Genomic DNA, 55284 nt, shown 5'->3' on the forward strand with positions numbered 1-55284 from the left:
AGCTTCTGCCTTGATCTTTGTTAGCTGTGTCGCCGCCTGCTCCTGCGGTGTCAAACCAGCTACTTCCTCGTAATCATGGTTCGAGAACTCCGCGGTCCCCATCGACATCTGCACACCGACCATCAGGTCCATCCCTTCGCCGAGTTTAGGGGTAATAGCCGCGCGTACCATGTTCGCGAAACCGCCGAATCCGGGATCGGTTACGTCAAGCGAACCGCCTGCCTTTGAGCTTGCACCCGGTGCATGAAGGGCGAACGATGCAAAGAAGAGATCGTTACCGGCAAAGAATGTTGCCGCTGTAGCTTCACCGTATCCCATACCGACTGCCCCGCCAGACTGACTAAGGCCTACGGCCGGAGCGGAGTAATGCGTAAGGTTTACTGAGGCAAGGGTAGCGGCGCTGTTTTCGAACATCCTGTGGTTCTTAACCGCACCTGTATTGTAAAGCTCCAGGCCTGTAGCGGAGCCATGCGCGTCGGTAGCCGCAAGTGAAAATCCTGCCTGAATTCCGCCGAGGTTCCTTGAATGTACCACTTTTATGACGCTAGAGAGGTTCTCGGTTGCAAAACCCCAGTTCTCCCCTATTCGTCCGCCGAGCCAAAGCACGGCTTCATCCGGCATCTCGACTACACCGCGTTCTTCGAAGTATGCGGCATCGTCTAACGCGAGTTTATGTTCTTCATGCGGTTTCCCCTGTATGAAGCGCGCCTTCACGATTGCTGAAAGATTCGCAACCGCAGGGAGCGAAATCCCGTCATCCTCTATGAGAGCGGAAGAAGCCTGTGTCATACCCCCCAATTTGAAAGACCTTCCGAAAGCGTTCAGCCTGGGTACAGTCTGGAAATGGCATGAATGACAGCCAACGCCTACCTGGCGCGCGAAAGAGGGAACAGCTTCGGCGCTTTTTGGTGCAAACAGTGTGCCCACAAAGGCAACCGCCGCTACCAGCGCGATGGTAAATATTTTTTTCATGATAATCGAATCTCCTCGAATTTTTTTATATTGATTTTTGGCTAATATGTTTGAAAAGCCAGAATATGCTGTTTACTCCACCACCTCCCCATATGTTCTGCAGTTAATGACGATTTATAACCACCCCTAATTAACTATACGAACCGCCTAAATAGTAGCAACATGAATGACTTATGTCAATGTTATGATATTTTCTGTAAATATCCTTTACACCTTGAAAAATAGGAAGAAAATCAGCTCTCCGAATATCGAGCCTTGAAGCGTTTTGTCTCTCTTGCGTCGGGCCACATGACGAGAATGGTCCCAAAACACATTATCCAGCCCCCTATCCAGAGCCAAACGACAAGCGGATTGACATGTACCTTGAAAGATGCGGATTCATCAGAATTGATCGCGCCCAAGATCAGGTAAAGATCCTCCTTTAGCGATGAAAGTATTGCCACTTCCGAATTCGGCTGGTTTTGGTTCTTGTAAAAATTCTTCTCGGGGCGCATAAAGCCGAGTTTTTTGCCGTTCTTTTCGATCAACATTGTGGCGGCAACTTCGTCCTTTGTAGGCTTCGGCTTAGTATGGGTATACCCGTAATAGGTAAGCGTGTAATCGCTAATGGTGTACGATTCCCCCTCCTTAACGGTAAACTCCTTTACCTCGTTATACTCCGACCCGGCAAAACCGAAAAAGAGGCAAACCATACCTGCGTGAATGATATAGCCGCCGTAGCGCCTCTTGTTCCTGGCAATGAGGTTATAGACAAGTTTCAAAATATTTTTTTCGCCCGTCATAGCCCCTCTCGCGCTTATACCCCGTGCAAACTCCAGGACAATGGTCGATAGCACAAAGAACGAAGCTGTGAAAAAGAGCCATGCGGTGATGTTCCTCTGCCCTAGCGCGATCAGCAGACCGCCGGCGACTATGGAGACTATCGTAGGAATTAGAAAATTCTTCTGCAGTCTGGCGAGTGTAGCCTGTCTCCACGGTATCAGCGGGCACAATCCTGTCAGCACCAAGAGCGCAAAACCTATTGGAACCATGACCTTGTTGAAGAACGGAGGGCCGACTGTGATCTTCGTACCGGTAACGGCTTCCGAGATCATCGGGAAGATGGTCCCCCAAAAAACGGCAAAGCCGGAGCCGAGGAGCATCAGATTGTTGAAGAGGAAGCTCGATTCGCGTGAAACCATCGAGTCAAGCTGGTTCTCCGACCTGAGAAGCTCCAGCTTCGAGGATATCAGATACACCGAGAATGCTATGATGATGAAGAGAAACGCAAGGAAGTAGTAGCCGACCGTCGTCTCTCCGAAAGAGTGCACTGAAGAAATCAATCCGGACCTCGTGATGAACGTCCCGAAGATCGTCAACGCGAATGTTACCGCGATGAGGCTCACGTTCCAGACCTTCAGCATATCCCTCTTCTCCTGGATCATCACCGAATGGAGAAACGCGGTGCCGACAAGCCACGGCATGAAGGAGGCGTTCTCTACCGGATCCCATGCCCAGTAGCCACCCCATCCAAGCTCCACATATGCCCAGTTTGCGCCGAAAAGATTTCCAAGGCCAAGGAAGAACCATGCGAATACCGTCCATCGGCGCGTCGATCTTATCCAGACGTCCCCCAGCTGGTTGGAAATAAGCGCGGCCATGGCGAACGCGTACGGGACGGTGAACGCGACAAACCCTATATAAAGGGTGGGCGGATGGAAGACCATTCCGGGATTCTGCAACATCGGGTTGAGTCCGTAACCGTCGGCCGGAATCCCCTGGAGCTTCTCAAAAACCGGCGATGCATACACCATCAACATGTTAAAAAGTACAAGCGTTGCGGAGATAATGGAGACAACGTACGGCAGCAGTTTTCTGTTATGAATCCTGTTCTGGAAAATTACTATTGCACCGAATCCGGCAAGCATCCACGCCCAAAGGAGGAGCGACCCTTTCTGCCCCGCCCAAAACGCAGAGAACAGATAGAAGGGGTGGAGATCCGTACTTGTGTAGTTGTAAACGTATTTCAGCGAATAATCATGCGTCAGGATAGCCCGCATAAGCGCCCAGGCGGCTACCGAGAGGAGAACGAACATCGCCATGATGCCGTTCTGCGCGCTCTTTATCATCACCTGGTTGTCGGTCTTCCCGCCGTACCATGAAACAGCGGTAACATATACCGAAGTAACAAGGGACAGGACCAAGGCTATCTCACCCAGTTCAACCATTATTCACCGCCATGTTTATGTTGCTCAGGATTCCTTCTCCATTTCCGAGGCCTCGTACTTGGAGGGACAGCTCGTCAAAAGCGTATGCGCCTTGAAAACACCCTCCTTTACATCAAAATAACCCTGTACAACCACGTCAATATCGTCCGAAAACATGTCCGGTATCGTGCCACGGTATGAAACCGGAATCGAATTTTTATCGTCTTTTATCTGGAATTTCGCTCCGAGGTTGTCGGCGGCGATGTTGATGGTTCCCGCCTCAACATGCCCCTCCATTCGGAACTCGTTACCGCTCTTCATCTCTGAGGATGCCAAAGCCTCCGAAACGGTAAGGTAGTATACCGATGTCTCTTTTATCCCGGCGTACACCAGATAGCCTATCGCTCCAACGACGACTAACGATGCGATCAGGAATTTTTTCCCGCTGTTTTTCATGATGCCGAACACAACTCCCGAGCTATAAAATGCCTCTCAAATTTAAAACAAAATAACGACTAAATATACCATGCCCCGGTTTGTGCGCCAACCCTACTATTGAGACAACCGAAATATCTTGTATTTCGAGGGGGAGCGACAAATTTACAGAAAACCCGCTTTTTATGCAGCAATTGGAATATCTGAAGATTTATCTCCAAATCCGTTTATTTAATTAAAAAAGGTACATAATGAACAGAAATAGGTAATTTGTGGGGAACTTGCTGTTTCTACATGATGTATCCTTTTGTGTGAAATATTTTTCTTTTCCCGCTCAACACTCCGTCAATAGGCAAAATTATTGAAATTGTGTTGATAACTTTTATCTTTTGAAATATTTACAAATAAAAGCACATTAAAAAACAATTATTTGGCGCAAGTCATTGATATCATACAGGCATTTTGTTGGTTATTTTATAGTCAAAATGGAAATAAAGGCATTTTCTTTGGGTTATTTAACGGTTTTTCTACCTTTCCCACAGGTTATCCACAGATTTTGTGGAAAAGCCAAATGTGTTACATTGCCTCTATTGTGACAAAATATTTTTAAATTTTTCTTGACCACATCGGATTCATTGAAGTATATTTACTTTAGAAATTAAAGTACTTTACATACATAGGAAAACAGATGGACTCAAAAAAAGCGCTAGACGATATCAAATACATAAAAGAGATCATGAGTGACGCCAAAACAGCTACACACCATTTTGGAAAATTCTACATGGTTTGGGCGGGCGCAGTTATCCTCGGCATGACGGTTCAGCTCTCTCTCATCCATCACAACATCAATTCCCCTGTCGCTTCCATTACATGCTGGCTATTTTTTATGGGATCCGCGCTACTCTGGGATATTAGGGAATCAAAAAAGCTGAAGGCAAACGCGCCGTCCAAGACCTTCGTAAACAGGATGCTTGAATCCATCTGGGTATCATGTCTCGCCGCCATACTAACCTCCCTCTTTATCATGCCTCTCGTAACAAATGGAGAGTTCATATATGGAACCGCGGTCATATGCCTGATACTCGGGATTGGGCACTACATCACAGGTGTTCTCGCAGGTTACCGGGTATTGAAGTTTATCGGAATCGCGTGGTGGGTATCGTTCATACCTATACTGTTGCTTATCAAAGACGGTGAGCTGTTCCAAATGGCAGTCCTCTTTGCTTTTCTCATGTTCCTTCTTCAATTCATCCCCGGTCTTTTACAGTCATGGTCGGCAAAAACTGAAAACAACAGATCGAATAAAGAACAGGATGTGGATAGCAATTCCACAAGCGCCCTGGAGAACGTTTTCTATATTAAAAAATTGCTGGACGATACCAGGAAAGCAACTCTAAATTTCGGAGCCTATTACATCTTTTGGAGCATTCTCATCGTTGTAGCCATTGCAGTGGAATTTACTATTTCAGCCAACATCTTCGCTTCACTGGATCTCGACCCCGTAACTGAAGGATCGATGCAAAAGGCATACCCCCATTTGATAACCCCTCTGGCCGTCTCATGGCTGACATTTATCGGGATGGGAACCCTTTGGAGCATACGACGCGCAAGATCCCTGCGGGGAACTAGACATGATGGAACTTTTGCAAACAAACTGGTCGGATACACATGGTTTTCAGTATTTTTTTCGGTTTCCATAGCGTTATTCCTTTTTCCGATACTGCTGAAAGGGGATTTTCCGTTTAGTGCGGGGATAATCGCCCTTTTATATGGCATCGGGCACTACATAAACGGCGAACTTTGCGAATCAACACTTCTTAAACGAACCGGCATCGGCTGGTGGGCCTATTCAATCGTTCTGACCGCATTAGGGAATACCGGGCTGGCGATTTATTTAGGCCTGCTGTTTGCCTTGGGACTGATAGTTTTCCAACTCATACCGGGATTCATACTATACAAGCAACTTGATAAATCGGAACAGGCGTTATGACGGACTTCGATTACCAGAAAATAAACGAGCTTATCCACTCACGGATACGGCTTGCCATCATGTCTGTGCTTATAAACCTGGAAGAAGCCGATTTCACCTTCCTGAAACAAAAAGTAAATACCACAGACGGAAACCTGAGCATTCATCTTTCAAAGCTCGAAAACGCGGGATACATCAGCGTAAACAAAATCTTTGAGGATAAAAAGCCCCGCTCGCTTTACAGGATAACCAAAAAAGGGAGAGACGATTTCGAGGCCTATATCGAACATCTTGAGGAGATTATTAAAGCCGGTTCTATAGAGGAGTCTTAATGAAAATGATCCATATCGGTACCTTTAAACGAATTTTTATTTGCATAACAGGCATTAGAGGAGGAAATGTGTAATGGAGATACTTACTGCTATTGTGGATTCAGTTGCTTCGGCTTTTCAGCGAGGCGGCCCGGTCATGTACGTTATTCTCATGGTATCAATATACACGACCGCTCTTTGCATCGAAAGATGGCTGCATTACCGCAGGCATCATCGCTTGCTGAAATTCGAAAATAACAACATGGCGGCACAGCTAAAGGAGGCGCTCGCTTCAGAAAAGATCATGGAAGGGGAAGCTGATACACCCGCCAGGAGAATTGCCTTTCAGGCATTCCGGCACCAAACCATTTCCAAAGAAGAGCTTTCAGACAAGATCAAGGCATGCTTCCTGTTTGAAACAGAAAAGATGGAAAAGAACCTTAATACAATTTCCGTTTCGGCTTCACTTCTCCCTATGCTCGGCCTGCTCGGCACCGTTGTCGGCATGGTAACCGCCTTCGACGCGATCGCGCAGTACGGTACTGGCGACCCGCGCATGGTGGCCGACGGAATTTCACAGGCGCTCCTTACCACGGAGGCGGGTCTCATCTCGTCAATACCGCTCCACTTTCTCCACCATAATCTGAGCGGAAAAGCGGATAACCTCATCAGGCGTCTGGACGAATACAGCTCCGCCATTCTCCACATCGTTACTGAAAGGGGATAGCCACATGTATTACGTTAAAAAAATACGCCCTACTCCGGAAGTTCAGCTCGCACCGCTGATAGATATGGTTTTCCTTCTCCTCATATTTTTTATGGTCGCGACGATATTTCCGGATGACACCGGGATAGAGGTGCAAAAACCGCAATCCGCAACGGCTACAAAACTGCCGAAGGAAAACCTCCTGTTCCTCATCAGCCAGAACGGCGACATATGGTTCTCCGGTAAAAAGGTGGAACTGATAGAGATAAGCAAGATCGTCCAGTCCGAGCTTGAAGTTCAACCCGGTGTGATGGTGCTTGTCGACGTGGATAAAAAGGCTGAAACGGACAGCCTTATAAAATTCCTGGACGAAGCAAGAAAAGGGGGGGCAAAAAATCTGGCGATTGGGACAAAGGAAAAACAGAAAGAAAAAACCGCCAAAAATCGAAAATTTAAAAAGGGAGAGGCGACCAAAGGTTGAGCCTCAAATAAAAATATGATTTACGAAAGAGAAGACCAATTTTTATCATACGGGCTTTCGTTTATTGCCAACTTCATGCTTTTCACCCTGATGGCGGCGATGTCCTTTCAGCCGAAACCGGTTGAACTCCAGATGGACCCCGTGCCGATCTCCATTATGAGCCTGCCGCAGGAAGAGGAAAAAGCGGTCGAAGAGGAAAAAGAGGAGGAGCCTCCTCCACCTCCGCCTGAAGAGATTCCTGCCGATAAGCCTGAGGATATCCCGAAGGAAGAGCCAAAGGAGGAACCCAAAGAGCCGACCCCTCCACCTCCGCCGAAGGCAGTTCCACTGCATAAGCTTACGACAATGCCGGGATTCGCAAGAAGAGTGGAGCCTGTATATCCTGAATCACTACGGGTTGCCGGTATCCAGGGGCAGGTACTTGTGGAAGTATACATATCCGCACAGGGGGCCATTATGCAGATAAACGTTCTGAAATCCGATAACGAAGAGTTTTCCGAGGCTGTAAAACGGGCGATTATGTCCAGCTCCTTTATTACTGGGAGGCAGGACGGCAAACCTGTTCCCGTAAAGGTGCAGATCCCTTTCACATTCAAACTGAACTAAAGGAGCGAGGAGGAATTATGAACCGGTCTAAATTTTTTACAAAAACCCAGTTTCCATTTTACGGGAGGTTTATATGAACAGATTATTGACTGGAATTTTGGTCGTCATTTTTTCCATCGGCATGACTGCCACATTCTCGCTAGCTGGTGAGGCTCGTACAATATCCGGCACAGTTTTCCAAAAGGGGGAAAAGCGGCCGTTGTCCGGTATAACTGTTTATGTTGAAGAGAATGATGAAATTTCCGCCACTACCGGGAGCGACGGAAAGTTTTCCCTGACCCTTCCTGAGGATGGCGAATACAACGTCTCCGCCGTGGGCGTCGGCTTTGAAAAGCCTGCACCCGTTAAGATCAAAATTGACGAGACAAATTCATACACGCTCAATGTCTTTCTCGTCCCAGCGACAGCCACCATGAACGAAATAATTGTCACTGCCGAGCGGAACCGCGACCGCGTAAGCAAGATCATCATTACAGGTAAAACACTAGAGATAGTTCCCGGCGCAGGCGGCGATCCGCTCAAGGCTATCACCAAACTACCCGGCATCACCTCTACAGCTTCAATGGCAGAATCCGGCGCGGGTGGATTCGGCCCGGCCATCAGAGGAACATCGCCGGAGGATAACCAGTACTATGTCGACAATTTCGGCATTGATTACCTTTTCCACATGGGGGGGATGATAAGCATCTTCAACGCCGACCTGGTGGAGGATTTTAACCTCTTCGCCGCCGCATACAGTTCGGAATTCGGTGACGGGATAGGGGGCGTAATAGATGTGAAACTACGCGAACCGCGAACCGACAGGATGGGGTACAAGCTCCAGATGGGGATGTTCGAATCGGATTTCCTCGTGGAAGGTCCGCTGAATGAAAACCAATCATTCTATGTTGCAGCACGCAGAAGCTACATTGACCTTGTCCTTCCAAAGACAGGAACGATTGATGAAAGTGTCGACTACACCATCTTTCCCCAATTCTGGGACTATCAGACAAAATACGTCTGGCGGATGAGCGAAAGAAACAAATTAACCTTTTCTTTAATCGGCGTGCAGGATGAAATAGGGATCTACATAAAAGAGGGGAGCGACGCCGCGAAGACCGAGCCTGCCTTTACAGGAACTCTTTCAAGCAAAAATACCGCGCATGTACAGTTCGGCACCCTGGAAACAAGATTGTCGCCTACTTTATTTAACAAACTTACATTCGGGGTCAGCCAGTCCATATTTCAGACATTATCGGACAACATCGGCAGTGTTAAAGGAACTGGCAACTATTATTGGTTTAAGGAACAAGTGACCTGGAAGCCAAACCAAGCACACGACATCCTTACAGGTATCGAATACGGAAAAGGAGAAACCGACCTTAATCTCGACATGCAATTCTCATTTCCAACCGATTGGGATCCCAACTTTGATCTGACTGGCGCGACCCGCAAGACATATATAGACAAATTCAGTTCCTGGGGCGAAACCTTTTACATCAAGGATCGCTGGAAAGTCACCGATAACGCCACGCTGATTTTGGGCGGCAGGCAAACATACAGCGAATATTTCGAAAGTACCACTGCCGAGCCGAGACTCGCCTTCGAATATGACCTTAACGAATCAACACTCCTTACAGCCGGATGGGGCAAGTATCACCAAGAGCCGGAGGGACCGCAGATAATTGACGTATGGGGAAATCCCGAGCTTGATTACATGCATGCCGAGCACACAGTCGCGGGTATCGAAAAAGAGATTGGAAACGACTGGTCTCTAAAAGCGGAGGTCTACTATAAATCATTAAGCGACCTGGTTATCCCCGATCCGGAACCAGATCCAGCAAAAAATAAGAACTATATTCATGGAGGGTCGGGAACAGCGACCGGAGTGGAAATGCTCGCGCGAAAAAGAGATGACGGGAAATGGTTCGGCTGGGTATCGCTTTCCTATTCGGAATCTAAAAGGAAGAACGACTACAGCGGTGAAGAACTCGATTTCAAGGCGGACCAGCCTGTTATCGCGAACCTTGTCTACTCCCGCAAACTTTCAAACGCCTGGACGGTCGGCACAAGCTGGCGGTATCAGACAGGTTCGCCATACACGCCGGTCACTGGAGCTACTCTCGTAGATGCCGGTACGCCGAACGAAAGGTACCGCCCTATCTACGGTGAACTGAACTCAGAGCGTACGCCCGACTTTCATCAGCTCGACGTGAGAATAGACAGGGACTGGCTCTATGACACATGGAAATATGGGATATATTTTGACCTTACGAACGTCTACTTCAGGGAGAACGTCGCCGGATATACATATAACCCCGACTACTCCGAAAGGACGGCCGTTCCGCCGGTTGTGATGCCGATGTCCTTCGGCATAAAAGCGGAGTTTTAAGTGTAACTTTTCCACGCTGGCAAAATCGTTCCGGCTGTAGTTTAATTAATTCGATTAAACGACAGTCCGGAACGGTTCAAACGCTCACAATGGGGTTCAAGGAGATTTGAAATGCGTAAATTTGATGGGGCATATTTACTTCTTATTATCTTTTCCTTCTTGGTTCCGCACCAAGCTGGCGGTGAAGAATCGCATTCAATCTCCGGTACTGTCTGGCAAAAAGGGGAGAAGCGCGCTATCCCTGGAATCTCCGTTTATATTGAAAGCGATGACGACATCTCTACCACCACGGATGAAAAGGGGAATTTCACACTCCCTCTACCGGGTAAAGGTGAATATTCCGTCTTCGCTGTCGGGATAGGTTATAAAAAACCTGACGCGGTAAAAGTTAAAATCGAAGCTGGAACCGTAATGCCGGGAGCACTGAACATATATCTCCTTCCTGAAAAATTCACCATGCAGGAGTACATTGTACGTGGCGAGAGGAACAAGGAGCGTATTTCAAAAACCGTTATCACGGGGAGGACGCTTGAAAGAGTTCCTGGAACATCGGGTGACCCTTTGAAAGCGATCCAGGCGCTCCCCGGGATCAGCTCAGGCAACGATGCCAGCGGTAGCCCCGCAATCAGGGGTTCATCACCGCAGGACAATCTTTATTATGTCGATTTTCTTCCGGTCAGCTACCTCTTCCATATGGGCGGTCTCGTTAGCGTATTCAATGCCGATCTTGTTGATGACTTCAATCTTTTCGCATCGGCATTTGGCCCGGAGTATGGCGACGGCCTTGGCGCTGTAATAGACGTCAAACTCCGCGAACCGCGCAAGGATAGGTTCGGCACAAAACTTCAGATGAGCCTTTTTGAATCGGACGTCGTCGTCGAAGGACCGGTAAAGGAAAACCAGTCGTTCCTGCTTAGCGCACGGAGAAGCTACATGGACTTGGTAATTCCGAAATCAATGCTTGGCAACGAAGATGCCGAGATCACCACCTTTCCGCAGTATTGGGACTACCAGGGGAAATATCTCTGGAAAATCTCCAACGATACCGATCTATCTTTTCAAGTGAACGGGTCGAACGATAAACTCGCCATACAACTGAAGCCCGGGTCGGATATGGCCCAAATGCAGCCCGAGATGGTAGGCGAATTTTCCATGACCAACGGCTACCATAGCCAAGGGGTTGTCATCACTTCTAGGCTCTCGCCAACTTTTGTCAACAAGAGCGCAATCTCGCATATACGCATCGGCTCGACCCAAAATGTCGCAAAGATCGGAAATGCCACCTTCACTGAAGACTACTACCTGGCGAAGGAACGCCTGGTCTGGACGCCGAATGAAAGACATTCGGCAATGGCTGACCTGGAGTTGGCATATGACGTGGTGGATCTCGCTTTTGCCGCCAAATTCAAAAGCCAGAACCAGTTTGACCCCAACTTTGATCCGCATACGATCGACAAAAGGGAATTCAGTGGAGTTATATACTCTAAATATTATGCTCTGGCTTTGAAGGACAGATGGAAGATCACCGACAAGATGATCCTTATTCCTGGAATCAGAAACACGCATAATACATATCTTGAAGATTCATTTGCAGAGCCGAAACTCGGCATTGAATACGACCTTACAGATTCAACGCTCCTGACAGCCGGGTGGGGGAAGTACCACCAGATGCCGGGCGGCAACAATATGATCGATGGGCTAGGCAATCCGGACATCAATTCGCTGAAAGGGGAACACACGGTACTCGGCATCGAACAAAAGATGGAGAACGGGTGGTCCGTGAAATCCGAAATCTATTACAAAACATTCTCCGAAGTCATAGTACCCGACACCGACCCAAATCCGCTGACAAATAAAAATGTTATCAACGGCGGCTCGGGAACATCAAAAGGGATAGAGATGCTTATCAAGAAAAACGAAACGGAGAACTGGGAGGGGTGGATAGCTTTGTCATACCTTCGCTCCGACCGGACGAACGACTACACCGGAACGAAAATTAACTTCGATTACGACCAGCCGGTCATGCTCAATTTTGTCTACTCGTATAACTTCCGTAACGGGTGGGAGTTCGGCGCGCGATGGGCGTACCAGTCGGGCCAGCCTTTCACGCCAGTTATCGGAACATGCACCGCGGCTGACGGCCTAACCTGCACCACCCCTGACGACACACGCATGCGCCCCATTTACGGCGAGGTTAATTCCGAGAGGCTTCCCGATTATCACCGTCTCGATCTAAGGTTCGACCGCGACTGGATTTACGACACCTGGAAGCTCGGCCTCTTCTTCGAATTCATCAACGCGTATAATAAGGAAAATATCGCCGGCTATCAGTACAACCCGGACTACACCGAAAAAACGCCAATACCTCAGCTGCCATTCATGCCGGGGTTCGGACTGAAAGCGGAGTTCTGAACGTGAAAGAGAAGGAGCGCAAGGATCTTTTCGGCTCGGACATCGCGAACAAATACGAATCGCAGATGCAGCGTTCCCTTCCCGGGCGCAACGATCTTTACGAAATTATCGCGGCATACTTCCACGAAACGCTCTCCGAAGTAGGGCGGATACTCGTCGTCGGAGCCGGAGGGGGAAAGGAGATACTCCATTTCAAAAGGTTCAACCCGAAGTGGGAAATAACCGGCATCGATCCTTCATTGGACATGATCGAGACCGCTAGAGAAAGCCTACGCTCAAACAACATCTCCGCCGAACTTCATCACTGCTACCTGGAGGATCTTCCTGCCGGGGACCCCTTCGACGCGGCAACATCCATACTCGTCTCCCACTTCATCAGAACATATGAAGAAAAACTTGAGAGCCTCTGGGAGATATCAGCAAGACTGAAATCGGGGGGGCCGTTCGTAATGGTGAGCCTCTACGGCAACAACAACGACGCGGAGTACAAGTTCATCCAGAAGGTGTGGCACAGGTACATGCTTGCAAAAGGCATTGAGCACGACGATCTGGAAGAACACAAGAATAAAAGGGAAGAGCATATCTTCCCGGTATCGGACGGCACACACAGGGAACTTCTCGCAGAGGCCGGGTTTACGGACATAATCGAATTTTTCAGCGCCTTCCACTTCAAGGGGTGGTTCGCCAAAAAAAAATAACGAAGGTCTGATTGGATATTGTGGTCGTCTGGCTTTGGTGGCGTAGACTTTAGTCTGCGCGCGTCCGTTAGGACGCGATTCCCACTCTTCATCGATTTGCCAGAAGGGAATGCTTGCCCCTTTGGGGCAACCGCAGACTGAAGTCTACGCTACCATAACCGGAGAGGCCCAAGTCTGTGCTACTGGATTAGAGATTGCCGTGCTACAAGAAGAAGAGGAAACATCAACCCCCGGTGATGCCCCGCTTCGAGTTGCCTATGAAATCTATGATCCTCTTTATCACACCGTTGCTGTCATCTAGCTTTTTCAGCTCTTCGACCGCGGAAGATGTAGAGAGTCCCGACTGGAAAAGTACTTTGAAAGCGCGCCGGATATTGTCGCGCGCCTCCTTTGAAAAACCTTTTCTCTTAAGGCCTATCGCGTTTGTCGTGCGTATCTTCGCCGGAGAGCCTTCCACCATCATGAACGGGACCACGTCCTGAACTATCCTCGACATCCCGCCGACCATCGCGTACGCCCCTATCCTTACATGCTGATGTATGCCGACCTCCGCACTGATGATGGCGAACTCCTCAATCGTAACGTGACCAGCTACCCCCGAAAGCGTAGTGTAAATTACGTCGTTATGGAAATCGCAGTCGTGCGCTATATGGCTGTTGCTCATTATCATGCAGCGGTCGCCTATCGAAGTAACGCCGTTCTCGTACATCCCGCGGTGGATGGTCACCAGCTCATGTATCCAGACGTCCTTCCCTATCACCACAAGCGAGGGGACCTCTTTCCAGTTGAGCATCTGCGGATCCCCCCCTAGAACAGTATGCGTCCCTACGCGCGTCCTTTCGCCAAGACGGCAATGGTCGATCGAAGCGTGCGGAGCGATCTTGCATCCCGCCGCTATCTCCACGTTTCCGCCGATGATGGCGTATGCCCCTATCTCTGCGGACGAATCTATTTTTGCCTTCGGATCTATTATCGCTGTCGGATGTATCGCCATCTATTCTATGGTCTGAAGCGCCGCCTGGATGTCGGCCTTGCAGACCACCTTTCCGTCGACCGTTCCGACACACTCAAGCCACCAGAGGTAGCCGCGCCTTCTGCTCACCGTGACCTCCAGCACAAGAACGTCCCCCGGCCTTACCGGAGCCTTGAATCGCGCCTTCTCCACGCCGGCAAAGAGCGGAAGTATCTTTCCCCCAGCACCTTCCTCGCTCTTCACCGCGAGGCATGTCGCCGCCTGCGCCATAGCTTCAAGTATCATTACCCCCGGCATTATCGGATTGCCAGGGAAGTGCCCGGGGAAATGCGGCTCGTTCATGCTCACCATCTTGATGGCCTTGATGTACTCCCCCTTTTTTATCTCCAGAACCCTGTCGACCAGCAGGAACGGATAACGGTGCGGAAGCGCCGCCATTATCTCTTCGATATTCATAACCATCGATCAATCTCCTTCATTGTCATCTGCTTTTTCAAGTTTCCTCACTTTTCTGATAAGCTCCGGCAGTTTCAGCATACTCGCCGCGCTCCTTCTCCACTGCATGATCGGGATCGCCGGCAGTCCCGCATATATCCCCGGCTTGTCCATATCGCCTATCACGCCCGACTGCGCCGCGAATATGAAGCCGTCCCCTATCGTAATATGATCGGCGAATCCTACCTGCCCGCCGGTCATCGTCCCGCGCCCTATTCTTGTCGAACCGGCTATACCGTTCTGCCCCGCTATAAGCGACCGCTCGCCGATTGATACGTTGTGCGCGACATGAACAAGATTGTCGAGCTTTACGCCGCTCTCTATCACCGTCTCATCGAGGAACGCGCGGTCGATGGCGCAGTTCGCGCCGAACTCAACGTCGTCACCTATCCGCACTATCCCTATATGCGGAACCTTTACAGGCTCGCTACTCTCCCCCGCCGTATATTTGAATCCGTCCGACCCGATAACCGTCCCCGCGCCGACGATGCACCTATCCCCCATCACCGTCGCGTGGATAACCTGCGCGCCGGAATGGATCACGCAGTCGTCACCTATCCGGCAACCAGCACCGACGGTCGCGTTCGGATGTATCACGGAATTTTTCCCGATCACCGCGCCTGCTCCGACGAACGCCAGCGGGCCAACGGCGACTCCGTCACCAAGCGTTGCCGTCTTGTCCACGAAGGCTGTTGGGTGAACGCCGCTGTATCCGAATTTTTCTGAATGAAGGATCTTCATAACAGCAACGAAAGCGAGCATCGGCTGTTTAGTTTCGATTGAAGCGATATCTGCGACGGACTCACCCATCCCCTCGCCGACGATAACGGCAGAGGGCTTTTCCCCGCTCTTCCGCTCCAGCGATGATAGAAATTTCCGGTTTTCCACGAAGGTGATATCACCGGTTCCCGCTTTTTCGGCGGATGCGCAACGGGAGATATCGATATTTCCGTCGCCAGTTATCGAGCCCCCGACGGCCTTTGCTATTTCAGAAAGCTTCATCACGATACTTTACTCCGATTTAACCTTTGGACAAAACCGAAATTAAAGTCTCATATTTCGCTCTCCCTCTTCCCGGTAGCATAGACTTTAGTCTGCGTTCGCCCGGTAGCGTAGACTTTAGTCTGCGTTCGCCCGGTAGCGTAGACTTTAGTCTGCGTTCGCCCGGTAGCGCAGACTTTAGTCTGCGTTCGCCCGGTAGCGTAGACTTTTGTCTGCGTTTGCCCCGCAGGGGCAACCATCCTGAAAATACAAACAACAACTGCAAGACTCAAGTCTCGCTCCCCCTTTCCCGGTAGCGCAGACTTTAGTCTGCGTTCGCCCGGTAGCGTAGACTTTAGTCTGCGTTTGCCCCGCAGGGGCAACCATCCTGAAAATACAAACAAGAGCTAGAATACTCAGGTTTACTTTTCCACAACTTCCTGTATCTCCAATAACCAGGGATAATCATCGGGCTTTTCCGCCAAGCCTCCCTTAACAGGGTTGTTCCTGATATATAAACATTTTTCCGCCAACTCTTTTTCGTCCCTGATGATCCTGTCAAACGATTCCGCTTGCCATATTGAGCGTTTCAAGCGTAGCGATGAATTGATTTTCCTTGCGGATTTTCCTTTTATCATTTTCAATATTTCTGAAAGTGAATAATAAACATCATTATATTTTTTAAGCGGCTTAATAATAATATGAGCATGATCATGCATCACAACCGCGCTCGACAAGTCGTAATACTTTTTATGATATTCCAAGATCACCCCGATAACTGCGTCTCTTGCCGATCCATCAAGTTGAATACCCTCCTTTGCGCGAAAGGTAATAAAATATAGCGATTCACCAATCTGCCAGTGAGGGAGATTTCGTCTGGCAATATGTAATTCGTCATTTTTTATCTCTTTTAACGGCTTCACAAGGTTATAAATAACATACATTATTGAAACGATAAAGTTTTATCTAAAGCGGATCCCGAGATGGAAGAATGTTGCCCCTTCGGGGCAATCGCAGACTGAAGTCTGCGCTACCGAACAAACGCAGACTGAAGTCTACGCTACCGAACAAACGCAGACTAAAGTCTACGCTACCGGACAAACGCAGACTGAAGTCTGCGCTACCGGACAAACGCAGACTGAAGTCTGCGCTACCGAACAAACGCAGACTGAAGTCTACGCTATCGAACAAACGCAGACTGAAGTCTGCTCTACCAAAAAAAAGAATAAAAAAAGGCCGCCCCCTTGGAAGGGGGCGGCCCTGAACAATCTTTAAGGCAGAAGCCTTAACTCATGTTACGGAGTTGTTCCAAGTTCGCTGGCCAATACGCCACCGATAACTTCCGGCACAAGACCGGTGATATCCGGCATCGGTCCAACGGTCGGATCGACAAAGGCGTCGAGGGTCGGAACACCGAGAGTAGTAGCTATAGTAATGCCGCTACAATCGGTAGTTGACGCCGCCGCGGAAAGCCTCTTCTCTTTTTCAAGAGCAAGAGCGTAATACTGAGCGGCTGTTGCCGCGTTTTTAACTACAGCTCCGTCAGGTATCGTGAACGCCGGTACCCACCTGATGTCGCCGCCGTCACCGTTCGCCGACCAGCAATCTACCTCGCCACCCTTATCCATATCTACACAGATGCCAGGTATGCCGTGAAGCTCGCCGAAACCGGAGTACTCAAGCACATACTTCTGCTCGCCTGTAGACGCCACATGGGTGTATTCCACCTTGATAGGAGGCTCAAATTTAGCGAATGTTCCATCCGCTTTTTTGAGGCCGGAGAATTTCGACCAGTTGTCGGCACCGGTTTCCCAAGTGTAGTACTCGGAAAGCTCCCATACCTTGTGGGTGCAGACCTGTGTTGCTTCCCAATCACACGCGAGCTGATTCAGGTTTGCGTCGATAGGATCAAACATCGGGCCGGACCAGAAGGAGTTCCAGTCGCCACCGGTTGGAATGGTAATGTCTTTAAGCGTTGCGGCTCCCGTACCAGCATCATTGGTCTGCAACATGTAGTTTGTTCCATCCCACTTGTATGCTATGTAAAGACCTGTAGCGTTACCAATATTGCCCGCGGTAGCAGCCCCTTTTAGATCAGCCAATGTAGCGCCTGGGGTAAAGACTGTCCAATCAGCGTTCCAGGTACCATTAAGCCTCTTTTCAAAGTTGTCGGCATCGTTCCAGGTAGAAGCGGTGAACGATTTCGCCTGATTGTCACCCGCAGCCGCTATCTTTGCAGGGTCTGGACAATCGGTGAAACATGCAAGCGTTGCCGGAACGGTCTGCCCCGGCTCTACCATGACAGCAACGTCGAAAGTTACCACCGTGGTACCTGCGAGGGTAATGTTTGTCATACCACCCGCACCATCGTCCTTTTTAAGCGGTATGCGGCCGTTGCCGTTCAACGATTCAGCCCAGAAATTGAACTCCCAGTCGTTTAGGCCGAATACGACTTCTACCGGAGGATCTATAGGAGTAGGCTGACCGTTATTGTTATAGTCGATGGTTGCAACCTTTACCAACTTAGTGCCGGTCCATTTGACAACATAGTTATTGCAACCCATGTCATTGCACTGGCTCCAGTTGAGCTTTACATCTTTCAATCCATCAAGTGTGTAGGATTTCTTGGTGTGTTTCATCAGCTTACCGCCGCCCTGGAATACGGTGAAATCGGTGGTAGCGGCTGTGGAATCGCCGAATACTTCCTTATTGACCTTATCGCCATGCTGGAGGGCTTCATCGGTACCCTGATTCGGATCCCACATGCCCCAGTAGCCAACATGTCCGTGGACATCGTTACCGGCTGAATCCTGCCAAACGATCGGGAACCCGCTCCTGACCTGGACTGCCGCGCCTGCGGTCTTGCCTGTCGGCGGAGCCTCGGTGTGGAAGAGGGCATAGCGCCATGCCGACTCTGTCATGTTGGCCGTGCCTCTTTCAAGACAGACTTCGCCTGCTGAAGCGCCAGTAAGGCTGGACATCTTCCTCTTGAAATGGGTGGTATTGAAGGCAAGGTCAAGGGCACCCCCTTCAGACATCGAAGAGCCCGCGGTCGCAGGAGTTCCGTCACGTCCCATCCGCTGCAGACACTCGGTTGAAGCAGTTGAAGGGATCGTAAATGTCATTTCCATTCTCGCCTTGCCCTGTCCGTTGCCTGTGAGATTCTTGGAGGTGTCTACATTTCGAAGCAATGTACCTGCCTGATCCATATATCCGCTTCCGCAGACGTTACCCTGACTGTCGGTCTGATCACCGCCGCCTTCACCCTGCATCACATACTGGAGTTCAAGCGTGCCGTTTGCGTTCCTTATAGCCCTGAGGTAACCGGACATTCCTACATTGCCGGAATCATCTTTTTGAATGAAGTTCAGGTTGAAAATACCGAAAGGATTTTTTCCCTTTTCGTAACTTTCATCGATAACGAGCCTTGCTTCAATGTTTCCACCGCCGCCGCCTTTACCGTCATCCTCAATCCAGAACCTTACGTTCTGCGGAGAGGTATTATCCTTTCTGTAGGAAACGACAACCCAGCGCTCATACTCTGTACCACCCTGGCTACCCTGCTGTTGCTGATCGCCGCCACCGCCCTGGCCCTGATCCTTGTTATCCTTGCTTTCGCAAGCGGCATTATCAACGCTTGCGATGTAAGCGCCCTTGTTTGTCATCTCCTGATATCTAAGCTGAGCCATGAAGCAAAGAAGCATGTTTGCTACTTCGAAAGCCTTATCCGAGCTGTCCGAAACGTAGACCTGCTGGTTAGCCTTGGCTACTGCGTATTCAGTATCCGCTCCAAGTGCCGTTGCGGCCTCAAGAACGCCGCCAAAGCCGCCAAGGCCCGGTTTGCCCAGTTCATCTGGAGGATCGATAACCGATACATGCTCCGTGATCCGGAGGTATTCGGTAGCGGTAGCCGCCGCGGCCTCCTCGTCGGTCGCGCCTTCATTGGCTGAACCTTCTATGCCTTCAACAGCGTTTAAGCGCTCGATCAAGGCTGCCTGTTCCTCGGGCGTCAGGTTACACGCCGACAGCATCGGTAACGATGCCAGAAATGCGCCTGCGACGAGGAGATTCATAAGTTTTTTGAACATTATTCGTACCCCAATATAAAGTTAATAAATTAAGTTAACTGCCTCGATAACAATTAAAACTGACTGTGACCATCCATGGTACTGCGATATGAATTATGTAAATGGCTACAGAACCATATTAAAGAAAACCTATATCACCCCTTCCATTTTAAATTTCCAACTTTCACAACTGCCAAAAGGTGGCCACTGCTTCACGATCAGGTAGTGTGGCAAGGAACGTACCAAAATAGTACTGTGCTCCAGAAAATTAATAATCAAATATCCTTCTACAATTAAACACACTTAAAAGGGCTGAAAATAGAAGCCTCCTGCCCTGTTATTTAATATGCTATCACAAAAAATTCTTATCCGGAAAGGTTCGCACCCTAAAAAATGCAGATACTGGATGTATTAAATTCTGCACATCCACCGCAAATTATCATCCATCTTCTGCCTGACGATAACCTGTTAATAAATATGGCTTTTAATGTTATTACTGTACCTTTACCGAACACTATTAAACACCATTTTGAAAATACCATTCCTGTAAAATTGTATAGGAACCGATCCCAAACAGGAATTGCGAGAACAGATTGAGTTAAATAATTAATAAGACTTTACTTGGTATAGCGGCTGTAAATCCCTCCCTGTTTCCATGAACCGGCGGTTATAAGTAACATGCTTTACAACAACTTACCGAAAAAAGAGATGGGACATGGATCATTCGCGGAGCGAAAAGACCCCCTTATACCTCTGCCAAAACAGGCTACGGAAGGTTGGAGGCCTCGACGGCCTTCAGCAGGGCGCGCCCTTTGTTCATCGTCTCTTCCCACTCCTTCTCCGGGTCGGAATCGGCGACAATTCCCGCTCCAATGCCGAGATAAGCGGTCTTCCCCTTTACCGCTAGCGTCCTTATCGCGATCGCGGTATCCATATTCCCGGAATAGCCGAAATAACCCACCGCGCCTCCGTAAAGTCCGCGCCGGGTCGGCTCCAGCTCATCGATGATCTCCATCGCCCTGATCTTCGGGGCGCCGGAGAGTGTCCCCGCCGGGAATGTGGCCCGGAGCACGTCGTAGCAGTCCTTCCCATCAGCGATATCCCCTTCAACCGTCGATGTAATGTGCATCACGTGGGAATACCGCTCTATCGTTTTCAACTCGGTCACCTTGACCGCCCCACCTTTCGAAACACGTCCAACGTCGTTTCTCCCGAGGTCGACAAGCATTATATGTTCGGCCAGCTCCTTCTCGTCGGCGAGGAGTTCCTTTTCCAGCGCGATATCCTCCCTCTCCGTATCCCCTCTCGGCCTGGTACCAGCTATCGGCCTTACGGTCACCTTTCCGTTCTCAAGGCGGACAAGCGTTTCCGGCGACGCCCCTACAACCTCCCATCCGCCAAGACGGAGGTAGTACATGTATGGCGAGGGATTGATAGTCCTCAGCGCTCGGTAGACGTCGAACGCGGAAACATTGAGTGAAATGGAGAGCCTCTGCGCGAGGACAACCTGGAAGATATCCCCCTCCCTTATGTAGTGCTTGCACTTTTCGACCGATTTTTTAAAGCGCTCCTTCTCCGTATTCGAAACGTATTCAGTCTTGCCTTTCGCCGCGCCGCCGATGCCGGCCTTGAACGACTGTTCCGATTCGAGTTTCGATACGAGCCTCTCTATTTTCTCGACAGATTCGTCGTAAACCTTCCCCGGGTCGCCGTCCACATGCGCGTTCACGACAACTTTCACCTTCTGTTTCACGTTGTCGAAGATGATGAGCGAATCGGCGATCATCATCGTCACGTCGGGGATATCGGTATCTTTCTTTGAAAGTTCCGGGATCTTCTCGAAAAAGCGCACGGTATCGTAGCCGATATATCCGACTGCTCCCCCGAAGAATATCGGAAGCTCCTCCGCGCCTACCGGCCTGTAGGAAGACATCACCTTTTTTATTTCATCGAGGGGATCCCCTTCAAGCGTGAACTCCTCCACCCCCGCCGGAGTGGTCTTCCTCCCTTTGCGGCCTGAGGTCTCTATCACTATCGAAGGATCTGCGCCGAGAAAGGTGTAGCGTCCGAGCTTTTCCACCCCCTCCACCGATTCTAGTAGATAGGCGTAGCGGGAATCCTTTGCAATTTTTAAAAACGCGCCGACAGGGGTGATGAGGTCGGCGAACATCTCCCTGTATACCGGGATGAGGTTCCCCTTTTTGGAGAGTTTTATAAACTCGTTCCTCTCCGGCTTTATCACGATTGCGTTTCTCCGAACGGCCTGTATCCGACCTCGACAAGGAAGAGCCCGCGAGGCGGCGCGGTCGGCCCCGCCTTTCTTCTGTCCCTTGCTTCGATTATCTTTTCCATATCCTCAACCCTGAACCTTCCCCTTCCGACTTCTACCAGCGTTCCGGCGATTATTCTCACCATGTACTTCAGAAATCCTTCCCCTACTATTTCAAGGGTTATCATCCCGTTTTCGCTCCTGCTAAGATTACAGGAAATAACCGATCTTACAAAACTCTTTGCCGTGCTCCCTCTCGCCATGAACGACCTGAAGTTGTGTTCACCGACTATTTTCTTCGCCGCTTCGTTCATCAGAGCGACGTCCATCGACACCGGCATCCACCATGAAGTGCGCGCTAGATGCGGAGAGGGGACAGGATTAGTATATATTTGATACCGGTATCTTTTCCATAGCGCATCCCGCCTCGGATGGAACCCGTTTTCCATCTCCTCGATAGATTTTATCGCTATATCCCTCGGCAACATGGAGTTCAGCGAATGGAGGAGACGGTTATTGTCATAACGGAACGCCGCTATCACGTTGAACACCTGGCCAAGGGCGTGCACCCCCGCGTCGGTTCGCCCGGCGCAGTTGATGCGGACGTTTTTCACCGCGAGCCTTGAGAGACATCTTTCAAGAACCTGCTGAAGAGTAGGCCCTCCGGTCTTATCCTCCTGCGTCTGCCAGCCGGAATACTCCGTTCCGTCGTACTCGACGATCATTTTCAGGTTACGCGGTTTTTCCAGCGGGTCGATCTGCGCATTGTTCTCTGTATCTTCCGTCACTATGTTCGCCTGCCGGATGAGAGTTCCGCCGACAGATATTTGCCGGTATACGATCCCTTTACTTTCGCCACCTCTTCCGGCGTTCCTTTCGCAACAATGTGCCCCCCTGCGTCCCCACCTTCGGGTCCGAGGTCTATTATGTGGTCCGCCGTCTTTATCACATCGAGGTTATGTTCGATAACCACAAGTGTATTCCCCCCGTCTACAAGGCGGTTCAGCACCTCCAGCAGTTTTCTTATGTCGTGAAAGTGAAGACCGGTAGTCGGCTCGTCGAGTATGTAAATGGTGCTCCCGGTTCCGCGCTTGCTCAGTTCGCGCGAGAGCTTCACCCTCTGCGCCTCCCCGCCGGAAAGGGTGGTCGCCGCCTGGCCAAGCTTGATGTAGCCGAGGCCGACATCCATGAGGGTTTGAAGCTTTGTGTTTACGGTCGGCACCGGACCGAATACCGGCATCGCCTCCTCGATGGTCATGTCCAAGACTTCGGAAATGTTCTTCCCCTTGTAATGTATGTCGAGCGTCTCCCTGTTGAAACGCTTCCCTTTGCAGACTTCGCAGGTGACGTAGACATCTGGAAGAAAGTGCATCTCTATCTTCTTTATTCCGTCGCCGGTGCACGATTCGCACCTCCCACCCGGCACGTTGAACGAGAATCGCCCCGCCTTGTAACCCCTCTTCCTGCTCTCCGGCACCATCGTGAAGAGCTCCCTTATCGGCGTGAAGAGGCCGGTATAAGTTGCGGGATTGGAGCGGGGGGTTCGCCCTATCGGGGACTGGTCTATATCTATCACCTTGTCGAGGAATTCAACACCTTTTAGAGATTTGAATTTACCCGGTATGATGCCGCTCCTGTTAATCTCTCGCGCGAGAGATTTGTAGAGGATGTCTATTATCAGCGTGCTCTTCCCCGAGCCGGAGACGCCGGTGACGCATGTGAATTTGCCGAGCTCAATATCGACATTTATTTTTTTCAGATTGTTCTGTTCGGCGCCGATTATCGAGAGCTTCTTTCCCGTTCCGCTCCTCCTCTGTTTCGGCACAGGAATGGAGAGATCGTGCGACAGATATTTACCGGTGAGGGAGTTTTTGTTCCCCATTACCTCCTTCGGCGTCCCTTGCGCCACTATCTCCCCGCCATGCACGCCGGCGCCGGGGCCGATATCTACGACATGGTCCGATGCCGATATAGTGTCGCGGTCATGCTCCACCACTATCACAGTGTTGCCGATATCTCGAAGGCGCGTAAGCGTTTCGAGTAGTCTGTCATTATCCCGCTGGTGGAGCCCTATGCTCGGCTCGTCGAGAATGTAAAGTACACCTACAAGCGCGGAACCTATCTGCGTGGCAAGCCTTATCCTCTGCCCTTCGCCGCCGGAGAGCGTCGCCGACGCCCTGTCGAGGGTTAGATACTCAAGCCCGACATTCTGCATGAAGCCGAGCCTTTCCCTTATCTCCTTTATCACCCGCTCGCCTATATGCTTCTGCTGCGCGGTCAGGTCGAGAGTGTCGAAATATTTAACAGCCTCCTTGATGGAGAGGGCAGTGACGGCGATTATGTTCTTTCCGCAGATCTTCACGCCGAGCGCTTCGGGCCTCAATCGCGCGCCGTTGCAGACAGGGCACGGCTCCACCCGCATGTATTTCTCGATGTCGTCCCTTATCCACTCCGAATCGGTTTCTAGGTAACGCCTTTGAAGATTCGGCACCACCCCTTCGAACTTGCCGACCCAGTACTTCGTCTTCCCTTCGCTGGCATACTTGAATTTGAAGGTCTCCTCTTCCGAGCCGTGGAGGATGGTCTTGCGCGCCTTCGCCGGAATTTTTGAAAACGGCGTCGTGTTCGCGTCGAACTTATAATGCTCCGCCAGCGATTCAAGCATGTTCCAGTAATAAATCGCGGTCTTGCTCGCCCACGGCACCACCGCACCTTCGGCAAGTGTCAGGGAGGTATCCGGCACTATCATATCTTCGCTCACTTTTTTATCTACGCCGAGACCGTGGCACTTCTCGCACGCGCCGTTCGGATTGTTGAACGAGAACATCCTCGGCTCAACGACCGGATATGAGATACCGCACTTGATGCAGGCGAAGTTCTGGCTGAACGTCAGCTCCTTCCCCGCGTCGCCTACAACGACGCTCATGAACTTCTCGCCAAGGTCAAGCGCGAGCTCCACCGAATCGGCGAGCCTCCTTTCTATCCCCGGTTTCACAACAAGCCTGTCTATGACGACCTCGATGGTATGCTTGAAAGTCTTTTTAAGGACTATATCCTCCTCCAGCCCTCTCATCTCGCCGTCGATGCGCGCCCTTACGTATCCTTTCGCGCGGAGGTTTGCCAGCTCCTTTTTATACTCCCCTTTGCGATCCTTGATGATAGGTGCGAGGACATGTATCTTCGATCCTTCGTCGAGCATCATCAGACTGTCGACTATCTGCGAGACGGTCTGCGACTCTATCGGCCTGCCGCACTGGTAGCAGTGGACCGTCCCTACGCGTGCGAAGAGGACGCGGAGGTAATCGTAGATCTCCGTTACCGTGCCGACCGTGGAGCGGGGATTCTTGCTCGTGGTCTTCTGTTCTATGGAGATGGCGGGGGATAACCCTTCTATCAAGTCGACATCCGGTTTTTCCATCTGCTCAAGGAACTGGCGGGCGTAGGCCGAGAGCGACTCCACATAGCGCCTCTGCCCTTCGGCGTAGATGGTATCGAACGCGAGCGAAGATTTCCCCGAACCGGAGATGCCTGTAAAGACTATCAGCTTGTCGCGCGGAAGCTCCAGATCGATGTTCTTGAGGTTGTGCTCGCGGGCGCCTTTTATAAGAATCGTTCCTTTTTTCATTAGCGCTATAGATTACCTGATTTTATCGATTGTTGAAAAAGATACGCCTATTCCTGACAGTTTAATAGACCGTGATGAAATTCAAAAGTATCGCTATGAAAAACCTTCTGCCAGTTCTGTATATTTTAAGAAATATTTTGAGACAAATACATTAGACTGAATTACGTTATTGAGATAATACTCTTTTAATGCATATTTTTCAGATTCGACAATACCGCTTTCGGATAGCCAATTTTTTGCGACGGCCTTCAGCCGTCACACAGGCAAGAGTGGCCTCTGCTACCTTGGGGAACCGGCGGTTTAAAATTCTAAAAATATGAGACTATCGCGACTGCGCCGACGAGCCAGACATACCATGAAAACCATGAAAGTTTTCCGCGGCGCACCCATTCGATAAGCCACTTGAGCGCGAATATCCCGACAACGAAGGAGACGACCGCCCCCGACATGTATACGGCCAGGTCGCCGTCCAGCTGGTCTATATGTCTCGACTTCAAAACAACCGCGCCTAGTATCGCGGGGATGGAGAGGAGAAACGAAAATCTCGCCGCGGAGGCGCGTTCGATCCCAAGAAGGAGCGCGACGGCTATCGTCATGCCGGAACGGGATATACCGGGCGTGATGGCAAAGCCCTGGGCTATCCCTATTATCACCGCGTCCCTTACCGTCATGGCGCTGTCCCTCTTCTCCCCTTTTCCGCTGTTGCGCGTGGCGAAGAGGATTATCCCGGTAACGATAAGGAAACAGCCGACCGAAAAGGGGGAGGCGAAAAGACGTTCGAAATAATCTTCGAGGGCGAGACCCATGACAGCCGTGGGGATATTCGCTACGACTATCATCACGACGGTGCGCGCCTCCGGAAGTTGGTCGAGATTCCGGAACCCCTTTTTCAGCGCGTCGAACGATTGAACTGCCATCCGCCAGAGATCATCGCGGTAGACGACAACCACTGCGGCAACCGTTCCGACGTGCAGAAGGATATCGAAAAATACCATCGGCTCTTCAAGGCCGAGGTACGACTGCATCAGCACAAGATGGCCCGAACTGCTTACCGGAAGGAATTCAGTGAGGCCCTGTAAAACGCCGAGAATTATCGCATCAATGTATGAAATATATTTGTCCCTTTTTAATCTATCAATTCTATATCGCCGGATTTGCCGGACGTATCTATTTTATCGATCATTCCGAGATTCTCCAGTTCATCCGAACCGTCTTCCTCTTTCCGGATAAGTATCTCGCCAAGTTTTTTAATGATATATTCCGCCGCCCTCTCTGCGGCGCCGGACGAACCGAGGCTCTTGCGCACCATGTTCATCTCTTTTCCCTTCTCCTCGAGCCTTATCTGGTTCGACAGGATATCGAGCGCTTCACGCGCTACCGCCTCCGGCTTGAAAGAGCCCTGCAGGTATTCCGTAGCAATCTCCCTCCCCGCTATAAGATTCGGCAGTCCTGCGAAATTCACATTTGCCAGTATCCTGGGGAGCCAGTAGGAGAGAAAGGAGGAGCGGTAAACTATTATCATCGGAATACCGAATATCGCCGCCTCAAGAGTGGATGTACCAGATTTCGTGATAAGGAAATCCGACCCCGCCATCACCTTGTGCGATCCGCCGTTTATAATCTTTATATACTCCCGCCCTCCGGCAACTTCCAGTATGGCGTGCCTTGAGATATGCGGCGCGACAGGCACTGCAAAACCTATATCGGGCCTTTTCACATGAATGATATCGGCGGTTTCGATGAGCGGAACAAGGATGGATCTTATCTCTGAATTTCTGCTACCCGGGAGAAGGCCGACCAGTTTTCTGGTATTTGGGGGCATCAGATCGTTCCTCACCGACTCCCTGTTGAAATCGAGCGAAATTTCATCGAGGAGCGGATGGCCTATGAACTTTACGTTCACCCCCCGATTCCTGTAAAAGGCTTCCTCGAAAGGAAAGATGACCAGCATGGTATCTACCCATTTTTTCACCGAATTCACCCTGTAACTGCGCCACGCCCAGAGCTGGGGACAGACATAGTAGAAAACCGGAATGCCTGCCTTGTGCGCCATTTTGCCTACGCGGAAATTGAGTTCAGGCGCGTCGATAACGATCACCGCGTCGAAGCGGGCCGACTTCAGCCTGTTGCCTATATCTCCCAGAACCTTTTTGAAAAAAAATATCTTTTTCAGAATGTCTATAAGACCTATCGCCGCAAGGTCCTTCGAGTGATAGAGGATCTTTACGCCGGCGGCCTTCATTCTGTCGCCGCCAACCCCTTCGAATTCCGCGTCGGCGTCGATCGCCTTTATCTCTTTGACGAGGCGCGCGCCGTAGATCTCACCCGACTCTTCGGCGGCGGAAATAAAATATCTCATCTACCCTTTAATCTCTCCTTGAAAATCAGCCCTGGCCGACCATGTTATAAAGCCGCACCCGAAACCTTACGCCAAGCCCTTCGGCCAGCTTTCTGGTTTCCTCCAGATCAAAACCTTCCCTGTTATCCTCCGGCAATCCTATCGCCGTGGCAACCGTATCGGGCAAAATGTCTCGGCACCTTTTTATAAAATCAATAACCGCTTCAAAGCTCCCCTCGGGAAACGACGGTTTGCACATCCTGTTGTATGTCTCGCCGTCCTGCGCGTTTAGCGAAACCGACGCAACATCAATCAACCCTGCAAGCTCCGGCACAATGTCCCTGCCGTTAATCAGATTACCATGTCCGTTCGTGTTCAACCTCGTTTTAAGATTTTTCCCCTTTGCCCACGAAGCGACCTTCTTTACAAGCTCAAGCCTCATGGTAGGCTCGCCAAAACCGCAAAAGACCAGCTCGGACGGCCTTGAATCACCGATAGCGTTTATTATCTCATCAAATTCCGGATCCTTGTCCAATCCGAGAAAATGACCCTGCACCAGCGGGGCCTCCTCGCGATTGCAGAAGGTGCAGTTGTTCGTGCATCCACGCGTTACATTCACATAGAGTGAATCCCTTATCCAGTAGACTATTTCGGCCTGCTCCGGCCTTTCAACGCCGAGGAAGAGCTTTCTGTAATTCGTCATGGTAAGCCTGGCAATATCCGCCGTTGTTACTCCGCGCAATTCGGCAAGGAATTTTGCAGTTTCCTTTATGAACAAAGGTTCGTTCCTTTTCCCTCTTATCGACTGAGGCGCGAGATATGGGGCGTCGGTCTCGATGAGAAGGCGCTCGGGAGTTACCGCGATCGCCGCTTCCCGCAGTTTGTCGGCCTTCTTGTATGTGATGTTCCCCGCAAACGAAATGAAGAAACCCATATCAATGCCGCGCATAGCCTCTTCCTTCCCTTCGGAAAAACAGTGGAGAACACCGCCGAACTCCGGATTGAAATGCTCCTTCAATATCGGAACTATCTCTTCAAATGCGTCCCTGCAGTGGATGATAACCGGTTTGCCGTTCTCATTGGCTGTCTTCAGATGCTGTATCAACGCATTTATCTGCGCCTCCCTGGGCGATCTGTTCCTGAAAAAATCAAGACCGGTTTCACCAATGGCAACAACGTTCCTGTCCTTCGCAAGTTCGTTAAGCCTTTTCAAATCCGCTTCGGTGAAGCTTTCCGCGTCGTGGGGATGAACGCCGACCGAAGCCTTCATGAAACCGTACCGATGCGCCAGGCTAATCGCCTTTTCACCCGAGCCGAGATCGTAGGCTACATTTAGAACAAGGAAATTTTCCCCGCCCAATTTTTCCGCGACTTGTTCGATATCGCCGTCGTAATCAGCGTGATTAAGGTGCGCGTGGGAATCCGCAAACATATCCTACCTCTCTACAGCCGGTTCATGGCGTGAAAACAATTTCATAAGGTATTAGTGTAAATCATAACTTCTAAAGAGAATAATTCCGCGGAAGCAAAAACAGCGCCGTGGAACGGGAAGCGAAACCGGATCTTTACAGCTTGACCGTGGCATCCCTGTCCGGGCCCGTGGACACCAGTGTGATCTTCGCGCCTGAAACCTTTTCCAGAAACTTGATATATGCTTTTGCCTTCTCCGGCAGTTGGCCGACTTCAGTAGCTCCCGCCGTTTTGGATTTCCAGCCGTCTCTCTCCTCGTAAACCGGTTTCACCCCTTCAAGGGTATTTATGTTATCGGTCAGCCTTTCGATCCTTTTACCGTTCACCTCATAGGCAACGCATACTTTTATCTTTTCAAGCTTGTCGAGCACATCGAGTTTTGTAAGAACTATTTCGTCAACGCCGTTCACATCGACAGCGTATCTCGCGACAACGGCGTCGAACCATCCGCAACGCCTCGGGCGTCCTGTGGTCGCACCAAACTCCGCGCCCTCTCCCTGGAGGAGCGCCCCGATATCATCCTTCAATTCGGTTGGGAACGGGCCTTCCCCGACTCGCGTCGTATACGCCTTTATTACGCCTATCACGCGATCGATCTTTTTGGGCGGAATGCCAAGCCCCGTGCATGCCCCGCCGGACACCGTGTTTGAAGAGGTAACGAAAGGATATGTGCCGTGATCGATGTCAAGCATCGTCCCCTGCGCACCTTCACAAAGCACTCTCTTGCCGGATGCTATCGCCTCCCAGATCACCTGCTTTGTATCGCCCACATACGGCTTTATCCTCGGCGCAACTTCCATGATGTAGTCGACAACCTCTTTTTGCGTAGTCGTATTCCCGCCGAACTGATGCTTGATTATTACGTTTTTGCGTTCGATGAGCGAAGCTACCGCGCTCTCCACTCTCTCCCTGTCCTGGAAGTAGTATAGGGGTATCCCGATGCGGTTCGATTTGTCGGAATAGGTCGGCCCGATGCCTTTTCCGGTGGTCCCTATCTTCTTCTGCGATTTCCTGCTTTCGTTGGCGCGGTCGACCTCCTTGTTAACAGGAAGAATGCAGTGCGCCCTGGGTGAGATAAAGAGCCTCCCCTTTACGTCGATGCCCGCGTTTTCCAGATCCTCTATTTCATCAAGTAGGGCCGTCGGGTCGACTACAACACCGGGTCCTATTACACAAACCTTGCCTTCCCTCAGTATGCCGGACGGCACCAGATGCAGAATGAACTGCTTGCCGTTTATAACGACTGTATGTCCGGCGTTCGCGCCCCCCTGGTATCGGGCTATCAGGTCCTGATCTTCGCTTAGAAGATCGACGATCTTACCCTTCCCTTCATCACCCCATTGCATTCCCACAAGTACGGCTACAGTCATTTTATAAATCCTCTACTATGTTCATGGAAACGAGATATTTTACAAGTTCATCCCCTGCAACTTTTTGTTCCTTGCCGCTGTTTACATCAAGGACGTTGAATTCACCTTCGCCTTTACCGGGGAGAAGAATAAGCGGGATATTCATTCTCCTAGCATACTCCTTCCCTTCATCCTTTTTCATTTCGCCAAACGGCACTGTCACATTCGCACCTGACTCCCTCAAATCGAAAACCGCGTCCTCCGCTTCGTCTCCATCCGCGAGAACAAGTATATCCGACCCGCGCCATTCCGGAAGAAGCGATTCCGCCCTTGCGGCTTCTATAAGTGAATCTATGTCGAAGGCGAAGCCGACCGCCGGAAGATCCGCGCCGAACCGCTTCACAAGATTATCGTAACGACCGCCATGCCCGACGGATATCCCGGACGGGGAAAAGACTTCGATATTGATGCCGGTGTAATAACCGAAACCTCTCATCTCGCCCAGATCTATCGTCACCATTTCCGCAAGACCAGCTTCCTCAAGTTTCGCGTAGACGCTTTTCAGATTGTAAAGCGCTTTTTTCGACCCCTCCGTTACAGCTATCCCTTCAGCCTTTGTCAGCACATCACCGTTTCCAAAAAGCGAAGCAAGCGCGACTATCCTTTCGCTTCTCCCCTTTTCGACCGAAAGGGAAGCGAGGATCTTTTCAAGCTCGGTTTTATCCTTTTTGCCAAGCGACCTTTTTATCTTTTCCGCGTCTGCTTCGCTGAACCCTTCGAGGAACGACGCTATGAATCCGGCGTGGCCGAGCGAAATGGAAAACTTGCTGAATCCCGTTTCCCACAGCACATCGGTAAGAGAGAGTATCGTTTCCGTATCGGTCTCGTAGCCGGACGACCCGATTATCTCGAATCCACTCTGATTGAAAACGTACTGCTCCCCCTGCCCCTTGCGGGCGCGCCTGAAGACCATACCGCTATAGCAGAGACGAAGAGGGAGCGGCCTTGACGAAAGATGCGTTGCGGCAGACCGCGCCACCTGTGAAGTAACGTCCGCCCTGAGCGCGATTATCCGGCCCGAATCTGCCTCTGTAAATCTTATCAGCCGGTTGCGCTCATCCTCGTTCAGGCCGACGATGGCCGACTCATGATATTCAAATGGCGGAGTGACTATCTCCTGAAATCCCCGCGACCTTAAAACTATATGTATCGCGTCTTCAATGAAACGCTTGTACGACGCCTCCTCGAACAGGTACGTGCGCGTACCGGGAGGTATGGCAGTCGGGTTCAGCTTCAAAGTTTTATCATCCAGGCGTTTTCGATATGCTCAAGCTTCTTTATCTCTTCGATATCTTCCTGCGTCAAGGGGGAATCAATATTCACAAGGCTCATCGCTTTTGCGAGCGGCGCCGTTCTGCCGAGCCTGAACTGCCCGATATTTATCCCCTTCTTCCCGAGGTATGCTCCAATAGCGCCGATAACGCCCGGCTTGTCTATATTCGTAAACGCGAGGATATTCCCCTCCGGTATAGCTTCTATATATACGCCGTTGATATTCACGATGCGCGACTCCTTGTGCCCGAAGAGGGTTCCCGAAATCGCCTGCTCGCCGCCGTCGGTAACAACCTTCACATAAAATAGCCCTATGAAATCATGGGCCGTGTGGCTGGCGGAAGTCTTTACCACGATCCCTCTCTCTTCCGCGAAGAACGGCGCGCTCACGTAATTAACCTCTTCCCCAAGAATTACAGAGAGGAAGCCTTTAAGCACCGAATTAATTAGCGGTTTCTGATCAACGTCGGCAATCTCTCCGCTTGACGCGATTTCAATCTCCTTTACCCCTTCATCGGTTATCTGGGCAAGGAGGCTCCCCATCTTTTCCGCGAGAGTGAGATACGGCTGTACTCTTTTAAGAGTTTCGGGATCGACCGCAGGAACGTTTACCGCGTTCAGGATGGCCCCGGTCTCGGCATAGGCAACCATCTGTCTGGCCGCCGCGAGCGCGACATTCTCCTGCGCCTCTTCGGTGCTTGCGCCAAGGTGAGGTGTGCAGATCACGTTCGGATGCTTTACCAGTCTGCTCTCCTTGTCTGGCGGCTCCTTTTCAAAAACGTCAAGCGCGGCTCCCGCCACCTGACCGGAATCAAGCGCGTCGCAAAGGGCGTCCTCGTTGATGATCCCGCCTCGCGCGCAGTTCACTATCCGCACGCCCTTCTTCATCTTGCCGAACTCGGCGGCGGAGATCATATGTTTGGTCTTTTCGGTAAGCGGAGTGTGAACCGATATGAAATCGGACTCCTTCCAGATATCCTCAAGGTCGACAAGCTCCACGCCAAGCTCCGCGGCCTTCTCCTTGCTGATGAAGGGATCAAAAGCGAGGCACCTCATCTTGAATCCGATAGCGCAACTCACTACTACGGAGCCTACACGGCCAAGCCCCACGAGGCCGAGCGTCTTCCCCATGAGTTCGACACCTATCAGTTTTCTGTTCCATTCGCCGTTCTTGATACCCGACGTCCCCTGCGGGATGTTCCTTGCCATCGAGATAAGAAGCGCGAAGGAGTGCTCCCCTGTGGTGACCGTGTTGCCGCCGGGAGTATTCTCAACCGCTATCCCTTTTCTGGACGCAAAAGGTATGTCAACGTTATCAACCCCTGCTCCCGCCCTCGCCACGACCTTCAGGTTCGTTGCGGCTTCCAGGATGTCGGCCTTTAATTTCGTCGCGCTCCGTATGACAATTCCGTTGTACGCGGAAATTATCTTCTTCAGCTCGTCGGGTTTCAAACCTACCTTCACATCCAGGTCGATAGAACCGGACGAACGGAGTATATCCAGCCCCGCGTCTGAAAGATCGTCGCTTACAAGAACCTTGAATTTATTTGCCATCGTCAAACCTCAAATGAGTTCTTAAGAACTTCCTGTACGGCCGCTACCCCTTTGCCCATCTCCACCTTTGCTCCAAACCTGGAGAGACCCATCTCGATGGATGAAAGCGCAATAACGATGTCGAACTCGCCGATATATCCGAGCTGGGCGATCCTTATGATCTTCCCTTTCCACTGGTCCTGCCCCCCGGCGAATGTGATCCCCACCTTGTCGCGCAGAACCTTTACGAGCTTGTTTCCGTCCACACCTTCGGGGAGGAACACGCCGGTCTTAGCCTCCGAAGGGGAGTCGGTGACCATCTTAAGGCCGAGAGCGGCTGTACCCGCCTGAGCGGCCTTTGCCAGAAGAGCCGTCCTTTTGTACCAGTTGTCGAGCCCTATTTCGTCGAACATATTCAGCACTTCCTGCAGGCCGTTGATGAGCGAAACCGCCGGTGTGTAGGCGGTCGTCTTGTCTGCCAGGTTTTTTCTCTCTTTTTTGAGGTCGAAATAGAACTTGTTGTTCTTCGCCCCGTCCACCTTTTTCCACGCCCTGTCGCTGAGAGCGATGAACGCCAGACCGGGTGGGAGCATGAAAGCCTTCTGCGAACCCGATATCAGGATATCAACGCCCCAGTCATCCATCGGAATATCGAATACACCGACGCCTGTAATACCGTCGACAACGAGGAGGATGTCTCTGGTCTTGGTTACTTCCGCTATCTCCTTCACCGGGTATTTCACCGTAGTGGAGGATTCCGTCGCCTGCATGAGAACGCCTTTGATCTCCTTATCCTTGTCGAGCTCCGCTTTAACGGCCTCCGCCGTGACAGCTTTGCCCCATTCAATATTGAGCCAGACAACTTTCAAACCGTACGCTTCGGCAATTTTGCCCCAGCGCTCGCCGAACTTTCCGCCGTTCACAACGAGCACCTTCTCGCCAACCGAGAAAGAATTCGTAACCGCCGCTTCCATCGCGCCGGTGCCGGAGGAGGCGAGGATGAGGACATCCTGCTTTGTATGGAAAACCTTTTTTAGACGTTCGGCAGTATCGGCGAAAACCGCTGAGAACTGAGGCGTCCTGTGGTGAATAATCGGCTGAGCCATCGCGAGCAATACTCTTTCAGGTACAGGTGTCGGTCCTGGTGAAAGAAGGTAGCTTTTCAACATGTTCTAGTCTCTCCTACACAGAAAAAATTTGTTGTTCAGTTGTTTCGTACCGCCAAATTGAAAGCATAATAAACAAATTCCGAAACGACGGATTATAGGCAAAATTTCGGGATTTTGCCAGTAATTCAGCTAAATAATGAATTCCGCCATCTCCATTTTTCGAGCTGAAAACGGGGAGCTAACAAATCTGCTGGTTATCAGCGGGTATTCATACCCGCACCACCGTTTAAGCCCCTCTGAGAGCGACCATCCGGAAGAGGGAAATAAAACCATTTTGTGTATGGCCCTCAGGGTATTAGAATTTCAGTAATGCTTCGTAAATATGATCTGCTCGAACTGACAGGCGCGCTGGCGGTAGTCGCCTTTTTCTGCGCGATGTCGGTTATGGCGCTCTCGTCAATAGCCGATGCGCGAATGACCCTCTCAATAAAACAGGAACGCCTTCTGGGTCTCCCAAACAGGTTTACGGTAAAGGTTCCCGATTTTCAGCAGAACGGAAAACTTACCCCATACAGGGTCAAGGAAGATGCTGAGAAGATTCTCTCCTCCGGCGGGATTGAGATCGTCAAGGACGACAAGAAAGAGCCTTTGGCAAGGATAACCGTCAATATTGTTCTCGATGCCGGCGGCGACGGCAAATCGGAACCGGCCTACCTCATAGATATAAATGTCTACAACATCTCGACCATATCTACCGAATACGACCTGCGCGAAGGGACCGTCTGGAAGATAGGCTCCTACCGCGAGCCGGTTACAAAATCATTTCCAAGAGAGGTAGACTGGCGGCTCAAAAAGCTTCTTGAATATTTCATGGAAGATTATTTCACCGCCAATCCGTATCTGAAAAAGCCTGCTCCGCGGAGATGATCCCTCAATTAGGGAGAATGGGAGATTATCTTCCCGTCGTTTCCCGCTATCCCCATTGATTACTTTTTCCATTTGGCGATAATAGTAGACGTAAACGGGCGCGGGGATGGAAACTGTTCCCGCCGACGATTTGAGTAATCAGGGGTGCTCTGCCTGAGCTGAGATTCCGATAGCTTTCGGAAAACCCTTAGAACTTGAACTGGGTAATTCTAGCGAAAGGAGATTTTATGTTTTGCCATTTCGATGTATACGGAGTTATCCCCTCCACTGTAAACCTTAAAAAAACGGGACGCAGGGGTGGTTCTTCCGTTTCAACCTGTATCGACATCGCAATCGCGCCGTACACAACACGAAAGGGAGACATCACGGATGCTTGAGATAGCCGGTAAAAAATTCAATTCGCGCCTCTTCATGGGAACAGGCAAATTCGCCTCCAACGAGGTGATGCGCGACGCGATAGCCGCCTCCGAATGCGAGCTTGCCACCGTTGCCTTAAGGAGGGTGGAACTGAACAGCGGAAAGAAAGGGATAGTGGATTACATCCCAAAAGGTGTGAACCTCCTGCCGAACACATCCGGCGCGCGTAACGCCGACGAGGCGGTGCGGATCGCGAGGATATGCAAAATGGCGGCGGGGACAAACTGGGTGAAGCTCGAAGTGATATCCGACCCGGTATACCTCCTCCCCGATCCGGTGGAAACGCTCAAGGCGGCGGAACAGCTCGTAAAGGAAGGCTTCGTGGTACTCCCATATATAAATGCCGACCCGATGCTGGCGCGCCACCTCGAAGAGGCTGGATGCGCGACGGTCATGCCGCTCGGTTCCCCTATCGGAACGAACAAGGGGCTGAAAACGGTAGAGATGATAAAGATAATCATCGACATCTGCAAGATACCGGTAGTGGTCGACGCGGGGATAGGAAAACCTTCCGACGCGGCTTACGCAATGGAGCTGGGGGCTGACGCCGTTCTGGTAAACACGGCTATCGCCATCGCACGAAATCCTGTCGAGATGGCAAAAGCCTTTAAACAGGCTGTAGAGGCTGGGCGAACCGCCCACGAATCTGGACTGGGAGATGAAAAAGATAAGGGGGAGGCCTCAAGCCCGCTGACAGGTTTCCTGGAGAGCTAAGCCCGCAATGGAACTTAAGAAACGATTCTCTTTGAACGAAAATGAGCTGGAAGAAATTCTCGCGCGCCGATCCAATGCGTCAAGACCGTATGAAGCGCTCGGCAAGGAGCACCTCTTCATCGACGATTTCGCCTCCATCTTAAAGAAGGATGACGGGGATCCCGAATTCTTCGAGAAGCTCGCTCAGCGTGCGAGGGAGATAACAAATATGCGCTTCGGCCTCGTGAAGGGGCTCTACATCCCGCTATACCTCTCGAACGCCTGCCATAACAGCTGTACATACTGCGGTTTCAGCATCGATAACCGCGTGAAGAGAGTTACCCTCAAGATCGAAGAAGTCCACAACGAGCTGAAGACCATCTACGCGAAAGGTTTCAGGAACATACTCCTTGTTTCCGGAGAACTGAAAGATTTCAGCAACAGGGAGTATCTTGCCGAGTGCGTGAAAGCGGCGCGCGACAGAGGGTTCCACTCTATCGCGGTGGAGCTTGGGGCCCTTGACGGAGAGTCCGCAAAGATGCTGGCAAAGGCCGGGGCTCAAAGCTTTGTCCTTTACCAGGAGACATACCACAGGGAAACCTACGGAAAGATCCACACCGGGGGATTGAAAAAGGATTTCGACCTTCGTCTGCAGGGGATAGGGAGGGCGATAGAAGCGGGATTCAAACAGGCAACTCTCGGATTTCTGGCTGGACTCCACGATTACAGGTTCGAAGCGCTCGCGCTATACAGCCATCTCTCATTTTTGAAGAAAGAGTACAGGGATATAGAATTTTCCGTCTCCTTCCCTCGACTGACGCAGGCGTACGGAGTGAGAGGGAGTTTCGAAAGGGTGAAAGATAAAAGTTACGCGACGATGCTGATGGCCTTCCGGCTCGCATTCCCCGAAGTTTCAATAAACCTCTCCACGCGGGAGACCCCCGCTTTCCGCGATGGGATGTCGAGGATCTGCGCCACACACCTTAGCGTGGAATCGAAGACACAACCGGGGGGATATATAGAGGGGGAAAACGGAGAACTGGAACAATTTACCGTTCACGACGGCAGGACGCTGGATGAAATGACCGCGGCTCTGAAAAGGATGGGATACGACGTGCATTTCAAGGATTGGGAGATGGAGCTGAACAGAATATGAAAGCCGGCAAGGTGAAAGTAAGGATCAATGGAGAGGAGAGGGTGTTTGAAAATGATCTTACGCTCCTTGAACTCCTTGGAAGCATGGGGCTCCCCGAAAAGTCGGTCTTCATAGAGTACAACCGGGAACCGCTCGACAGGAGCCTCTACTCCGAAACGAGGATAAAGGAAGGGGATGTCATGGAGATAGTAACCATGATGGCCGGCGGGTGACGCACCCGAAATGATCCATCCCAATGTAAAAGAGCCAAACAGCGCCCCGAAGGTCTTTTCCGCAGGCTCCGGCAATCCGGTGGCGGAATCGGAAATTCTCAAGTCTATTGAAGTCGCATATGAAAATAGCCCCTTCCCGGAATTGCCACAAACTATAACGCAGTGTGATGCCAGAGATGTTTTCAAAGTTCAGATGAATGCGGACGATGAATTTGTAAAGACCTTTAAGAAATGTTTTGGAGCCGGGCGCAATATCGTTATCGGGGAAGTTGCAGATGGTTTCGCGGAAGATGCGGATGCCGGCCGTCTTGCGGAGATGCTTCCGTACATCAAACTTCTGATAATCGGAAAGGGCGAGACGGAGAGAGTAGCCGGAAGGAGTATCGCCACCATAGGGGATGCCGAATCGTCGGCGAATTTCTTTATCGAGTCCGGCGCAAAGGGGGTACTGATAAAAAATGCCGGCTCTTCCCCGAAGTATTGCGAAGATCTTTATTGCGGCGGCGGAAAAAGTTTTATTATCGCCTCAAACCGGATAAGCGACGCTTCACAAACCGGCAAGAGCAACGCGCTTTCCGCTGTGATAGCCGGGGGGCTCTCATCCGGCCTTGGAATGGCTGATTCCCTGGTAATGGCAAGAGCTGTTTCGCAGAGCCGTATCAGACTTGGTGGATCTTTTTCCCGCTCAAGTACGTTCCCGGTGGAGCCTGCCGATTTTCCATGGATATCGGATTCCTTTCAAACCGAACCGGAACTTCACCACTTCCCCGGCCTGGGGAACGATAGGCCCGAACTCTATCCGATAGTCGACAGTTATGAATGGATAAAACGGCTCCTCCCGCTCGGTATCAAGACTATTCAGCTGAGGATAAAAAATCTTAAAGGAGATGAACTTGAAAGCGAAATTCAGAAATCTGTCGCACTTGCATGGGAGAAGGGGGTGCGGCTTTTCATAAATGATTTTTGGGAACTCGCGATTAAACATCGTGCCTACGGAGTTCATCTCGGTATGGAGGATTTAACATCGGCCGACATGAATGAAATATGGAACGCCGGAACAAGGCTCGGTCTCAGCACGCACTGCTATTTTGAAGCGGCGATAGCGCACCGGCACCGCCCTTCATACATCGCGCTTGGCCCTGTCTATTTCACAAAACTGAAATCTATGGATTTCCCGCCGCAGGGGACAGAGGTGCTCAAGCTCTGGCGAAAACTTTTCGACTATCCGCTCGTGGCGATAGGGGGGATCACGCTGGATAAAGCGGGTGAAATACTTCCCTGCAAACCGGATCTTATTTCGGTGGTAAGGGACGTCACTCAATCGGAAGATCCTGAAGAGAGGGTTGAAGAGTGGAAAAGAGCGATTAACAGGAGTTAGCTGGTTTTGAAATATCCGTGGTTGAATTCTGGATGAAGTGGATTCCTAGTACGCAAGAGGAGAGCCTCATCGCGAATCGGTATCCTCAAATCTGAAGTTACGCTGACAACAGCTGAAGCAGGGCAAGAGTCTGGGAAACGTGTTTCTTATCTCTTGCCCTGGTTCAGAATATCGTCAATTATCTTGCCGGCAATCTTGTCGCTCGGAACCTTATAGGTGCCATCATCTATCTGCGACTTCAGTTCCTGAACCTTCTCAACTCTGATATCAGGAGCTTTCTTTACCTGCTCGCTGATCCTGGCGACTTCCTTGCCCAATTCTGAGACAAGAACCTTTTCACCAGACGTGGCTGAGGACGATTCGGAGCTTTTTGAAGCCGAAGAGGACGCCTGTCCCGCCTTTTCGGATTTGCCTGGCCCGCTTATCCTGTCCTTTTTAAAGGAACCGGAATCACCGCCCAATATCTTCATTTCAAACCTCCTAAACTAAGCTAAAATGCCCGTCCTGTTCTACCGAGGGGGTCCACCCTCTATTTAACTTCTCGGCATATCCGCAAAAATACTTTACCACTTTCTTTATACATAACCTATTGGTTTTTATAGCCATTGTAAAATACTTTACCTGGATATCTTTTCCTCCCATGCTATTTCGGCAATGAGGGGGTGAAACTTGATAGGTGCGGGGCGCTTTTTTTCCATTTTCAGGAGATTCCCCCTTTTTCCCCCACCCCATTCATCTCCACGCCGCTTTTAACGGTCTCCTTGGCAAATCGAAGTCCCGATTCCAGCAGTTCAATGGCGGCCCTTTCGCCAGGGTCCATCTTGGCAAATTTTGCGCCATCGCATGTTTCAAGCATCCCTATTATCAGCTCACGATAGCCTGATATTTCCGGCGGAAAATTACGGGAGAGCTCCCAGGTGGTGTACTCCATTGACTGCACCCCGTACTCTTCTTCTATATAAAGCCTTATCGCCTCGGATACGCCGGAAAAATGTTCCTTTATCATCCCTTTGGCGTAGAGGTTCTCCGCTCTCAGCCGTTCCAGCTCCTTTACCACCCGTTCAAAAGGGGTGAGCCTCTTTTTATTTTCAAGATGCTCAAGCCTCCGCGCCGCCCATTTTCTGTAAAGCAGATACAGCGCCGCCACCCCCGCTGCCGCCAGCAATAGCGGAATTATGTATACCTTCCAATCCCGTGTCGGCTCAACGATTCCCGCAATTACGTCCGGGTCGGGCTCCCCCTCACCCTCAGCGACAAGCGGTTTTACATCTATGAAAACGTCGTTCGCCTTCGTCTTTTGTGTCTCGCCGCCGCTCACGGTCCACTCGAAAACATATTCCGGCAGTTTGAGCCTTCCGGTATCGAACGGGGCCAGAACGAATGTCAAAGTGTACTTTGGATGATCCCCCGTCACATTCACATCGAGCGCCTCAAAGGGGCCGTGCGGACCGAGGCGAACCAGAGGCTTTATCTCTTCATTGCCATCAGACTCGATAGTGATGATGTAGATTATCCGATCCCCTATCTCGACGCTCTCCGGCTCAACCATGGCAGAAACGGTCACCTCCGCGTACGAGGGGGATAAATGCAGAAACATGAAAACAAGAACAAAGGCCGGCATTCGAGTCGTTTTCTGCCAAAACATCATCAGCCTCTCCACCTATTTAAATATTTCGAATGCATAGGATATTTCAATATTACAAATACGGTAACATGGCATAACTAAATCCGTAACACTCGATCACTTCCAACTCCGCCATAAAATTATCTCCCAGAAGCGAGGCGCTTCTCCCTTTTCTTGAAAAATTTCACCAGCGGATCCGCCACCGACTTGTTTGACGGTATCGGAATATGATCCACTCCGCACTGGCCGAAAGTTTTCTTCAAATACATCTCGCGCCTCCGAACCTCTTTGTCAAAACGGATCCTGAAGTCGGGATTCGAGCTGTCCACCAGTATCTCCTCTCCCGTTTCCGCGTCTAGCAGCGTTACGAGCCCCGCGTCCGGAAGCGTTTTTTCAGCCGGATCAAAGACCTCCACCGCTATCACGTCATGTCTTTTCGACGCCACGCTTAGCGGTTTCGTTAACGGCTCTTCCGTTACGAAATCCGAAATTAAAAAAACTATCGCCTTTCTTTTTACCGTCATGCTCAGCCTTTCAAGCGCGCCTATGACATTGGTGTCGCTCCCCTGCGGTTTGAAGAAAAGTATCTCCCTGATTATTCTCAGAACATGCTTTCGCCCCTTGGATGGGGGGATGAATAGCTCGACCGAACCTGTAAATACAAGAAGCCCGACCTTGTCGCCGTTCCTTATGGCGGAAAAAGCGAGCGTGGCGCAAAGCTCCGCTATCGCTTCCATCTTGAATCTCCCCTCGGTGCCGAAGTTCCCGGAAGCCGAAGCGTCGACCATCAGTATTACCGTCAGCTCCCGCTCCTCGTTGAAAACCTTTATGAACGGCTTTCCGCTTCGCGCGGTGACGTTCCAGTCGATCGAGCGGACATCGTCCCCCGGATTGTACTGGCGGACTTCGGCGAACTCCATTCCCGAACCTTTAAAGACGGAGTGATACTCTCCCGAAAAGACCGCTTCGACGAGTTTGCGGGTCTTTATCTCAAGACGTCTTATACGCCTGAAAATCTCCCTCGGCAACCGGGAGGAATCTTCATTCGTCTCTCCCATTTTTACGGAACCGGAACAGCTTCGAAAATTGATTTAACGATATCGTCGGACGTCATATTTTCCGCCTCCGCCTCGTAGGTAGGGATTATCCTGTGGCGAAGAATGTCGAGACCGACAGCCTTTATATCATCCGGGTTTACATAGCCGCGATGGCGCAGGAAGGCGTGGGCCTTGGCGGCGTTTGTCAGGTAAATGGAAGCGCGCGGCGAAGCGCCGTACTCGATCAGGTCCCCGATATTGAGGCCGTAATCCTTCGGCTTTCTGGAAGCGAAAACAATATCGACGACATATTTGTATATCTTCTCATCAACGTAAATCTCGTCGATGACCTCCCTCGCCTCGATGATCTCGGTGGAGCCAATCACGGTATTCGTATTCGCCTTGAAACCGGTAGACATCCTCTTCACAATCTCCAGCTCCTCGTTCATGGTCGGATAATCGAGTTTCAATTTCATCATGAACCTGTCGACCTGCGCTTCGGGGAGCTGGTATGTCCCCTCCTGCTCTATCGGATTCTGCGTGGCTAGTACCATGAATGGTTCGTCGAGCTTGAAGGTCTCTCCCCCTATCGTTATCTGTTTTTCCTGCATAGCCTCGAGGAGCGCCGACTGCACCTTGGCGGGGGCGCGGTTGATCTCGTCCGCCAGTACGATGTTGGTGAATATCGGCCCCTTCTTGACGGAAAATTTACCGCTCTTGACGTCGTAAATTTCGGTGCCGATAAGATCCGCCGGGAGAAGGTCCGGCGTGAACTGCAGGCGGACAGTATCAAGCTTCATCGCCTTTGACAAAGTGGTAACAGCAAGCGTCTTCGCCAGCCCAGGCACCCCTTCAAGAAGAACATGGCCGCGGCAAAGGAGGGCGATAACTATCTTCTCGAGCATCACCTGCCTGCCGACGATGGTTTTGCCTATCTCCCTGAAAAGGAGATCGACGAAGGCCGATTTCTCTTTTGCTTTTTCATTAATCGCACTGATATCGACGTTCAACGTTTTTCCTCCAGAATCAAACCGTTAAAAAGAAACCATTATATTGATGACGTACCGGGTAGACAAATCCCAATATTTCCGCCATATCCCGAGAAGTAAATACGATGCTGTGGGAATTCAGAAATCGAGCCCCTTCTGTGCCGGTATCCCCTTTTCAAACGGGTGTTTCACCGGCCTTATCTCCGATACCATATCGGCGCAGGAGACAAGCTCGGCGGGGGCGTCGCGCCCCGTAAGTATAAGATGCATGGCAGTCGGCTTTTTTTTAACCAGTTCCAATACATCGTCGATGCTGACCAGCCCCGCCCGGATGGCGTAAATAATCTCGTCGAGAACCACAACCCCAAAATCCCCTTCCAGCGCCTTCGCGGCTGTCTCCAGCCCCTTTTGCGCCGCGGCGACATGCTCCTCGCGCGGTTTCCCCTCCTGCCATGTAAAACCCTCGCCGACACGCACAACCTCAAGGAGCCCTTCAAAACGTTTTGCCGAGTGAAGCTCCCCCGTATCCATCGTCCCTTTAATGAACTGAATGACCTTGCATTTCATGCCGTGACCGAGGGCGCGGAAAACCGTCCCGAAAGCGGCGGAGGTTTTCCCCTTGCCATCACCGGTGAAGATCACCGTCAAACCCCTTATATCCTTTCCCATATGTTTCCTCCCCCTTTGATGCTCAAACAGAAAATTCCCTGGCATTCCTTGAGGCCAGAAGCCAGATAAAGAACGGCCCGCCAAGCATAGCCGTTATCACGCCGACCGGTATCTCGGCGGGAGCTATGACCGACCGGGCGACCGCATCGCAAACGGTAAGGAACGCTCCGCCAAACATAATGCTTGCGGGGGCCGTGAATCGAATGTCGGGCCCGGCGATAAGCCTTATGATGTGCGGCGCCATCAATCCTACGAAACCTATCGGTCCGCATACGGATACCACACCGCCGATCATCAGCGACGTTGCGAAGAAGAGTATCTTCCTTACCCGCCGGACATCCACCCCTCTGCTTATAGCGAGATCATCCCCCAGCGAAATGAGGTTTAGCTCCCTCGTATTCGCAAACACCACCCCCCACCCAATAATCACAAGTGGCGCCATCCCGGAGAGCTTGCCGTAGTCCACCGATTCAAGCGCTCCCATCAGCCACCTGATTATCCGGTATGAAGCGGTGAAATCCGACATGTACTGTATAAAGAGAATGAGGCTTGCAAAGAAGAAGCTGATAGCCACCCCGGCCAGTAGCATGCTCGTGGAGGAGAATCCCGGGCGAATGGTGGAGATGGAATAGACTATCATTATCGCCCCTATTGCTCCGGCGAAGGCAAAGAGGCTCGAACCGGAAATTCCGAGAATTGAAAAAGGTATTCCTAGATGAAAGAAGATGACAGCTCCAAGCGACGCCCCGCCCGATACGCCAAGAGTGAAAGGGGTTGCGAGCGGATTTCTGAACATCGTCTGAAACACCAGCCCCCCCGCCGCCAATGCTCCGCCGACAATGAAGCTACCGAGCACACGCGGGATGCGCATCTCCCAGAAGATATTCGCCTCGGAGCCGCTCCCAAGCGCATCGGCATAAGATATCGTCTTAATGCCGACCATCGGCGCTATGAGAAAGATCAATATGGAACCTAAAAATATCAGAAGAGTCTTTACCCTTCTCCCCCGGAACTCGTTGGCAAGCTGCAGTTCCGGCTGGTGCAGCGTCTCACCCTTTCCAATGCTCATGGAAGTATCACCTCCATGCCGGTAACGGGGTGCCTTCCGATAGTAAAATCCTTCTCATAGATACTGCTCAGCACCGAACCGGAAAGGAGACCGCCCGGTTCACCGATGTAGGTGAGCTTCCCCTCCTTTAAAGCAACCACCTTTGTAACGGGGGGGGATATCGCCATATTAAGATCGTGGGTGACTATGATCAGAGTCTTGCCGCTTCTGTTCACCTCCGAGAGCGTATGATGCACTTCATCGTGATGCTTCGGGTCCAGAAAAGTTGTCGGTTCATCCAGCAGTATGATCTCCGCTTCCTGGCACAAGGCCGCGGCAATGAAAACCTTTTGCCGTTCGCCGCCTGAGAGTGTGTTTATCCCCCTTGCGGCAAACTTTTCCGTACCGGTCTGTTTCAGCACCTCGTAGACCTTCTCCTTATCCTCTTTTTCAACAGCCGAAAACGAAGAGAGATACGGATACCGCCCCATCAAAACGAACTCATAGACCGTAAACGGCAGGTAGCGGCCATCCGACTGCGGAACGTAGCTGACGATCTTCGCGTACTCCTTCTGCTTCCTTGAATCTCGTTTTTTGCCAAGAATCGAAATGGAGCCTCTGCCGAAATCGGTGATCCTTCCGATGGATTTCAGGAGGGTCGTTTTCCCCGCTCCGTTTGGCCCGATAAGGGATACATACTCCCCCTGCTCCACGGAAAAACTGATATCGCGAAGGATGGATTTGCCGTTTATCTCAACGGAAAAACTGTCAATTTCTATGAAGGGGAAGGTCATGCGAGCGATTATTGCCTTTTTGCTTCACCATGACAAGAGGCGAGCAGATATGGCAGAAAAACCTCTATTTAAGAATTTTTGACATTATGATCTCGTTCCCCTTTTCGTTGAACTCCAACTTGTCCATATAGCTTGCAATGATGAAAAGACCACGCCCAAAAAAATCATCCGCGTTTGTTTTGCCCGATTTTACGATGGCCATTTTTTCCTTATGATTGAATCCGTTACCTTCGTCCCGAATGGTTATGTCAATCTGTTTTGCGCATCGACAGATTTCCAGAAAGACCTCTCTGCTTCCGTATTTCGAATCATTAACCCTCTCCCTGAACAGTTTTTCGTACTTCTCAAAACCGTCACCGTCGCCGTTATTCTTTAAATCCGAAGAGAGTTCCAGATTGCCATGCTCAATTGCGTTGCGCAGCGCTTCATGGATAGCCAGACTGTATTTTATGCTTTCTACCTTCCCCAGAACACTTTCCATATCGAACTGTTTTGAAAGAAAGTTCGCGGTGGACAGAAGATTATCCCCCTGCGTGAAAGTTTTCGTGTCGAGAAGGAGTTCATGCCTTTCAGCTATTCTGTACTTCAGGGCGAAATCCTGGATTTTCCTGCTCGTCGTCAATATCTGGATATTCTTCACCTGCTCTAGAAACTCGGTATTATTGAACGGTTTTACAATGAACGCGACCGCCCCAAGATTCAGAGCCTCCACCGCGTAATCAAAATCCTTATGCCCGGAAATGACAATCACAGGGACCTCAGAAAATCCCCCTTTAAGGGTCTTGAGAATTTGCAGGCCGTTAATGCCGGGCAACACTATGTCGCTGATGATCAGCGAATAGTCGCTGGTCTTCGCTTTCTGGAGCCCATCTTCTCCATTCGTGGATATATCAACTTCAAAACCCTCGATTTCCAGAAGGGTCCTTATCAAGTCGCAAATTATCGGTTCGTCTTCTATAACCAGAACTTTCATATACCCACCTTTCCCATGTGAGAGGTAACGAACGTTTGTAGCCAACTAGTCGGCTACATGATACGATGAATGAATATTTGCGGGTATGATATAACAAATATTTCAAAATGTACCGGGAAAAATGGAGTTGTTTAAAAAATTCAACCTTAGCGGAAAGATCATCGCCGTTTCCATAATGGCCTCTCTCGCGGTACTTTCCATCGGATTTTCCGTCATCGTCGATCGCGAAGAGATGAATATGATGATGATGGTAAAGGAACATTCCGAGATAATTTCCGCCTCGATTCGGGAGAACGTCAGGAACAACTATTCGAACATCGAATCAAACCTGGACTATCTGCAATCCTACGCCGAATCGCTTTCAGAGCGTAAAGATGTGATCCATCTGGAACTTCTGGACCATGACGCCATCGTGATTGCGCATACGGACAGGAAGATGATCGGGGAAGTCGCCACGCAAGAACACATGTCATATGTCAAGAAAGTATTAAAAAACGGGAATATTGTAGAACATGCCGATAAAAAAGAGGGTACCTTTACAATCTTCGCCCCTGTCTCACATGCAGGGAAAAATCAGGAAAACCGGATAGTCGGCGTCATCGAGCTTGTCATGAGGCTTCATGACGACATTCCAGCTATCAGGAAAACCGTGCGGGAGATCATCTCTATTGCGAACATAAACATGGCGAGACTCTTTTTCGACATGGAGGCGGGAGTTGAAAATCTCCAAAACACATCGGAAAGCCTCGCGCTTGTAAAGGATGTTATCCATCTTGAGCTGATCGATAAAAATCTGAATATCATCGCACATACACAGGCAGACAGGGTAGGAAAGAAACCTTTGAAAAGACATCTTTTATCCATAGAAAAGGTGTTTGAAACCGGGATCGAGCAGACAGACATGGATACTAAACTCCAGCAGTACACCCGGTTTATTCCAATCGCGAAGAACAAGGAGGATGAGATCGCAATCGTCGCAGAGCTTGTCATGGACATGAGGCACGCTTTGCATGGGATTTCCGAAATGCGGCTGAGCATGATCACAACCGCCGGGATAATGGCTCTTATCATCATTATCACACTCACGCTATTCCTCGGGCGCATCGTAATTCTGCCGGTACACAGGCTTACGAACGCGGCAGAATCGGTATCGGAAGGGAATTTGGATGTAAACGTCAAAGTCGACTCACAGGATGAACTAGGCATCCTGGCGGAATCATTCAACAGGATGACACTCGACCTTAAGGTCTACCGGGAAAAACTGGAAAGCGCGAAGGATTCCGCCGAAGAGGCCAACCGGCTGAAATCGCTTTTCATCGCGAACGTGAACCACGAAATAGGAAGCCCTCTCCAAAGCATTCTCGGCCTTAGCCAGCTTATCAAGGAGGGGATGTGCAACGACAAGGAAGAGGAGATGAAATTCATAAACGATATCGTCGTCTCTGCGTTCCACCTGCAGGGGCTGATGAAAGGGCTTCTCAGCCTTAGCATTATCGAAACAGGGAAACGCCCCGCAAACATCAACATATACCGGATAGGCGAAATTCTCGACAGGGTTCGCCAGATCACATGGATGCAGGCGAAGGAGAAAAACCTGGAATTGATCATTAAATATGAGGACTCCGAAAAAAATCCGGCTGTGTATTGCGATTCCATACACCTGCAGGAAGCGCTGGTGAATTTCGTTTCCAACGCTATCAAATTCACCGACAAAGGCTCCATTACAATCAGGATCGAATGCCTGAGGCACGAAGGGAAAATGCACATCGATATAACCGACACCGGCATCGGAATCGAGGAGAAATATTTAAATGATATCTTCGAGCCGTTTATGCAGGCATCGGGCGAGAAAAAACGGGGGGGCGCAGGCCTCGGCCTTTCCATCGCGAAAGAACTTGTCACCGGGATGGGGGGAAGCGTCTCCGTTCATAGCGACGGACTTGGAAAAGGGACGACGTTCAGGATAGTTCTCTCTCTCCCCGAAGAGTAGCGCCCCGAACCGGAAAAAAAGGGAAATACCGCCTGAAGTTAGCTGAAGAAAAGACTACCGCAACCGGCGGATAAGCGAGATCTCGGTCCCTTGTTCATTATATTGAACCTCATCCATGTAAGACTCGATCAACAATAATCCCCTGCCGCTCAATTCCAGCGGATCCACGTCTCCGCTCCTTTCGCGGGCCAATACTTTTGTAAAATCAAAACCTTTCCCTTCATCCCTGATTTTTATGGCCACTTGGTTGGGTTCCCTGTCTATGTGGATATGAACTTTTTTTGACGAGTACTTCGGATCGTTGGAGCGCTGCTTCAGCAGTTTGTCGTAGGCATCGCCGAAGTCATTTTCCCCTGTATCCAGTTTCGACACGGACGACAACTCCATGTTTCCATGCTCAACGGAGTTCCTTAACGCTTCGTGAATGGCAAGCCCGTACTTCATCTTTTTCGACGGCGGAACCGGCACATCACCGGATGTAAACCTGTCCGTAAGATATGCGGTAGTGAGCACGAAGTTGTCACTCCGCATCAATGTGCCTGTTTCAAAGGTCATGACCTGATTTTCCTGCACAAGATGGGAAAGAGCGAAATCCCTGCCGCGTTTGCTTGAGGAGAGGATCCTTATCTGCTCTACCTGTTTTCTGAGATCGTAATTGGTAAACGGCTTCACCAGAAACCCGACAGCCCCGGCGTTCAGGGCCGATGGAACCATGCTCAGATCTGAATGTGAAATGATTATCATCGCCAAAACGCCGCTGTTTACGCTTTTGGCGCGAGTGATAAATTCCAGCGCGGTCATGTCAGCGAGATGTGATTCGCAAATTACAAGAAGAACAGATTTGTCCCGTATTTTCTCAAGCGCTTCCCCGCCTGAAAAGACAATACTGCTGTTGCATTGCTCTCTTTCCAGCAGGGAAGATAATAGCTCTGCCTCCCCGACATCCTTTGTAATCACCACCCCTTTCATAGGATGAATTATACAGAAGTTCGTTTTTTGGACATTTTATATATTTTCGGGGGAAAAATTGGTAGTTCAGGAATAAAAAATATATTATAGGCCGAAAGCATGAAGATACAAAAGGACAACCACTCCAATAACCTGACCGATATAGAGATATCTAACCCCCATGTGAACTATCGAGAACCTCTTCCGCATGGGATCCCCTTCGGCAGGCAGATCAAAACTCCCGATCTTGTCGCGCATTTTGTTCAGCCGTTTCGATACTATCCTGCCGACAATGTACAAATGAAGTACCACTACATAAACAGCCCATTCGAAATACTGATATGAATAGTTCAGTTTGCTTTTGAGAAAAAATACCAAGAGCATGGATAAAACCACACCTCTTATCAGAAAATCCTGCCTGCGGAGAATCTGTGTCGTAAGCCCGGACGCCTCGGTGCGCGATTCCACCTTGCTGAAAATGAGCGGAATGGCAAGCATTCCAATTCCTACCAGGCTGCCGCCCCATATCATCAGGAGTGTCGTGTAGACAAAATCTATGTGCGCTTCGTACTGATTGAAATCTATTCCCTCAAACATTTGAACAATATTTCATCTATGGCTTTTAAACTCAAATCTTTTTTTGCATCTATGCCCGGGATGTTAATAAAACAACAACAAATACCGCGCTATCCGGCCTGCCCCCCAGGAGCCGATTTCAGACCGAGGTTGACTAAAGGCTCCGGTTTGGAATACCATTTTGCTCTTATAAAAATTTTGGTTACTTTTAACCGGAGAAAATGTAATGACCGACCCCTATTTTCAGAAGATGTTCGCCGAGAGGATCGGCGGCGAGAAGTTTGGCAAAGATACCACGATTTACAAGTTTGAGAAGATAAAACGAGCAAAACGCGCCGCCCTGAAGGCGAATCCCGATCTTGAGATGATCGACATGGGCGTAGGGGAGCCGGACTGGATGGCCGACCCGATGGTCGTTAAAACCCTTTCCGTGGAAGCCGCAAAGCCGGAAAACCGATGGTATACCGACAACGGAATATCGGAATTCAAGGTCGCCGCCGCAAAGTACATGGAGACGGAGTACGGAGTAAAAGGGCTCGACCCGGAAAAGCAGATAAACCACTCTATCGGTAGCAAACCGGCGCTTGCTTTAATTCCGAGCATATTCATCAATCCCGGCGACGTGACAATAATGACCGTCCCCGGATACCCTGTAATGGGAACGCATACGCAGTACCTGGGTGGCGAGGTCTACAATATAGAATTGAAAAGAGAGAACGGTTTCATCGCCGACCTTGATTCAATCCCCGCCGACGTACTCAAGAGGGCAAAGCTCCTCTACCTGAACTATCCGAACAACCCGACAGGGGCGACAGCGACCCCTGAATTCTTCAAAAAGGCCGTCGATTTCGCGAAAGCGAACAGACTTGTGGTTATACATGACGCCGCATACGCGGCACTGACGTACGGGACAAAACCGCTTTCTTTCCTCAGCGTTCCGGGAGCTATGGACGTTTGTATAGAGCTTCATTCCCTCTCAAAGGCGTTCAACATGACAGGATGGCGAATGGCGTTCGCCGTTGGTAATCCAACGCTCATCTCAGCGTTTGCCAACGTGAAGGATAATATCGATTCCGGCCAGTTCGCCGCTATTCAGAAAGCGGGTATCACCGCGCTTGAGAATCCCGATATCACAAGAAAGACTGTTGCCAAGTACGAAAGACGGCTGAAGATGATGGTCGAAGTGTTGCGGAATGCCGGATTCGACGCGAAAATGCCAGGGGGCACTTTTTACCTCTTCGTCCCCGCTCCAAAAGGGGCGAAAGGGGTAAAGTTCAATAACGCTGAAGACGCGAGCCAATTCCTCATAAAGGAAAAACATATCTCCACCGTGCCGGAAAACCTCGGAGGGGGCTACCTCCGTTTCGGGGCCACCTTCGTGGCGGCAGACGAAAATGAAGAAAAAAGGGTTCTGCAAGTAATGGGGGAGAGATTGAAAGAGGTAGGTTTTGAATTCTAAGAACGAAATTCAAAACGGCGTTGCCAAAACGGTGGCTGATAAAAGTTCCGGTTCATGGGTGGCGGCGCACCTGTCGATAGGTTCCAACCTGGGCGATTCCAGATCCTGCATTGAATCCGCCCTGCAGATCCTAAAGGAACACGACAGCATCAAGATCACAAGCGTTTCCGACTATTTCAAAACTGAACCGGTAGACATGCACGACGGGGGGAATTTCATAAATTGCGCCGTCGGAATCGAGACAAACCTCAGTCCCCTGGAGCTTCTTGACTCCCTGGAAGAGATAGAGCACCTTCTAGGCAGAAAAACAAAAAGGGACAACAAGCCGAGGACTATCGACATTGATATCATCTACTACGGCGGGATGGTGGTTGTCTTTCCAAGATTGCAGGTTCCGCATCCCAAAATGGCGCAGAGAAGGTTTGTCCTCGAGCCTCTAGCCCAGATAGCGCCGGATATAAAACACCCGACACTCCACCAAACACCCGCGGAACTCGTCATGGCCGTATCGAACCATACAGGCCATTGCTGGAAGATTGAAAACACCGGCGTATAAGTACATCGTTGTGGAAGGGCCGATCGGGGTCGGCAAAACCACTCTCGCCGCGAAACTTGCGGAGCACTACAAGGCAGAAATCCTCCATGAGCAGGTGGAGGAAAATCCCTTTCTTTCCCGTTTTTATCTCGATATGGAAAAATTCGCCTTCAGCGCGCAGATGTTTTTCCTCATGTCGCGATATCAGCAGCTTAAAAAATCGAATCAAATCGATCTTTTCAGCAGTTGCGTCGTGGCGGACTACATGCTTGAAAAGGATTTCATCTTCGCGGAGCTGAACTTGAATAAGGACGAATTTAATTTATATAATGATGTATACAGGATGTTGCAGGGCCATGTGGCGAAACCGGATCTTGTGATATTTTTGTCAGCAGAAACGGAAACGCTGATAAAAAGGATCAGGAAGAGAGGAAGGAGTTTCGAAAAAGCGATACCGGAAAAATATATCGAGGAGGTCAACGAGGCCTACCACCGGTTTTTTTTCCAGTACGGTTCGGGACCGATGCTTCAGGTAAACAGCAACAAAATGGATTTCGTGAATAACGAGGAGGATTTTTCGAAACTGATTGAAAAACTCTCAACCCGGATTAGGGGGAAAGAGTATTTTAATCCGCTTGGATCAGTTTGACTGACCGGGACGGAATATAAACGATTTTTTCGCTATTCGACCGTCGGCGCAAAAAACGCTGGCGGCCCGCCGTTTCTATTTCCCGTCCAGTCGATGTTCCAAACGGAAATGTAATAAACCGACAACATGAGGAACAGGACAATGGACAAGGTAACCGCCGTTTCACTGATCGAACAGAAAAAAGAGGGGCGAAAGATAACCGCCCTTACAGCCTACGACGCGCCGTTCGCCAAATTGATGGATGAAGCAGGCATCGACGTTATCCTGGTAGGCGATTCGGTAGGCATGACGGTGCTCGGCAGGGAAGATACTCTCTCCGTGACCATGGAGGAGATGATCCATCATACAAGGGCCGTTTCCAGCGTGGTGAAACGCGCCATGGTGGTAGCCGATATGCCATTTATGTCGTTTCAGGTCTCGCCGCAAAAAGCTCTTGAAAACGCCGGTCGGCTCATCAAGGAGGGGCGCGCGCACGGGGTGAAACTTGAAGGGGGGAAGATCATGGCGGATACCATCCGCGCAATTGTGAACGCCGGGATCCCCGTGATGGGGCACGTAGGCCTAACCCCGCAATCGGTACACCAGCTCGGCGGCTACAAGGTGCAGGGAAAGAAATTCGATTCCGCCCGCCAGATACTCGCCGATTCAAGGGGAGTCGAAAAGGCGGGAGCCTTCTCGATAGTGCTCGAGGCGATCCCGGCAGACCTGGCGCAGGCCGTAACCGAAGAGCTTCATATCCCTACCGTCGGAATCGGCGCGGGGCCTCACTGCGACGGACAGATACTTGTGATGCAGGATATGCTCGGCCTCTCGGAGAGAAAGGCAAAATTCGTGAAAGAGTTTGTGAACATACGCAAAATTGCTCGCGACGCGTTTACCGCCTACGTAGACGAAGTGCGCGGCTCCGCTTTTCCGTCGGAAGAGCACTCCTATAAACCGTCAAAAACAAAACTGAAAGTGGTCGGCGATGAGGAGAAAAAGAGAGGGTAGGGCGCGCCCGTGATTCAGGTGAAGAGAGAAACAATTTCATTGACCTCAAACGGAAGACTGAACAGTTATTTCAAATATAGATTTGCAAAAAAAAGGGAGGGACTTTCGTCTCCTCCCTGAAAATGCGATTAAAGAATTCAGGTTTGAAGACTAGTCGTCGTCTACCTCGTCATCTTCCTCGTCATCTTCTCCGCCATCGCTGGTGTTGGTATCAGTGGTCGTTATAGTACTTGTGTCTGTCGTGGTACCGGTACCAGTATCGGTCGTAGTACCTGTATCTGTAGTGGAGCCAGTGTCGGTCGCTCCGGCAGAAACAAGTTTAATAAACGGCCCTTTTGCATCGGTCACGGCCAATTCCGCCGAAGCATCGCTTATCCCTACCCATAGCCCATCAGCTTCAACCGAAGCATAAACAAATGCCTGGATGGTTGCGTTTCCGATAGTGGCGCTGATGCTGTATGTGTTGGGGGAGGTCGCAACTGCTTCAACGAGCTGATAATCCCCGCCATACACTACGGTAGGGACGCTCAGGTCGATAGTTACAGAAGTAGCTGAAATTATCAAGGTGTCTGTCCCGGAACCGGTATCCATCGTCCAGGTCCCTTGCAATTCCGAAGGGAACGAAACGGAAGATCCGGTATTATCGTCTGGCGTCGAACCGCAAGAAATAAACAACGGCAAGGCAACTACCAGCGAAGCCTTTGCCAAAAATCTAAGAACCTTTTTCATCCTGGGTGCTCCTTTTTCATGTAAAACACACATATTCATATAACCTTTTTATGTTAGCACATTATCCTTATTTCAAAAAAATCACAGCGCCCTGATAAATGCGCTCACCCCTTCATTGTATTTTATCCATAGGGAATCAATTATGACCTATGTCAATCTTGCATATTTTTAAAGTTCGATACTTCAACTTTTTGAATTCGTTATCCCGATTCTGCCAACAGAAAGTGATCTCGGGCATAACTTTAATTTCGCTATAAACAGCGGAGATTGCCGAATGCGCCCCTTGGATATTAAATCTGCTAAAATTCGTCGTATTTTTTAGCATTCCCCTTTGCCTTGTCAACCGGGTACTTCTTCCCGTTCGCCGCGATCTTCTCTTCCACTGCGCGGCCGACGTCGACGCCAAGCTTATCAGCAAGCCGGATGGCGTAGATGATCACGTCTGCCAGTTCCTCTTTCGCGGCGGCGAGCGCCTTTTGGTCGGGATTGCGCGACTCCTCCTCGGTGAGCCACTGGAAAACCTCGAGCAGTTCCCCCGCCTCGGCGGAAAGCGCCATCGCCAGGTTCTTCGGTGAATGAAACTTCTCCCAGTCCCTCGCCTCGGCAAATTCCTTGAGTCGTCCCCTTATCGCCTCTATATCCATCTCCCTAGATCACCTCGTTGAAAAAGAGAACAAGCAGGATAGTTCCGGCAAAATAGAACAGCAATATTAACGTAAGAAGATATCTTATCCACTTCGCCGGATCCCTTTTGAACACGATAAGCGCCGCCGCTGAAACCAGAATTATCTCTATCGCCGCCC

Annotated in this window: 50 protein-coding genes and 1 riboswitch; of the genes, 19 read left to right on the forward strand and 31 right to left on the reverse strand. The window is 50.5% G+C overall.

The features are described 5' to 3' along the window. The 3 genes from OEY64_09025 to OEY64_09035 all read right to left on the reverse strand — a co-directional run. On the reverse strand, positions 1 to 972 hold a 972-nt coding region (locus OEY64_09025), incomplete at its 3' end, for a hypothetical protein (protein MDH5543090.1). A gap of 233 nt (positions 973 to 1205) precedes the next feature. Next, positions 1206 to 3179, reverse strand: coding sequence for a heme lyase CcmF/NrfE family subunit (locus OEY64_09030; protein MDH5543091.1), 1974 nt, complete (start codon positions 3177 to 3179; stop codon positions 1206 to 1208). Between the two features lie 24 nt (positions 3180 to 3203). Beyond that, a complete protein-coding gene (locus OEY64_09035) occupies positions 3204 to 3614 on the reverse strand; it encodes a cytochrome c maturation protein CcmE (GenBank protein ID MDH5543092.1) in 411 nt (136 codons plus the stop codon). A 667-nt stretch (positions 3615 to 4281) separates the two neighbouring features. On the opposite strand from OEY64_09035, the gene OEY64_09040 reads away from it, so the two are divergent. The 8 genes from OEY64_09040 to OEY64_09075 all read left to right on the forward strand — a co-directional run bounded on the left by OEY64_09040 (position 4282) and on the right by OEY64_09075 (position 13147). Beyond that, positions 4282 to 5583: a hypothetical protein gene (locus OEY64_09040; GenBank protein ID MDH5543093.1), complete on the forward strand. Its 1302-nt coding sequence runs from the start codon at positions 4282 to 4284 to the stop codon at positions 5581 to 5583. After that, positions 5580 to 5894, forward strand: coding sequence for a transcriptional regulator (locus OEY64_09045; protein ID MDH5543094.1), 315 nt, complete (start codon positions 5580 to 5582; stop codon positions 5892 to 5894). Before OEY64_09040 ends, OEY64_09045 begins: the two co-directional genes overlap by 4 nt. 73 nt (positions 5895 to 5967) lie before the next feature. Then, the gene (locus tag OEY64_09050) at positions 5968 to 6600 is read left to right on the forward strand and encodes a MotA/TolQ/ExbB proton channel family protein (protein ID MDH5543095.1); all 633 of its coding nucleotides are present in this window, start codon (positions 5968 to 5970) and stop codon (positions 6598 to 6600) included. 4 nt (positions 6601 to 6604) lie between these two features. Beyond that, positions 6605 to 7060, forward strand: coding sequence for a biopolymer transporter ExbD (locus tag OEY64_09055; protein ID MDH5543096.1), 456 nt, complete (start codon positions 6605 to 6607; stop codon positions 7058 to 7060). 15 nt (positions 7061 to 7075) lie between these two features. Beyond that, positions 7076 to 7666 carry an energy transducer TonB gene (locus tag OEY64_09060; protein MDH5543097.1) on the forward strand — a complete coding sequence of 197 codons (591 nt, stop codon included), beginning with the start codon at positions 7076 to 7078 and terminating at the stop codon, positions 7664 to 7666. 73 nt (positions 7667 to 7739) lie between these two features. Beyond that, the gene (locus OEY64_09065; protein MDH5543098.1) at positions 7740 to 10037 is read left to right on the forward strand and encodes a TonB-dependent receptor; all 2298 of its coding nucleotides are present in this window, start codon (positions 7740 to 7742) and stop codon (positions 10035 to 10037) included. 111 nt (positions 10038 to 10148) lie between these two features. Then, entirely contained in the window at positions 10149 to 12449 is a 2301-nt protein-coding gene (locus OEY64_09070) for a TonB-dependent receptor (GenBank protein MDH5543099.1), read from the forward strand. Between the two features lie 2 nt (positions 12450 to 12451). Then, positions 12452 to 13147 carry a class I SAM-dependent methyltransferase gene (locus OEY64_09075; protein MDH5543100.1) on the forward strand — a complete coding sequence of 232 codons (696 nt, stop codon included), beginning with the start codon at positions 12452 to 12454 and terminating at the stop codon, positions 13145 to 13147. Positions 13148 to 13370: 223 nt separating this feature from the next. On the opposite strand, the gene lpxA is transcribed toward OEY64_09075, so the two are convergent. The 16 genes from lpxA to OEY64_09155 all read right to left on the reverse strand — a co-directional run bounded on the left by lpxA (position 13371) and on the right by OEY64_09155 (position 34748). After that, entirely contained in the window at positions 13371 to 14141 is a 771-nt protein-coding gene (gene lpxA / locus OEY64_09080) for an acyl-ACP--UDP-N-acetylglucosamine O-acyltransferase (GenBank protein ID MDH5543101.1), read from the reverse strand. Beyond that, positions 14142 to 14582 carry a 3-hydroxyacyl-ACP dehydratase FabZ gene (fabZ, locus tag OEY64_09085; protein MDH5543102.1) on the reverse strand — a complete coding sequence of 147 codons (441 nt, stop codon included), beginning with the start codon at positions 14580 to 14582 and terminating at the stop codon, positions 14142 to 14144. 3 nt (positions 14583 to 14585) lie between these two features. Next, positions 14586 to 15617 (reverse strand): UDP-3-O-(3-hydroxymyristoyl)glucosamine N-acyltransferase, encoded by a 1032-nt coding sequence (gene lpxD, locus OEY64_09090; protein MDH5543103.1) that lies wholly within the window; start codon positions 15615 to 15617, stop codon positions 14586 to 14588. 50 nt (positions 15618 to 15667) lie between these two features. Continuing rightward, complete coding sequence (locus OEY64_09095; GenBank protein ID MDH5543104.1) at positions 15668 to 15889, reverse strand: hypothetical protein; 222 nt, start codon at positions 15887 to 15889, stop codon at positions 15668 to 15670. A 129-nt stretch (positions 15890 to 16018) separates the two neighbouring features. Next, positions 16019 to 16519, reverse strand: a complete 501-nt coding sequence (locus OEY64_09100) for a transposase (protein MDH5543105.1) — start codon at positions 16517 to 16519, stop codon at positions 16019 to 16021. 372 nt (positions 16520 to 16891) lie between these two features. After that, on the reverse strand, positions 16892 to 19684 hold the full coding sequence (locus OEY64_09105) for a hypothetical protein (GenBank protein MDH5543106.1): 2793 nt from the start codon (positions 19682 to 19684) through the stop codon (positions 16892 to 16894). Positions 19685 to 20429: 745 nt separating this feature from the next. Then, entirely contained in the window at positions 20430 to 21905 is a 1476-nt protein-coding gene (gene trpE / locus OEY64_09110; GenBank protein ID MDH5543107.1) for an anthranilate synthase component I, read from the reverse strand. Continuing rightward, complete coding sequence (gene truA / locus OEY64_09115) at positions 21902 to 22720, reverse strand: tRNA pseudouridine(38-40) synthase TruA (protein MDH5543108.1); 819 nt, start codon at positions 22718 to 22720, stop codon at positions 21902 to 21904. The genes trpE and truA overlap by 4 nt, the downstream gene beginning before the upstream one ends. Beyond that, complete coding sequence (gene uvrA / locus OEY64_09120) at positions 22720 to 25557, reverse strand: excinuclease ABC subunit UvrA (protein MDH5543109.1); 2838 nt, start codon at positions 25555 to 25557, stop codon at positions 22720 to 22722. Before uvrA ends, truA begins: the two co-directional genes overlap by 1 nt. A 308-nt stretch (positions 25558 to 25865) precedes the next feature. Next, a complete protein-coding gene (locus OEY64_09125) occupies positions 25866 to 26648 on the reverse strand; it encodes an undecaprenyl-diphosphate phosphatase (protein MDH5543110.1) in 783 nt (260 codons plus the stop codon). 35 nt (positions 26649 to 26683) lie between these two features. Beyond that, positions 26684 to 27916 carry a lipid-A-disaccharide synthase gene (gene lpxB / locus OEY64_09130; protein MDH5543111.1) on the reverse strand — a complete coding sequence of 411 codons (1233 nt, stop codon included), beginning with the start codon at positions 27914 to 27916 and terminating at the stop codon, positions 26684 to 26686. A gap of 25 nt (positions 27917 to 27941) precedes the next feature. Beyond that, positions 27942 to 29327 carry a YchF/TatD family DNA exonuclease gene (locus OEY64_09135; protein MDH5543112.1) on the reverse strand — a complete coding sequence of 462 codons (1386 nt, stop codon included), beginning with the start codon at positions 29325 to 29327 and terminating at the stop codon, positions 27942 to 27944. Positions 29328 to 29460: 133 nt separating this feature from the next. Then, the gene (locus OEY64_09140) at positions 29461 to 30735 is read right to left on the reverse strand and encodes an adenylosuccinate synthase (protein ID MDH5543113.1); all 1275 of its coding nucleotides are present in this window, start codon (positions 30733 to 30735) and stop codon (positions 29461 to 29463) included. Between the two features lies 1 nt (position 30736). Next, a complete protein-coding gene (gene hisZ / locus OEY64_09145) occupies positions 30737 to 32011 on the reverse strand; it encodes an ATP phosphoribosyltransferase regulatory subunit (protein ID MDH5543114.1) in 1275 nt (424 codons plus the stop codon). Further along, complete coding sequence (gene serA, locus OEY64_09150; GenBank protein ID MDH5543115.1) at positions 32008 to 33600, reverse strand: phosphoglycerate dehydrogenase; 1593 nt, start codon at positions 33598 to 33600, stop codon at positions 32008 to 32010. Before serA ends, hisZ begins: the two co-directional genes overlap by 4 nt. A gap of 2 nt (positions 33601 to 33602) precedes the next feature. Continuing rightward, a complete protein-coding gene (locus OEY64_09155) occupies positions 33603 to 34748 on the reverse strand; it encodes an alanine--glyoxylate aminotransferase family protein (protein MDH5543116.1) in 1146 nt (381 codons plus the stop codon). Between the two features lie 309 nt (positions 34749 to 35057). Between OEY64_09155 and OEY64_09160 the strand changes: the two genes are divergently transcribed. The 6 genes from OEY64_09160 (at position 35058) to OEY64_09185 (ending at position 39471) form a co-directional block, all read left to right on the forward strand. Further along, complete coding sequence (locus tag OEY64_09160; protein ID MDH5543117.1) at positions 35058 to 35615, forward strand: hypothetical protein; 558 nt, start codon at positions 35058 to 35060, stop codon at positions 35613 to 35615. Positions 35616 to 35745: 130 nt separating this feature from the next. After that, positions 35746 to 35853, forward strand: a riboswitch (TPP riboswitch). Beyond that, positions 35843 to 35992: a hypothetical protein gene (locus OEY64_09165; protein ID MDH5543118.1), complete on the forward strand. Its 150-nt coding sequence runs from the start codon at positions 35843 to 35845 to the stop codon at positions 35990 to 35992. It overlaps the preceding riboswitch by 11 nt. Beyond that, positions 35985 to 36746, forward strand: a complete 762-nt coding sequence (locus OEY64_09170; GenBank protein MDH5543119.1) for a thiazole synthase — start codon at positions 35985 to 35987, stop codon at positions 36744 to 36746. Before OEY64_09165 ends, OEY64_09170 begins: the two co-directional genes overlap by 8 nt. A 7-nt stretch (positions 36747 to 36753) precedes the next feature. After that, the gene (locus OEY64_09175) at positions 36754 to 37881 is read left to right on the forward strand and encodes a radical SAM protein (protein MDH5543120.1); all 1128 of its coding nucleotides are present in this window, start codon (positions 36754 to 36756) and stop codon (positions 37879 to 37881) included. Further along, a complete protein-coding gene (gene thiS, locus OEY64_09180) occupies positions 37878 to 38093 on the forward strand; it encodes a sulfur carrier protein ThiS (GenBank protein ID MDH5543121.1) in 216 nt (71 codons plus the stop codon). The genes OEY64_09175 and thiS overlap by 4 nt, the downstream gene beginning before the upstream one ends. A 10-nt stretch (positions 38094 to 38103) precedes the next feature. Continuing rightward, on the forward strand, positions 38104 to 39471 hold the full coding sequence (locus OEY64_09185; GenBank protein MDH5543122.1) for a thiamine phosphate synthase: 1368 nt from the start codon (positions 38104 to 38106) through the stop codon (positions 39469 to 39471). A 146-nt stretch (positions 39472 to 39617) separates the two neighbouring features. Here the strand turns inward: OEY64_09185 and flgM are convergent, their stop codons facing one another. The 8 genes from flgM to OEY64_09225 all read right to left on the reverse strand — a co-directional run bounded on the left by flgM (position 39618) and on the right by OEY64_09225 (position 46605). Beyond that, the gene (gene flgM, locus OEY64_09190; protein MDH5543123.1) at positions 39618 to 39941 is read right to left on the reverse strand and encodes a flagellar biosynthesis anti-sigma factor FlgM; all 324 of its coding nucleotides are present in this window, start codon (positions 39939 to 39941) and stop codon (positions 39618 to 39620) included. A gap of 230 nt (positions 39942 to 40171) precedes the next feature. After that, on the reverse strand, positions 40172 to 41092 hold the full coding sequence (locus OEY64_09195; GenBank protein ID MDH5543124.1) for a hypothetical protein: 921 nt from the start codon (positions 41090 to 41092) through the stop codon (positions 40172 to 40174). Positions 41093 to 41235: 143 nt separating this feature from the next. Further along, positions 41236 to 42153, reverse strand: coding sequence for a DUF58 domain-containing protein (locus tag OEY64_09200; protein ID MDH5543125.1), 918 nt, complete (start codon positions 42151 to 42153; stop codon positions 41236 to 41238). A 2-nt stretch (positions 42154 to 42155) separates the two neighbouring features. Beyond that, entirely contained in the window at positions 42156 to 43142 is a 987-nt protein-coding gene (locus tag OEY64_09205; protein MDH5543126.1) for an AAA family ATPase, read from the reverse strand. Between the two features lie 117 nt (positions 43143 to 43259). Beyond that, positions 43260 to 43790 carry a cob(I)yrinic acid a,c-diamide adenosyltransferase gene (gene cobO / locus OEY64_09210; protein MDH5543127.1) on the reverse strand — a complete coding sequence of 177 codons (531 nt, stop codon included), beginning with the start codon at positions 43788 to 43790 and terminating at the stop codon, positions 43260 to 43262. Between the two features lie 22 nt (positions 43791 to 43812). Beyond that, entirely contained in the window at positions 43813 to 44859 is a 1047-nt protein-coding gene (locus OEY64_09215) for an iron ABC transporter permease (protein ID MDH5543128.1), read from the reverse strand. Further along, a complete protein-coding gene (locus OEY64_09220; protein ID MDH5543129.1) occupies positions 44856 to 45632 on the reverse strand; it encodes an ABC transporter ATP-binding protein in 777 nt (258 codons plus the stop codon). Before OEY64_09220 ends, OEY64_09215 begins: the two co-directional genes overlap by 4 nt. 64 nt (positions 45633 to 45696) lie before the next feature. Then, positions 45697 to 46605 (reverse strand): response regulator, encoded by a 909-nt coding sequence (locus OEY64_09225; protein MDH5543130.1) that lies wholly within the window; start codon positions 46603 to 46605, stop codon positions 45697 to 45699. A gap of 121 nt (positions 46606 to 46726) precedes the next feature. Here OEY64_09225 and OEY64_09230 point away from each other — a divergent pair, with 121 nt between their 5' ends. Beyond that, on the forward strand, positions 46727 to 48595 hold the full coding sequence (locus tag OEY64_09230) for an ATP-binding protein (protein MDH5543131.1): 1869 nt from the start codon (positions 46727 to 46729) through the stop codon (positions 48593 to 48595). A gap of 54 nt (positions 48596 to 48649) precedes the next feature. Here OEY64_09230 and OEY64_09235 read toward each other — a convergent pair whose 3' ends face one another. After that, complete coding sequence (locus OEY64_09235; protein MDH5543132.1) at positions 48650 to 49552, reverse strand: ATP-binding protein; 903 nt, start codon at positions 49550 to 49552, stop codon at positions 48650 to 48652. Positions 49553 to 49648: 96 nt separating this feature from the next. Next, complete coding sequence (locus OEY64_09240) at positions 49649 to 50140, reverse strand: hypothetical protein (protein ID MDH5543133.1); 492 nt, start codon at positions 50138 to 50140, stop codon at positions 49649 to 49651. A gap of 205 nt (positions 50141 to 50345) precedes the next feature. On the opposite strand from OEY64_09240, the gene OEY64_09245 reads away from it, so the two are divergent. The 4 genes from OEY64_09245 to panB all read left to right on the forward strand — a co-directional run bounded on the left by OEY64_09245 (position 50346) and on the right by panB (position 53752). Beyond that, the gene (locus tag OEY64_09245) at positions 50346 to 51578 is read left to right on the forward strand and encodes an LL-diaminopimelate aminotransferase (protein MDH5543134.1); all 1233 of its coding nucleotides are present in this window, start codon (positions 50346 to 50348) and stop codon (positions 51576 to 51578) included. Further along, positions 51568 to 52134, forward strand: a complete 567-nt coding sequence (gene folK / locus OEY64_09250; protein MDH5543135.1) for a 2-amino-4-hydroxy-6-hydroxymethyldihydropteridine diphosphokinase — start codon at positions 51568 to 51570, stop codon at positions 52132 to 52134. Before OEY64_09245 ends, folK begins: the two co-directional genes overlap by 11 nt. Beyond that, the gene (locus tag OEY64_09255; GenBank protein ID MDH5543136.1) at positions 52115 to 52762 is read left to right on the forward strand and encodes a deoxynucleoside kinase; all 648 of its coding nucleotides are present in this window, start codon (positions 52115 to 52117) and stop codon (positions 52760 to 52762) included. The genes folK and OEY64_09255 overlap by 20 nt, the downstream gene beginning before the upstream one ends. A gap of 141 nt (positions 52763 to 52903) precedes the next feature. Beyond that, positions 52904 to 53752, forward strand: coding sequence for a 3-methyl-2-oxobutanoate hydroxymethyltransferase (gene panB / locus OEY64_09260; protein MDH5543137.1), 849 nt, complete (start codon positions 52904 to 52906; stop codon positions 53750 to 53752). Positions 53753 to 53902: 150 nt separating this feature from the next. Here the strand turns inward: panB and OEY64_09265 are convergent, their stop codons facing one another. Together OEY64_09265 and OEY64_09270 are read right to left on the reverse strand one after the other, a co-directional pair. Beyond that, positions 53903 to 54481, reverse strand: coding sequence for a hypothetical protein (locus tag OEY64_09265; GenBank protein ID MDH5543138.1), 579 nt, complete (start codon positions 54479 to 54481; stop codon positions 53903 to 53905). Between the two features lie 299 nt (positions 54482 to 54780). Continuing rightward, positions 54781 to 55125, reverse strand: a complete 345-nt coding sequence (locus tag OEY64_09270; GenBank protein ID MDH5543139.1) for a nucleotide pyrophosphohydrolase — start codon at positions 55123 to 55125, stop codon at positions 54781 to 54783. Positions 55126 to 55284 lie beyond the last annotated feature (159 nt).

It is taken from the genome of Nitrospinota bacterium (assembly GCA_029881495.1).
In the GTDB taxonomy this organism is placed as follows: Bacteria; Nitrospinota_A; UBA7883; order JACRGQ01; family JACRGQ01; genus JAOUMJ01.

What these genes read in the sequence shown, in the direction of transcription:
- OEY64_09030 (MDH5543091.1), bottom strand. Translation starts at nt 3,179, where the DNA reads ATGGTTGAACTGGGTGAGATAGCCTTGGTCCTGTCCCTTGTTACTTCG.
- OEY64_09035 (MDH5543092.1), bottom strand. Translation starts at nt 3,614, where the DNA reads ATGAAAAACAGCGGGAAAAAATTCCTGATCGCATCGTTAGTCGTCGTT.
- OEY64_09040 (MDH5543093.1), top strand. Translation starts at nt 4,282, where the DNA reads ATGGACTCAAAAAAAGCGCTAGACGATATCAAATACATAAAAGAGATC.
- OEY64_09045 (MDH5543094.1), top strand. Translation starts at nt 5,580, where the DNA reads ATGACGGACTTCGATTACCAGAAAATAAACGAGCTTATCCACTCACGG.
- OEY64_09050 (MDH5543095.1), top strand. Translation starts at nt 5,968, where the DNA reads ATGGAGATACTTACTGCTATTGTGGATTCAGTTGCTTCGGCTTTTCAG.
- OEY64_09055 (MDH5543096.1), top strand. Translation starts at nt 6,605, where the DNA reads ATGTATTACGTTAAAAAAATACGCCCTACTCCGGAAGTTCAGCTCGCA.
- OEY64_09060 (MDH5543097.1), top strand. Translation starts at nt 7,076, where the DNA reads ATGATTTACGAAAGAGAAGACCAATTTTTATCATACGGGCTTTCGTTT.
- OEY64_09065 (MDH5543098.1), top strand. Translation starts at nt 7,740, where the DNA reads ATGAACAGATTATTGACTGGAATTTTGGTCGTCATTTTTTCCATCGGC.
- OEY64_09070 (MDH5543099.1), top strand. Translation starts at nt 10,149, where the DNA reads ATGCGTAAATTTGATGGGGCATATTTACTTCTTATTATCTTTTCCTTC.
- lpxA (MDH5543101.1), bottom strand. Translation starts at nt 14,141, where the DNA reads ATGGCGATACATCCGACAGCGATAATAGATCCGAAGGCAAAAATAGAT.
- fabZ (MDH5543102.1), bottom strand. Translation starts at nt 14,582, where the DNA reads ATGGTTATGAATATCGAAGAGATAATGGCGGCGCTTCCGCACCGTTAT.
- lpxD (MDH5543103.1), bottom strand. Translation starts at nt 15,617, where the DNA reads ATGAAGCTTTCTGAAATAGCAAAGGCCGTCGGGGGCTCGATAACTGGC.
- OEY64_09105 (MDH5543106.1), bottom strand. Translation starts at nt 19,684, where the DNA reads ATGTTCAAAAAACTTATGAATCTCCTCGTCGCAGGCGCATTTCTGGCA.
- uvrA (MDH5543109.1), bottom strand. Translation starts at nt 25,557, where the DNA reads ATGAAAAAAGGAACGATTCTTATAAAAGGCGCCCGCGAGCACAACCTC.
- lpxB (MDH5543111.1), bottom strand. Translation starts at nt 27,916, where the DNA reads ATGAGATATTTTATTTCCGCCGCCGAAGAGTCGGGTGAGATCTACGGC.
- OEY64_09135 (MDH5543112.1), bottom strand. Translation starts at nt 29,327, where the DNA reads ATGTTTGCGGATTCCCACGCGCACCTTAATCACGCTGATTACGACGGC.
- OEY64_09140 (MDH5543113.1), bottom strand. Translation starts at nt 30,735, where the DNA reads ATGACTGTAGCCGTACTTGTGGGAATGCAATGGGGTGATGAAGGGAAG.
- serA (MDH5543115.1), bottom strand. Translation starts at nt 33,600, where the DNA reads ATGGCAAATAAATTCAAGGTTCTTGTAAGCGACGATCTTTCAGACGCG.
- OEY64_09155 (MDH5543116.1), bottom strand. Translation starts at nt 34,748, where the DNA reads ATGTTGAAAAGCTACCTTCTTTCACCAGGACCGACACCTGTACCTGAA.
- OEY64_09160 (MDH5543117.1), top strand. Translation starts at nt 35,058, where the DNA reads ATGCTTCGTAAATATGATCTGCTCGAACTGACAGGCGCGCTGGCGGTA.
- OEY64_09165 (MDH5543118.1), top strand. Translation starts at nt 35,843, where the DNA reads ATGTTTTGCCATTTCGATGTATACGGAGTTATCCCCTCCACTGTAAAC.
- OEY64_09170 (MDH5543119.1), top strand. Translation starts at nt 35,985, where the DNA reads ATGCTTGAGATAGCCGGTAAAAAATTCAATTCGCGCCTCTTCATGGGA.
- OEY64_09175 (MDH5543120.1), top strand. Translation starts at nt 36,754, where the DNA reads ATGGAACTTAAGAAACGATTCTCTTTGAACGAAAATGAGCTGGAAGAA.
- thiS (MDH5543121.1), top strand. Translation starts at nt 37,878, where the DNA reads ATGAAAGCCGGCAAGGTGAAAGTAAGGATCAATGGAGAGGAGAGGGTG.
- OEY64_09185 (MDH5543122.1), top strand. Translation starts at nt 38,104, where the DNA reads ATGATCCATCCCAATGTAAAAGAGCCAAACAGCGCCCCGAAGGTCTTT.
- flgM (MDH5543123.1), bottom strand. Translation starts at nt 39,941, where the DNA reads ATGAAGATATTGGGCGGTGATTCCGGTTCCTTTAAAAAGGACAGGATA.
- OEY64_09195 (MDH5543124.1), bottom strand. Translation starts at nt 41,092, where the DNA reads ATGCCGGCCTTTGTTCTTGTTTTCATGTTTCTGCATTTATCCCCCTCG.
- OEY64_09200 (MDH5543125.1), bottom strand. Translation starts at nt 42,153, where the DNA reads ATGGGAGAGACGAATGAAGATTCCTCCCGGTTGCCGAGGGAGATTTTC.
- cobO (MDH5543127.1), bottom strand. Translation starts at nt 43,790, where the DNA reads ATGGGAAAGGATATAAGGGGTTTGACGGTGATCTTCACCGGTGATGGC.
- OEY64_09215 (MDH5543128.1), bottom strand. Translation starts at nt 44,859, where the DNA reads ATGAGCATTGGAAAGGGTGAGACGCTGCACCAGCCGGAACTGCAGCTT.
- OEY64_09220 (MDH5543129.1), bottom strand. Translation starts at nt 45,632, where the DNA reads ATGACCTTCCCCTTCATAGAAATTGACAGTTTTTCCGTTGAGATAAAC.
- OEY64_09225 (MDH5543130.1), bottom strand. Translation starts at nt 46,605, where the DNA reads ATGAAAGTTCTGGTTATAGAAGACGAACCGATAATTTGCGACTTGATA.
- OEY64_09230 (MDH5543131.1), top strand. Translation starts at nt 46,727, where the DNA reads ATGGAGTTGTTTAAAAAATTCAACCTTAGCGGAAAGATCATCGCCGTT.
- OEY64_09240 (MDH5543133.1), bottom strand. Translation starts at nt 50,140, where the DNA reads ATGTTTGAGGGAATAGATTTCAATCAGTACGAAGCGCACATAGATTTT.
- OEY64_09245 (MDH5543134.1), top strand. Translation starts at nt 50,346, where the DNA reads ATGACCGACCCCTATTTTCAGAAGATGTTCGCCGAGAGGATCGGCGGC.
- panB (MDH5543137.1), top strand. Translation starts at nt 52,904, where the DNA reads ATGGACAAGGTAACCGCCGTTTCACTGATCGAACAGAAAAAAGAGGGG.
- OEY64_09265 (MDH5543138.1), bottom strand. Translation starts at nt 54,481, where the DNA reads ATGAAAAAGGTTCTTAGATTTTTGGCAAAGGCTTCGCTGGTAGTTGCC.
- OEY64_09270 (MDH5543139.1), bottom strand. Translation starts at nt 55,125, where the DNA reads ATGGATATAGAGGCGATAAGGGGACGACTCAAGGAATTTGCCGAGGCG.